This window comes from Novosphingobium sp., assembly GCF_036803765.1.
In the GTDB taxonomy this organism is placed as follows: Bacteria; Pseudomonadota; Alphaproteobacteria; order Sphingomonadales; family Sphingomonadaceae; genus Novosphingobium.
Map to the genome: position 1 here is coordinate 1 of NZ_DAIRTS010000018.1, position 56,468 is coordinate 56,468.

General features: G+C 68.2%; 51 protein-coding genes and 1 tRNA gene (1 of these 52 running past the window's edge). 30 read left to right on the forward strand and 22 right to left on the reverse strand.

The features are described 5' to 3' along the window. Nucleotides 1-212: 212 nt before the first annotated feature. The 6 genes from V7Q48_RS12485 (at nt 213) to V7Q48_RS12510 (ending at nt 6,083) form a co-directional block, all read left to right on the forward strand. The gene (locus tag V7Q48_RS12485) at nt 213-1,547 is read left to right on the forward strand and encodes a S41 family peptidase (RefSeq protein WP_333838522.1); all 1,335 of its coding nucleotides are present in this window, start codon (nt 213-215) and stop codon (nt 1,545-1,547) included. A gap of 9 nt (nt 1,548-1,556) precedes the next feature. Then, nucleotides 1,557-2,048, forward strand: a complete 492-nt coding sequence (locus V7Q48_RS12490; RefSeq protein WP_333838524.1) for a disulfide bond formation protein B — start codon at nt 1,557-1,559, stop codon at nt 2,046-2,048. 4 nt (nt 2,049-2,052) lie between these two features. After that, a complete protein-coding gene (locus V7Q48_RS12495) occupies nt 2,053-2,583 on the forward strand; it encodes a demethoxyubiquinone hydroxylase family protein (protein WP_333838526.1) in 531 nt (176 codons plus the stop codon). A 135-nt stretch (nt 2,584-2,718) separates the two neighbouring features. After that, nucleotides 2,719-3,333 (forward strand): hypothetical protein, encoded by a 615-nt coding sequence (locus V7Q48_RS12500; protein ID WP_333838527.1) that lies wholly within the window; start codon nt 2,719-2,721, stop codon nt 3,331-3,333. Nucleotides 3,334-3,459: 126 nt separating this feature from the next. After that, nucleotides 3,460-5,193 (forward strand): methyl-accepting chemotaxis protein, encoded by a 1,734-nt coding sequence (locus V7Q48_RS12505; protein WP_333838528.1) that lies wholly within the window; start codon nt 3,460-3,462, stop codon nt 5,191-5,193. Between the two features lie 26 nt (nt 5,194-5,219). Next, on the forward strand, nt 5,220-6,083 hold the full coding sequence (locus V7Q48_RS12510; RefSeq protein ID WP_333838530.1) for a CheR family methyltransferase: 864 nt from the start codon (nt 5,220-5,222) through the stop codon (nt 6,081-6,083). A 10-nt stretch (nt 6,084-6,093) separates the two neighbouring features. On the opposite strand, the gene V7Q48_RS12515 is transcribed toward V7Q48_RS12510, so the two are convergent. Continuing rightward, nucleotides 6,094-7,164, reverse strand: coding sequence for a serine hydrolase domain-containing protein (locus tag V7Q48_RS12515; protein WP_333838532.1), 1,071 nt, complete (start codon nt 7,162-7,164; stop codon nt 6,094-6,096). 181 nt (nt 7,165-7,345) lie between these two features. Between V7Q48_RS12515 and V7Q48_RS12520 the strand changes: the two genes are divergently transcribed. Then, entirely contained in the window at nt 7,346-7,687 is a 342-nt protein-coding gene (locus V7Q48_RS12520; RefSeq protein ID WP_333838533.1) for a hypothetical protein, read from the forward strand. Nucleotides 7,688-7,804: 117 nt separating this feature from the next. On the opposite strand, the gene rplL is transcribed toward V7Q48_RS12520, so the two are convergent. From rplL to V7Q48_RS12540, 4 genes are all read right to left on the reverse strand, one after another. Beyond that, nucleotides 7,805-8,179: a 50S ribosomal protein L7/L12 gene (gene rplL / locus V7Q48_RS12525; RefSeq protein ID WP_333838534.1), complete on the reverse strand. Its 375-nt coding sequence runs from the start codon at nt 8,177-8,179 to the stop codon at nt 7,805-7,807. Nucleotides 8,180-8,257: 78 nt separating this feature from the next. After that, entirely contained in the window at nt 8,258-8,773 is a 516-nt protein-coding gene (gene rplJ / locus V7Q48_RS12530; protein WP_333838535.1) for a 50S ribosomal protein L10, read from the reverse strand. A gap of 351 nt (nt 8,774-9,124) precedes the next feature. Next, nucleotides 9,125-9,361 (reverse strand): DUF2312 domain-containing protein, encoded by a 237-nt coding sequence (locus V7Q48_RS12535; RefSeq protein WP_333838536.1) that lies wholly within the window; start codon nt 9,359-9,361, stop codon nt 9,125-9,127. A gap of 142 nt (nt 9,362-9,503) precedes the next feature. Continuing rightward, nucleotides 9,504-9,851 (reverse strand): DUF1244 domain-containing protein, encoded by a 348-nt coding sequence (locus V7Q48_RS12540; RefSeq protein ID WP_442947137.1) that lies wholly within the window; start codon nt 9,849-9,851, stop codon nt 9,504-9,506. A gap of 90 nt (nt 9,852-9,941) precedes the next feature. Between V7Q48_RS12540 and pyk the strand changes: the two genes are divergently transcribed. Further along, a complete protein-coding gene (gene pyk / locus V7Q48_RS12545) occupies nt 9,942-11,399 on the forward strand; it encodes a pyruvate kinase (RefSeq protein WP_333838537.1) in 1,458 nt (485 codons plus the stop codon). A 108-nt stretch (nt 11,400-11,507) separates the two neighbouring features. Here pyk and V7Q48_RS12550 read toward each other — a convergent pair whose 3' ends face one another. The 3 genes from V7Q48_RS12550 to V7Q48_RS12560 form a co-directional block, all read right to left on the reverse strand. Next, a complete protein-coding gene (locus V7Q48_RS12550; RefSeq protein ID WP_333838538.1) occupies nt 11,508-12,503 on the reverse strand; it encodes an IS30 family transposase in 996 nt (331 codons plus the stop codon). A gap of 91 nt (nt 12,504-12,594) precedes the next feature. Beyond that, the gene (locus V7Q48_RS12555) at nt 12,595-13,914 is read right to left on the reverse strand and encodes a GGDEF domain-containing protein (RefSeq protein WP_333838539.1); all 1,320 of its coding nucleotides are present in this window, start codon (nt 13,912-13,914) and stop codon (nt 12,595-12,597) included. Nucleotides 13,915-14,074: 160 nt separating this feature from the next. Then, nucleotides 14,075-14,791, reverse strand: a complete 717-nt coding sequence (locus tag V7Q48_RS12560) for a YggS family pyridoxal phosphate-dependent enzyme (protein WP_333838540.1) — start codon at nt 14,789-14,791, stop codon at nt 14,075-14,077. Between V7Q48_RS12560 and V7Q48_RS12565 the strand changes: the two genes are divergently transcribed. Further along, the gene (locus V7Q48_RS12565; RefSeq protein WP_333838541.1) at nt 14,790-15,377 is read left to right on the forward strand and encodes a thiamine phosphate synthase; all 588 of its coding nucleotides are present in this window, start codon (nt 14,790-14,792) and stop codon (nt 15,375-15,377) included. The genes V7Q48_RS12560 and V7Q48_RS12565 overlap by 2 nt on opposite strands. A 106-nt stretch (nt 15,378-15,483) precedes the next feature. Beyond that, entirely contained in the window at nt 15,484-17,937 is a 2,454-nt protein-coding gene (locus tag V7Q48_RS12570; protein WP_333838542.1) for an FtsK/SpoIIIE family DNA translocase, read from the forward strand. 31 nt (nt 17,938-17,968) lie between these two features. Here the strand turns inward: V7Q48_RS12570 and V7Q48_RS12575 are convergent, their stop codons facing one another. After that, nucleotides 17,969-18,430, reverse strand: a complete 462-nt coding sequence (locus V7Q48_RS12575) for a GNAT family N-acetyltransferase (protein WP_333838543.1) — start codon at nt 18,428-18,430, stop codon at nt 17,969-17,971. Nucleotides 18,431-18,637: 207 nt separating this feature from the next. Next, the gene (locus tag V7Q48_RS12580; RefSeq protein WP_333838544.1) at nt 18,638-21,310 is read right to left on the reverse strand and encodes a M1 family metallopeptidase; all 2,673 of its coding nucleotides are present in this window, start codon (nt 21,308-21,310) and stop codon (nt 18,638-18,640) included. Between the two features lie 227 nt (nt 21,311-21,537). Here V7Q48_RS12580 and V7Q48_RS12585 point away from each other — a divergent pair, with 227 nt between their 5' ends. The 4 genes from V7Q48_RS12585 to V7Q48_RS12600 all read left to right on the forward strand — a co-directional run bounded on the left by V7Q48_RS12585 (nt 21,538) and on the right by V7Q48_RS12600 (nt 27,921). Continuing rightward, nucleotides 21,538-22,368: an ImuA family protein gene (locus V7Q48_RS12585; protein ID WP_333838545.1), complete on the forward strand. Its 831-nt coding sequence runs from the start codon at nt 21,538-21,540 to the stop codon at nt 22,366-22,368. Next, nucleotides 22,289-23,863, forward strand: coding sequence for a Y-family DNA polymerase (locus V7Q48_RS12590; RefSeq protein WP_333838611.1), 1,575 nt, complete (start codon nt 22,289-22,291; stop codon nt 23,861-23,863). Before V7Q48_RS12585 ends, V7Q48_RS12590 begins: the two co-directional genes overlap by 80 nt. Further along, complete coding sequence (locus V7Q48_RS12595) at nt 23,860-27,156, forward strand: error-prone DNA polymerase (RefSeq protein WP_333838546.1); 3,297 nt, start codon at nt 23,860-23,862, stop codon at nt 27,154-27,156. Before V7Q48_RS12590 ends, V7Q48_RS12595 begins: the two co-directional genes overlap by 4 nt. Nucleotides 27,157-27,291: 135 nt before the next feature. Further along, a complete protein-coding gene (locus V7Q48_RS12600) occupies nt 27,292-27,921 on the forward strand; it encodes an outer membrane protein (protein WP_333838547.1) in 630 nt (209 codons plus the stop codon). A gap of 121 nt (nt 27,922-28,042) precedes the next feature. Here the strand turns inward: V7Q48_RS12600 and V7Q48_RS12605 are convergent, their stop codons facing one another. The 5 genes from V7Q48_RS12605 to V7Q48_RS12625 all read right to left on the reverse strand — a co-directional run bounded on the left by V7Q48_RS12605 (nt 28,043) and on the right by V7Q48_RS12625 (nt 29,680). Then, on the reverse strand, nt 28,043-28,327 hold the full coding sequence (locus V7Q48_RS12605) for a hypothetical protein (protein ID WP_333838548.1): 285 nt from the start codon (nt 28,325-28,327) through the stop codon (nt 28,043-28,045). Nucleotides 28,328-28,440: 113 nt separating this feature from the next. Then, entirely contained in the window at nt 28,441-28,587 is a 147-nt protein-coding gene (locus V7Q48_RS12610) for a hypothetical protein (protein WP_333838549.1), read from the reverse strand. Nucleotides 28,588-28,637: 50 nt separating this feature from the next. Further along, nucleotides 28,638-28,892, reverse strand: a complete 255-nt coding sequence (infA, locus tag V7Q48_RS12615; protein ID WP_333838550.1) for a translation initiation factor IF-1 — start codon at nt 28,890-28,892, stop codon at nt 28,638-28,640. A 3-nt stretch (nt 28,893-28,895) separates the two neighbouring features. Further along, nucleotides 28,896-29,102 (reverse strand): cold-shock protein, encoded by a 207-nt coding sequence (locus V7Q48_RS12620; RefSeq protein ID WP_333838551.1) that lies wholly within the window; start codon nt 29,100-29,102, stop codon nt 28,896-28,898. A gap of 308 nt (nt 29,103-29,410) precedes the next feature. Beyond that, entirely contained in the window at nt 29,411-29,680 is a 270-nt protein-coding gene (locus V7Q48_RS12625) for a hypothetical protein (protein WP_333838552.1), read from the reverse strand. 185 nt (nt 29,681-29,865) lie between these two features. Here V7Q48_RS12625 and V7Q48_RS12630 point away from each other — a divergent pair, with 185 nt between their 5' ends. Together V7Q48_RS12630 and V7Q48_RS12635 are read left to right on the forward strand one after the other, a co-directional pair. Continuing rightward, nucleotides 29,866-30,585 (forward strand): response regulator transcription factor, encoded by a 720-nt coding sequence (locus V7Q48_RS12630; protein WP_333838553.1) that lies wholly within the window; start codon nt 29,866-29,868, stop codon nt 30,583-30,585. A 136-nt stretch (nt 30,586-30,721) separates the two neighbouring features. Further along, a complete protein-coding gene (locus tag V7Q48_RS12635) occupies nt 30,722-31,099 on the forward strand; it encodes a c-type cytochrome (protein ID WP_333838554.1) in 378 nt (125 codons plus the stop codon). A 154-nt stretch (nt 31,100-31,253) separates the two neighbouring features. Here V7Q48_RS12635 and V7Q48_RS18300 read toward each other — a convergent pair whose 3' ends face one another. Continuing rightward, on the reverse strand, nt 31,254-31,346 hold the full coding sequence (locus V7Q48_RS18300; protein ID WP_442947136.1) for a PEP-CTERM sorting domain-containing protein: 93 nt from the start codon (nt 31,344-31,346) through the stop codon (nt 31,254-31,256). Between the two features lie 4 nt (nt 31,347-31,350). On the opposite strand from V7Q48_RS18300, the gene V7Q48_RS12640 reads away from it, so the two are divergent. After that, the gene (locus tag V7Q48_RS12640; protein WP_333838555.1) at nt 31,351-31,995 is read left to right on the forward strand and encodes a hypothetical protein; all 645 of its coding nucleotides are present in this window, start codon (nt 31,351-31,353) and stop codon (nt 31,993-31,995) included. Nucleotides 31,996-32,537: 542 nt separating this feature from the next. Here the strand turns inward: V7Q48_RS12640 and ruvB are convergent. Beyond that, on the reverse strand, nt 32,538-33,605 hold the full coding sequence (gene ruvB / locus V7Q48_RS12645) for a Holliday junction branch migration DNA helicase RuvB (protein WP_333838556.1): 1,068 nt from the start codon (nt 33,603-33,605) through the stop codon (nt 32,538-32,540). Between the two features lie 80 nt (nt 33,606-33,685). Here ruvB and V7Q48_RS12650 point away from each other — a divergent pair, with 80 nt between their 5' ends. Next, nucleotides 33,686-34,006 carry a GIY-YIG nuclease family protein gene (locus V7Q48_RS12650; protein WP_333838557.1) on the forward strand — a complete coding sequence of 107 codons (321 nt, stop codon included), beginning with the start codon at nt 33,686-33,688 and terminating at the stop codon, nt 34,004-34,006. A gap of 440 nt (nt 34,007-34,446) precedes the next feature. Here V7Q48_RS12650 and ruvA read toward each other — a convergent pair whose 3' ends face one another. The 4 genes from ruvA to V7Q48_RS12670 all read right to left on the reverse strand — a co-directional run bounded on the left by ruvA (nt 34,447) and on the right by V7Q48_RS12670 (nt 37,070). Then, on the reverse strand, nt 34,447-35,064 hold the full coding sequence (ruvA, locus tag V7Q48_RS12655) for a Holliday junction branch migration protein RuvA (RefSeq protein ID WP_333838558.1): 618 nt from the start codon (nt 35,062-35,064) through the stop codon (nt 34,447-34,449). 46 nt (nt 35,065-35,110) lie between these two features. After that, nucleotides 35,111-35,611, reverse strand: coding sequence for a nucleoside deaminase (locus tag V7Q48_RS12660; RefSeq protein WP_333838559.1), 501 nt, complete (start codon nt 35,609-35,611; stop codon nt 35,111-35,113). Between the two features lie 63 nt (nt 35,612-35,674). Further along, a complete protein-coding gene (gene ruvC, locus V7Q48_RS12665; RefSeq protein ID WP_333838560.1) occupies nt 35,675-36,151 on the reverse strand; it encodes a crossover junction endodeoxyribonuclease RuvC in 477 nt (158 codons plus the stop codon). A gap of 175 nt (nt 36,152-36,326) precedes the next feature. Next, nucleotides 36,327-37,070 carry a YebC/PmpR family DNA-binding transcriptional regulator gene (locus V7Q48_RS12670; RefSeq protein ID WP_333838562.1) on the reverse strand — a complete coding sequence of 248 codons (744 nt, stop codon included), beginning with the start codon at nt 37,068-37,070 and terminating at the stop codon, nt 36,327-36,329. A 156-nt stretch (nt 37,071-37,226) separates the two neighbouring features. Here V7Q48_RS12670 and V7Q48_RS12675 point away from each other — a divergent pair, with 156 nt between their 5' ends. The 4 genes from V7Q48_RS12675 to V7Q48_RS12690 all read left to right on the forward strand — a co-directional run bounded on the left by V7Q48_RS12675 (nt 37,227) and on the right by V7Q48_RS12690 (nt 47,474). Then, nucleotides 37,227-37,922, forward strand: a complete 696-nt coding sequence (locus tag V7Q48_RS12675) for a CPBP family glutamic-type intramembrane protease (RefSeq protein ID WP_333838563.1) — start codon at nt 37,227-37,229, stop codon at nt 37,920-37,922. Nucleotides 37,923-38,217: 295 nt separating this feature from the next. Next, nucleotides 38,218-42,381 carry a DNA-directed RNA polymerase subunit beta gene (rpoB, locus tag V7Q48_RS12680; RefSeq protein ID WP_333838564.1) on the forward strand — a complete coding sequence of 1,388 codons (4,164 nt, stop codon included), beginning with the start codon at nt 38,218-38,220 and terminating at the stop codon, nt 42,379-42,381. A gap of 93 nt (nt 42,382-42,474) precedes the next feature. Beyond that, nucleotides 42,475-46,755, forward strand: a complete 4,281-nt coding sequence (gene rpoC / locus V7Q48_RS12685; protein WP_333838565.1) for a DNA-directed RNA polymerase subunit beta' — start codon at nt 42,475-42,477, stop codon at nt 46,753-46,755. Between the two features lie 119 nt (nt 46,756-46,874). Next, on the forward strand, nt 46,875-47,474 hold the full coding sequence (locus tag V7Q48_RS12690) for a DJ-1/PfpI family protein (RefSeq protein ID WP_333838566.1): 600 nt from the start codon (nt 46,875-46,877) through the stop codon (nt 47,472-47,474). Nucleotides 47,475-47,480: 6 nt separating this feature from the next. Here the strand turns inward: V7Q48_RS12690 and V7Q48_RS12695 are convergent, their stop codons facing one another. Then, entirely contained in the window at nt 47,481-47,999 is a 519-nt protein-coding gene (locus tag V7Q48_RS12695; protein WP_333838567.1) for an MmcB family DNA repair protein, read from the reverse strand. Between the two features lie 99 nt (nt 48,000-48,098). Between V7Q48_RS12695 and V7Q48_RS12700 the strand changes: the two genes are divergently transcribed. From V7Q48_RS12700 to V7Q48_RS12735, 8 genes are all read left to right on the forward strand, one after another. Then, nucleotides 48,099-48,175: transfer RNA gene (locus tag V7Q48_RS12700), tRNA-Arg, on the forward strand. A gap of 176 nt (nt 48,176-48,351) precedes the next feature. Next, entirely contained in the window at nt 48,352-48,612 is a 261-nt protein-coding gene (locus V7Q48_RS12705) for a hypothetical protein (RefSeq protein ID WP_333838568.1), read from the forward strand. Between the two features lie 173 nt (nt 48,613-48,785). Then, nucleotides 48,786-48,875 (forward strand): K(+)-transporting ATPase subunit F, encoded by a 90-nt coding sequence (kdpF, locus tag V7Q48_RS12710; protein WP_333838569.1) that lies wholly within the window; start codon nt 48,786-48,788, stop codon nt 48,873-48,875. Between the two features lie 12 nt (nt 48,876-48,887). After that, a complete protein-coding gene (gene kdpA, locus V7Q48_RS12715) occupies nt 48,888-50,591 on the forward strand; it encodes a potassium-transporting ATPase subunit KdpA (protein WP_333838570.1) in 1,704 nt (567 codons plus the stop codon). A gap of 12 nt (nt 50,592-50,603) precedes the next feature. Then, nucleotides 50,604-52,616 (forward strand): potassium-transporting ATPase subunit KdpB, encoded by a 2,013-nt coding sequence (kdpB, locus tag V7Q48_RS12720; protein WP_333838571.1) that lies wholly within the window; start codon nt 50,604-50,606, stop codon nt 52,614-52,616. A gap of 15 nt (nt 52,617-52,631) precedes the next feature. Beyond that, on the forward strand, nt 52,632-53,219 hold the full coding sequence (gene kdpC, locus V7Q48_RS12725) for a potassium-transporting ATPase subunit KdpC (RefSeq protein ID WP_333838612.1): 588 nt from the start codon (nt 52,632-52,634) through the stop codon (nt 53,217-53,219). A gap of 7 nt (nt 53,220-53,226) precedes the next feature. Further along, nucleotides 53,227-55,929 (forward strand): sensor histidine kinase KdpD, encoded by a 2,703-nt coding sequence (locus V7Q48_RS12730; RefSeq protein ID WP_333838573.1) that lies wholly within the window; start codon nt 53,227-53,229, stop codon nt 55,927-55,929. Further along, nucleotides 55,926-56,468, forward strand: partial view of a response regulator transcription factor gene (locus tag V7Q48_RS12735; protein ID WP_333838574.1) — the 5' portion only. 150 nt of this gene lie beyond the right edge of the window; only the first 543 of its 693 coding nucleotides appear in the window; the start codon lies at nt 55,926-55,928; its stop codon lies off the right edge, out of view. The genes V7Q48_RS12730 and V7Q48_RS12735 overlap by 4 nt, the downstream gene beginning before the upstream one ends.

Genomic DNA, 56,468 nt, shown 5'->3' on the forward strand with positions numbered 1-56,468 from the left:
GCTGCGGGAGGGGTGGCGCGGGAGAGGGGCGGCTGTTTCCGGCCGCGCCGTGCGTTCCAGTTTGGCCGCGCCGACAAAGCGCGCGCTGCTGCCGTTCACACCTGCCCGTAAATCCATGAGCGACCATCTGGCGTTCAGGCTTTGTGCCCTATAGAAGCGGGTCGAGGTGGTACGCAGTGCTACCCTGTTTTCAAGAAGGTGCCTTACCGATCATGGCCAGACCGCTCGCCTCCCTGTTGCGCGCCACCGCGCTGGTCTCTGCGGTGGCGGTGCTGCCGCTGGCGACGGCCGGGCTGGCGGCGGTGGACGCGCGCACCGGGCCGCAGTTCGCCAAGCTCGCGCTGATCTACGAGAAGATCAAGGCGAACTACGTCGAGCCGGTCAATGACGACACGCTGATGAAGGGCGCGATCGACGGCATGCTCGCGACGCTCGACCCGCACAGCTCCTATCTGGAAGCGCGCGACTTCGAGAACCTGCGCACCCAGACCGAAGGCTCGTATGGCGGTCTTGGCCTGTCCGTCACGCTCGACGACGGCGCGGTCAAGGTCATCGCGCCGATGAAGGGCAGCCCCGGCGACCTCGGCGGGATCAAGGCGGGCGACTATATCACCCATCTCGACGGCAAGCTGATCTACGGCGGCTCGCTCGACGAGGCGGTCGACCAGATGCGCGGCGCGCCCGGTACCGCGATCAAGCTGACCGTCTATCGCCCCGGCCGCGACGAGCCGCTCGACTTCAGCCTGACCCGCCGCGTGATCGAGCTGAAGCCGGTCGAATGGAAGATCAAGGACAACGTCGGCGTCATCTCGGTCTCCTCGTTCAGCATGAACGTTGGCGCGCAAGTGGCCCAGGCCTTCGCCGCGATCCGCGCGCAGGCGGGCAATCGCCTCGCCGGCGTGGTGCTCGATCTGCGAGGCAACCCCGGCGGCCTGCTCGAGGAAGCGGTATCGCTGTCGGACGATTTCCTCGACAAGGGCACGATCGTGTCGCAGCGCGGCCGCGATCCGCAGGACAACGAGATCTATTCGGCACACATGGGCGATGTCGCGCGCGGGCTGCCGATGATCGTGCTGATCGACGAAGGCTCGGCCTCGGCCTCCGAGATCGTTGCCGGTGCGCTGCAGGACCAGCACCGTGCGCTGATCATGGGCCAGCGCAGCTTCGGCAAGGGCAGCGTCCAGACGCTGATCCCGCTGGGCAAGGATGCCGCGCTCAAGCTGACCACGGCGCGGTACTTTACGCCCTCGGGCCGCTCGGTGCAGGAGGGCGGGATCGACCCCGACATCGCGGTGCCGCAGATCTCCGATCCCGACCTGCGCAAGCGCGCGCTGCGCTCCTACCGCGAGAGCGACCTGCGCCGCCATCTCATCAACGAGATCAAGCAGGACAAGGACCTCGAGAAGGACAAGATCGACGATCCGCGCTTCAAGATGACGCCCGAGGAGCTCAAGGCCAAGGGCATCGACGATTTCCAGCTCTATTACGCGGTGCAGACGCTGGGCCGTACCTCGCCGGGCGCGCTTGCCGCGCTGCGCAAGCGCTGAGGTGGCGGCATGACCACGCGCCCCAACGGATCGCTCGAACTGGCCCGCATGCTCGCGCTCGGCGTGCCGCTGGTGGCTATGGCTACGGCGCTTGTCGCGCAATACGGGTTCGGCCTGCCGCCGTGCGAAATGTGCTGGTGGCAGCGCTACGGCCATATCGCCGCGATCGCCTTCGGCCTGCTCGGCTTCATCCTGCGTGGCTCGCCGGTGGGGCGCGTGATGATCGCACTCGCCGCGCTGGGCATCTTCGCCAGCGGCGTGATCGGGGCCTATCACGCCGGCGTCGAATACCACTGGTGGGAAGGCGTGACGACCTGCTCGTCGACCAGGATCGAGGGCGATCCGCTCGCGGCCATCATGGCAGCGCCGCTGGTGCGCTGTGACGTGCCTGCCTGGACGATGATGGGGCTGAGCATGGCGGGACTCAATTTCCTGTTCTCCGTCCCTGCCGCGCTCGCCATCGTCGGCCTGCTGTCCAAAGCCCGTGCCAAGGGAGCCTGATGCCATGACCACCCGTCTCGATCCGCGCTCCGCCGCCGCCCGCATGATCCGCGTCGACCAGGCGGGGGAATTCGGCGCCACCCGCATCTACGAGGGCCAGTTGGCGGTGATGGGCGATCGTGGCCCGGATTCGGCCGAGATCGTCGAGATGGCGCGCCAGGAAGCCGACCACCGCGCCCGCTTCGATGCGCTGATGGCGCGGCGCGGCGTGCGCCCGACGGCGCTGCATCCGGTCTGGTCGATGGCGGGTTTCGCGCTCGGTGCGGCGACGGCGCTGGTCGGTCCCAAGGCAGCCATGGCCTGCACTGCCGCGATCGAGACCGAGATCGACCGCCACTACACCGAGCAGCTCGAGGTGCTGGGCGACAGCGACCCCGAACTCGCCGAGACGATTCGCGAATTCCGCGACGACGAGCGCGCGCACCGCGATGCGGCGCTGGCCGCCGGTGCCGAGCAGGCCCCGGCCTATCCGCTGCTGTTCAATGCCATTCGCCTGGGCTGCCGCGCCGCGATCAAGCTGTCCGAGCGGATCTGATCGGCCGAGTCCCATTGGGCGGATCCGGCACCAACCCTGGTGCGTTGCCGCTTCATCTATCATTCACGGCTGCGCCCGCTTATAGCCGGGCAAGAGCCGCGGATGTTCAGGCTCTTGCGCTGGAGACCCCCGACGATGCGTTCCGCCACCCTGCCGTTCCGCCTTGTGGCTCTGGCGCCCGCCGTGCTCGGACTGTCCATGCTCGCCGCAACGCCTTCGCAAGCCGCCCGCAGCCGCCAGCCGGTGACGCAGCCTGCCGACGATCAGGGCGCGGTGCGTAGCGACGAGAAGGTCAACCAGCTCATCGTCTATGGCGACGACCCGTGCCCCGCCTCGTCCGAAGGCCAGATCACCGTCTGTGCGCGCAAGGGCGAGGAGGAACGCTACCGCATCCCGCAGTCGCTGCGCGAGGATCCCAACGATGCGCGCAACCAGACCTGGACGGACCGGGTCAAGGCCTATGAAACCGTGGGCGCCAGCGGCATCAATTCGTGCTCGCCGGTCGGTTCGGGTGGGGCGAGCGGCTGCACCACGCGCCTGATCAACCAGGCCTATGCCGAGAAGAAGCAGGGCAGCGACGTGCAGTTCGGCAAGTTGATCGAGGCCGAGCGCGAGAAGCGTCTGACCACGATCGACAAGGACGCTGCCGAGGAGCAGGCCCGGGTCGAGCAGCTGGAAAAGCAGTACGAGGCGCGCCTCGCCCGCGAACGCGATGCGGGGACACAGCCCGCAACCCCGCCGGCGAACTGATCGCCCGGCATCGCGCCGATACGCGTAAACGCGGTATCGGCGGATAGCCCGGCTTTAGCCTGCGCTGCGTTACGCCCTGTCCATTCATGTCGCGCCCCTGGCGGCGCGGCGAAGAAGGACCGGGTGATGAAACTGACGCTGAAGACGAAGTTGGCAGCGGCCTTTGGCGCCGTCCTGCTCCTGACCGGCATGCTGGGGGCTGCGGGCCTCAACAGCCTCGGCACGATCTACGACCAGACCGACGAGATCGCCAACAACTGGCTGCCGAGCGTCGATGCGACCAATCGCCTCGACAATCTCGCGTCGGACCTGCGTGCGCAGGAGCTGTTCCACATTGCCAGCAACGATCCCGCCGCGATGGCCAATGCCGAGGGGCAGATGGCCGAGACGCTGAAGAAGATCGGTGACGTGCGGGGGCGGTATGTGAAGCTCATTTCCTCGCCCGACGAGAAGGCGATCTACGACCGGTTCTCCGAAAAGTTCGATCGCTACCTGCAGGCGCATGCGGGCTTCATCCGCATGTCGCGCGAGCTTAAGGACAAGGAGGCCTTCGACGCGCTGATCGCGAGCAATGAAATCTATACCGGCTTGTCGGAAGACCTCGTCAAGCTGGTCGAGCTCAACGCGACCGGCTCAGCGAACGCCCGCGCCGAGGCCCAATCCGTCTACACGAATGCCCGCACCCTTTCGATCGTGCTGATCGTCGCCGCGCTGCTGATCGGCACCGGGGCGGCCGTGCTGGTCGTGCGCTCGGTCCTGCGCCAGATCGGTGGCGAGCCCGATTATGCCCGCGACGTGATTGCGCAGATCGCCACCGGTGACCTCACCGTGCGCATCGCCACTGCCAAGGGCGACGACCACAGCCTGCTGGCGGCGGCCCGCGAAATGGTGGCCCAGTTGTCGTCGGTCATGGGCGGGGTATCCGGTGCCGCGGGCAACGTCGCCTCGGGCGCGCAGCAGATGGCCGCCGGGGCCGAAACGCTGTCGCAGGGCGCGACCGAGCAGGCCGCCTCGACCGAGGAAGCCTCGAGCGCGATCGAGGAGATGGCGGGCAACATCAAGCAGACCGCCGACAATTCCGCGCAGACCGAAAAGATCGCGCGCCAGTCGGCCAAGGATGCCGAGGCCAGCGGCGCGGCGGTGGCCAAGGCGGTCGATGCCATGCAGACGATCGCGGGCAAAATCTCGATCGTGCAGGAGATTGCCCGGCAGACCGACCTGCTGGCGCTCAACGCCGCGGTCGAGGCTGCGCGTGCGGGCGAGCATGGACGCGGCTTCGCCGTGGTGGCGTCGGAAGTGCGCAAGCTGGCCGAGCGCAGCCAGGTGGCGGCAAGCGAGATCAGCACGCTGTCGACCGATACGGTCAAGGCGGCGATCGAGGCGGGCGAGATGCTCACCCGGCTGGTGCCCGACATCCGCCGTACTTCCGAACTCGTCGCCGAGATCAGCGCCGCCTGCCGTGAACAGGATGTCGGCACGAGCCAGATCAATGGCGCGATCCAGCAACTGGACAAGGTGACGCAGCTCAATGCCGGCTCGTCGGAGGAGATGTCGGCGACCGCCGAGGAGCTGGCCTCGCAAGCGGAGGAATTGCAGGCCAGCGTCGCGTTCTTCCGCGTCGACGGGGGGCATGCCCGGCATCGCGCGCCGCCGGCGCGACGGGCAGCGGCCGTGGCCGTGCCGGCGCGCTCCTCGCGCGGTTCTGGCCGACCCGGCTCGGTTGCCGATCAGCAAAGCCGCGTGAGGGGTTTCGCGCTGGATTTCGGCAAGGGTGATGCCGGCCAAGGCGATTTGAGCCGGGGTGACTTTGCCAAGGGCGGGTTCGACGCCGACGACGATGACTTCGTCGCGGTGGCGTGATCGCGTACGAGCCCGGTCAGCCACCCATGCCACACCGCCAGGCAGCGCAGGATTGCGCCGCAGGGGACGACACGATCAGTCCCCTGCGTTTCCGCCGGATCGCCAGCTTCATCGAGGCGCAGACCGGGATCAGGATGCCCGAATCCAAGGTGCACCTGATCCAGGGGCGGCTGCTGCGCCGCGTGCGCGAGGAGGGCTTCACGACCATCGATGCCTATTGCGACCATATCCTCTCGGGCGAGGCGGACGCGCAGGCGCTGGTCGAATTCATCAATGCCGTGACGACCAACAAGACCGACTTCTTTCGCGAGCCCGGCCATTTCGAATATCTGCGGTCCACCGTGCTGCCCGCCCTGCGCAGTGAGGGGCGCCGGCACATCCGCTGCTGGAGTGCCGCGGCCTCGACCGGCATGGAGGCCTATACCCTGGCGATCGTGCTGGCCGACTTCATCGATGGGCGTGGCGACCAGGATTTCTCGATCCTGGCGACCGACATCGACACCCGGGTCCTCGAGGAAGCACGGCGCGGGATCTACCCGGTCGAGGCGATCGCGCCGGTGCCGCCGCAACAGCGCACGCGCTACTTTGCCATGGCGCGCGATCCGCGCCGTCGCGAGGCGCGCGTCGTCCCCGCATTGCGCCAGAAGCTCGCCTTCGCGCGGGTCAACCTCATGGACGCGCGCTATCCGGTCGAGGAGGCGATGGACCTGATCTTCTGCCGCAACGTCCTCATCTATTTCGACAAGGCGGCACAGGCTGCGGTCGTTGCCCGGCTCGCGACGCACTTGCGGCCCGGCGGCCACCTCGTGCTGGGGCATTCGGAAACGATCCACGGCATGGACCTGCCACTACAGAGCGTCTCGAATACCGTGTTCCGCAAGACGGGGTGAAAGCCCCGGCCTAGCGGAACAGCGCGGCGAGGTCTGCCAGCTCGTCGGTCAGCCGGCTCTGCCCGGCGGCGCTGGCGCGGCCGAGGCGCACAATCACCAGGCGGCGCGACGGGCTGGCCAGCACGGCCTCGCCATCGTTGCCGAGCGCCGCGATCAGGTCGCGCGGCCCGCGATCGGGGAAAAGCCGCGCCGCCTCGTCACCGCGCCCGCCAGACTCGCCACGGTTGAGCCAGAGGCCGGCGCCATATTGTGGCGAGCGCGGGGTGGGGCTGGCCATGAACTCGATCCACTGGCGCGGCACGAGCTGCGCGCCCTGGACAGCGCCGCGGTTGCGCAGGAAGGCGCCGAAGCGCGCGAAATCGCGGGCGGTGCCGTCGATCATCGCGCCGCCGTCCATTGTGCCGTGGGCATCGAAGGCCAGCACCACGCCGCGCATCTGCACCGGCTCGAACAGACGCGTGCGCAGGTATTCCGCCACCGCCCGCCGCCGCGCCTCGGCATCGCCGCCCGGCGCCAGGACGCGCGCGGCAAGGTCTGCCAGGATCACGCCATCGGCCGCATTGTCGTGGAAGCGGGCACCGGGCTCGCTGCCCAGCGGCTGGTCCTCGGCGGCGCGGGCCATGTCGTCACGCCCGGGGCCGAACAGCATCGCCGCATCGTCGGAGGCGGATTGGCGCAGGCCCGCGCGCATCTGCAGCAGGTGTCGCAGCGTGATCTCGCCCCGAGGATCACCCGGGCGCTGCCAGGCCGGGACCGGCGCGGTCTCGTTGAGGCGCAGGCGCCCGTCCGAGACCAGCATGCCGATCATCACCGCGGTCACGCTGCGCACGATGGCTCCGCCGGCGAAGCGCGTGTTCTCGTGATAGCCGGGGGCATAGCGTTCCGCGACGATGCGCGAACCACGCATGACGATGACCGCGCGGGTCTCGTCGCTGGAATCGGTGCCGGGATCCTTTGTGAACAGCGCGTCGACCGCCCGGGCCAGGCGCTCGCGATCGACGCCGGGATCCTCGATCACCGCGCCCAGCGCGGCCTCGGACAGCGGCGCCGGCCCGGCGGGCGGGCTGGAGCAGGCGAACAAGGCTGGTGCCAGCGCAAGCGGCGCGATAAGGCCGGCGAACCGGCGAAGACACAGGAAAGGGAATCGCGGAGGCCGGCGCATGGTTGCCCGCGTCTTTCCACCAGATCGAATGCACATGGCAACCACGAACCCCCGTTCCCCCACAGAAGATCCCCTCCGTTACGGATCACTGCCGCCACCCATGCCGCGGCGGCCGCGACGTGTGCGCTGGCTGGTGCTGATCGTGGTGGTGTTCGCCCTGCTGGGCGCCGGTGGTTATGTGCTGTTGTGGCGCCCGAGCCACGACACCGCGCGGATCGAGGCGGCACGGGCCGCGCGCATCGCCTGTTCGTGCCGCTATGTCGGCGGCCGCGCGCTGGGCGATTGCGACAAGGACGTGCCCGAGGGGCGCTTCTCGGTCACGCTCAGCGAGGATGCGCCCGCGCACAGCGTTTCGGCGCATGTCGCCATGGGCGTGGCGCAGACGGCCACGTATCGCGAAGGCTGGGGTTGCCAGCTTCCCGCATGGCGCGCGCCCGACTGACCTGATCCCTGCCGGGAGACGGCGGGGTGGTGTCATCGGCCACCCGCCACTCATGAAAAAAGGCGACGCCTTGCAGCGCCGCCCCTTTCCTTATCGTCGGGAAGAACCCGAAGAAGATTACTTGATTTCGACGGTGCCGCCGGCTTCTTCGATCTTCTTCTTGATGTCTTCGGCTTCAGCCTTCGACACGCCTTCCTTGACGGCCTTCGGCGCGCCTTCGACCAGGGCCTTGGCTTCGGTCAGACCGAGCGAGGTGATCGCGCGGACTTCCTTGATGACCTGGATCTTCTTGCCGCCGTCGCCGGTCAGGATGACGTCGAATTCGGTCTTCTCTTCGGCAGCCGGAGCGGCTTCACCGGCGGGAGCAGCGGCCACGGCCACGGCAGCAGCGGCGCTCACGCCCCATGCTTCTTCCAGGGCCTTGGCGAGGTCAGCGGCTTCGAGAACGGTGAGCTGCGACAGGTCTTCAACGAGCTTGGCGATGTCAGCCATGATGTTTCACTCCGTTAATGTGTGGCGCCCGATGCCCGCGACATGCGGTACGACCGGGCAAAAGTCGATTGAACCGGCTCAGGCCGCGTCCTTCTCGGCATAGGCGTTGAAGACGCGGGCCAGCTTCGCCGCCGGAGCGGTGGTGAGCTGGGCGATCTTCGTGGCCGGTGCCATGACGAGACCGATAAGCTTGGCGCGCAGTTCGTCCAGCGAGGGCATCGTGGCGAGAGCCTTGACACCATCGGGGTTGAGAACCTGCGAACCCATCCCGCCACCGACGATTTCGATCTTGTCGGTGGTCTTGGCGAACTCGACGATCACCTTGGCGGCGGCGACGGGATCAGCCGAGGCAGCGATGGCGGTCGGCCCGGTGAAGAAATCACCAATGCCTTCGTAGTCGGTGCCCTGGATGGCAAGCTTGGCAAGACGGTTCTTCGCAACCTTGTAGGTCGCACCCGCCTCGCGGATCTTCGTGCGCAGGGCGGTGGACTGGGCCACCGTCATGCCGAGGTTGCGAGTGACGATGACCGCACCCGAACCGCTCACGAGGTCGTTGAGGAAAGCGACCGAATCGGCTTTTTGCGAACGATCCATGCCTTACTCCTTCACAATGGCTGCAGCTGGGGCGAACCCTGGCGTGCAGCCGGCTACGTTTGTCCATGGCCGGTCAGGGCCACAGGCGAGTCCGTTGCGACAAGGGAAGGAGGTGCGCCGAAGCGCGAGGGGCGCCACGAATTTCCGAAGTGACGGAAAGCCGCGCGGCCGTGAAATCTCGTTTCCCCGCCTAGGTCGGAAAAGTTTAAGCGCCCAAGGGGCGCTCCGACGGTCTCGGACGGATGAGCGACAGCCGGGGCTGCCGTTCGGGTGGCGCACTTAACAGATGCGCACCATGAGTCAAGCGGGACCGGGCTGCCGCGACCGGCAGCCCGCCGGATCCACCCTGTATCAGTCGATGCCCAAGGCGTTCTTGTACACGTCGAGGATGGCTTCCATCTCGCGGCGGTCGTCGGGCTTCATCTTCCGCAGGCGGACGATCTGGCGCATGATCTTGGCGTCGTAGCCCGCGGCCTTGGCCTCGCTGTAAACGTCCTTGATGTCATCGCCGATGCCCTTCTTTTCTTCCTCGAGACGCTCGATGCGTTCGATCAACAGGCGCAGGCGGTCGTCGGCGGCGTCGGCCATGGGTCACTCCCGAAAAAAACTGGTGAAACGGGGTCCGCGTGAACGGATCAGGGGCGCGCTGATAGCGGCCCCGTCGGATTCGGGCAAAGCGGGGGCTGTGGATAGATGCGGGATAACCTTGGCGCGGCGCGGCCGCTTGCGGTCAGTGATCGTTCCTGGCCACGCTCTGCGCCATGCGTTCCAGTTGCTCGGGCGTCGCCTCGGTCTGGTAGCGGCTTTTCCACTCGGCTGCGGGCAGCCCGTGGATCGCCTCGCGCGCGGCGGCCTTGTCGAGCGGCGCGCCGGCATCGACGATCCAGTCCGCCAGGCAATTGCGGCAGAATCCGGCAAGACCCATCAGGTCGATGTTCTGCGCATCGTGGCGGTGTCGCAGATGACGCACGAGCCGGCGGAATGCGGCTGCGGCGACCGCATCGTCGATGGTATCGAGGGCGTCGGGGGTATCGCTCCGGTCGGCACCGGCTGCGGGGTAATTCGTATCCATTGTCATCATGCCTTGGGTTTTGGCGGTCCATGGGCCATAGCGCAACACAGCCGAAAGTCTGCCGGTTTCGTGACGTTTAAAAGGAGTTTTCGCACCGTGGCCCAGCCTGACAAGCGCGATCGCAAGGTCAAGATCCTCGCCACGGTGGGGCCTGCCAGCCGCTCCCCGGAAATGCTCGAGAAGCTGTTCCGCGCCGGCGCCGACGCCTTCCGCGTCAACATGAGCCATGGCGAGCATGCGATCCATGCCGAAACCATCGCCAACATCCGCGCGCTCGAGGAAAAGATGCAGCGCCCGATCACGGTGCTGTGCGACCTCCAGGGGCCCAAGCTGCGCGTCGGCACGTTCAAGGAAGGCCGCGCGGTCATCCGCCATTCGGGGCACTTTACCCTCGACCGCAATCCCGAGCCGGGTGACGAGACGCGTGTGTGCCTGCCGCATCCCGAACTGTTCGGCATCCTGCAAAAGGGCCAGCGCCTGCTGATCGACGACGGCAAGCTGCGCCTGCGCGTGATCCGTGCCGAGGCCGATTCCATCCTCTGCTCGGCCGAAGTCGGCGGGGTGATCTCGGATCGCAAGGGCGTCAACGTCCCCGATGCGGTGGTGCCGGTGCCGGCGCTGACCGACAAGGATCGTCGCGACCTCGCCTTTGCGGTGGAGCACGGCGCCGACTGGATCGCGCTGTCGTTCGTGCAGCGCCCCGAGGACGTCGCCGAGGCGCGCCGCCTGATGGGCGGATATGGCGCGCTGATGGCCAAGATCGAGAAGCCGGCGGCGATCTCGCGCCTCGAAGAGATCGTCGAGCTGTCGGACGGCATCATGGTCGCGCGCGGCGATCTCGGCGTCGAGCTCAACCCCGAGGAAGTGCCGCCGCTGCAGAAGCGCATCGTCGAGTCGGCACGCCGCCAGGGCAAGCCGGTGGTCGTCGCCACGCAGATGCTCGAATCGATGATCGAGGCGCCGACGCCGACGCGCGCCGAAGTGTCCGACGTCGCCAACGCGGTCTACGACGGGGCCGACGCGGTCATGCTCTCGGCCGAAACCGCGGCCGGCGCCTGGCCCGAGGAAGCCGTGTCGATCATGAACCGCATCGCGGTGCAGGTGGAAAGCGACCCCGGCTATGCCGCGCGCGTCCACTTCATCGAGACGCTGCCCGATCCCACCACGTCGGACGCGCTGGCCCAGGCCTGCGCCTCGATCGCCGAGACGCTGCCGATCTCGGGCATCATCGTGTTCACCGGCTCGGGCTCGACCGCGCGCCGCGTGGCGCGCGAACGCGCGGGCGTGCCGATGCTGGTGCTGACGCCCAGCCTCAAGACCGCGCGCAAGGTCGGCCTGCTGTGGGGCGCCCATGCGGTGAACACCAAGGACATCGGCAGCTTCGAGGAAATGATCGCCAAGGGCAAGCGCATGGCGCTACGCCACGACTTCGGCACTGCCGGATCGAAGCTGGTGGCCCTGGCCGGCGTTCCCTTCGGCACGCCGGGCGCGACCAACCTGCTGCATGTCGTCACCCTGGTCGGCGACGAACTGAAGCGCCACGCCGGCGCCTGATGGTCCCCAGGTCCGCCGGTCGGACCAGCGGCGTACGATAAGCGAAAAAGTGGGACCCCGGATCAAGTCCGGGGTGACGAAGGAAAAACTAGGGTCGTACACTTCCCGTCACCCCGGACTTGATCCGGGTGTGGATTCACATCCGAAGTGCAACAGGTTGAATGTTTCGGCTGGGGTTTTGAAGCCGAGGCATTTTCTGGGTGTGTTGTTGTAGTTGGCGAGGATGGCATCGAGTTGCTGTGGGAGCAACTCGGTGGGATTTGTTTTGGTGGGGAGGGCGCGGCGAAGGCGGCCGATGGCGTTTTCGACACCGCCTTTCTGCCACGGGGCTCGCGGATCGCAGAAGTAGGTATGGATGCCGAGTTGGCTGGCCAGTAGGTGGTGGCGGTAGAATTCGCCGCCATTGTCGAAGGTGATGGACTGGCGCAGTTCGGGCGCGAGCGGTTCGAGCAGGCGGGTGAGGCATTCGGCGACAGTTTGCGCCTTGAGGCGTGGCTGGGGGATAGCCAGGGTAATCCGTGAGTGGCGCTCGTGAGCGATAAGGAACGCGGGGCCTGGCGTACGGAAGAGCATGCAGTCGGCCTCCCAGTGGCCAGGGATCTGGCGAGATGCAATGTCGGGCGGTCGCTCATGGATCGAGCATTTTCCGTGGGTTCGCGGCCATCCGCCCTTAGTGCGCCAGCCTCGCTTGATCTTGGCGCGAGGCAGGTAGAGCCGCCATTTGGTATCGTTGGTGCGTTTGAGCTGGGCGTAGACGAAGCGGTAGATGGTCTCGTGGCTGATGACCTTGCGCCCTTCTTCGCGCTCGAAGCGTCCGGCGATCTGCTCGGGTGACCAACCAGCGGAGAGGCGAGCGAGCACGGCATCGCGCAAGTCTTCGTCGCGTTCGAGCCGACTTCCAGTCCAGCGCCGGGCCGAGGTTTGCGCTTGGGCATAGGCGGGCTGGTAGCCGATCCGGTTGCCGGTGTTGCGCTTCAGTTCGCGGGCGATGGTCGACGGCTGGCGATCCAGAGTTGCAGCGATTTGCCGGATCGATTGCCCGGCTTCGCGAAGCCGGGCAATCGAGCATCGCTCCTCAAGCGAAAGCTGGGTGTATCTCGACATGGCAGCACCTGTCTGAGGTGTTGCACTTCGTTTGTGAACTCAGGGGGGTCCCGCTGGACCCGTTCCAGCATGATGCGGCCTGGACCCCCAGTCAGCCGACGGCGCCGATCCGGGCCACTCCGACGCGCGGCATGATGCGCTCGGCCACGATGACGCGGTTCTTGCCCGAGGCCTTGGCCATGTAGAGCACGGCATCGGCGTCAGGGATCAGTTCCTCGCCGCGTGCCGATGTCTCGGGCAGGGCCGAGACGCCGATCGAGGCGCTGATCGCGCAGCCGTGCGCCTCGCTCAGCCCGTGGATGCGCAGACGGATCTGCTCGGCCTTGCTGGCGGCATCGTCGAGCGGGCAATCGGGCAGGATCGCGACGATCTCCTCCCCGCCATAGCGGCAGACGACGTCGGCGGGCCGCAGCGCGCCGATGATCTGGGCGGACACGTCGCGCAGCACCGCGTCGCCCTTGGCATGGCCGTAATCGTCGTTGAGCGCCTTGAAGTTGTCGAGGTCGATCATGATGACCGCGGTGGAACCGCCGCCGCGGCTGGCGAGCGCGAGGAAGCGCTCGAGCGTATCCTCCATGTACCGCCGGTTGTAGAGGCCGGTGAGCGGATCGCGCAGCGACTGGACCCGCAGCTTGTCGCGCAGCGCGATGTTGGACAGCGCCAGTGACATCGAATCGGCAAGTGCCTGGCCCAGCTTGCTGGTGATCGTGGTGCCGTCCTCCACCTCGCCGCGGTGCAGGGCCCCCTCGTTGGTGATGATCAGCAGCCCCTGGACGTGGCCACCCGCCATCAGCGGGATTTCCAGCGCGCTGTTGTAGCCGTTGTGATGCGCGCAGCACAGGCCGCCTTCGTCGGGCGCGTTGAGGTGAGTCTTGCCCCGGCGGATCGCCCAGCAGTCGCCCGGCGCCAGCCCGCCGTGCTCGATATGCTCGCCCGGCATGTCCCAGCTGCGCGCAAGATCGAGGCGGTCGCGCGCGCTGTTGAGCACATAGAGCGCGGCGCCGTGGCCGGGCAGCAGGCGGCGGGCCGTCACCATCAGCACGGCGGCGGCCTCGTCGTTGGTCTCGGCGGCCTGGAGCATGTCGGTCATCGTGAACAGTTCGGCGGTGCGGCGCCGGGCTTCTTCCGAATCGGCGCGCATGTGCTGTTCGTGATCGTGCTTGGCAATGAGGATGGCGCGAAACACCACGAGGCAGGCGACGACCGCGACCTGCAGCGCGAGCGAGACCAGGAGCAGAAGCTCGCTATTGTCGGAGGCGTGCGCCTCGATGCGGCCGTGCAACGCGATCACGAGGATCGAGGCACCCTGCATCGCCACTGCGCCCAGGTACATCGTGCCGAAGCGACGGCGCGCCTGCGTGCGAGACGCCGATACGCGCATTCGCCGGAACAGCTTCAGCCTCTTGATCACGCCCGACCCGCTCCTTCGCGTGGCCAGACCGTCTGGCCCAGGCCGCGCGCGATGCAGGGCAGCCTTTGCGATGATGGGCGCGGGTTTAGCAGCTGCATCATCGATGCGGCTGAACGCGGACCTGCGGATTAGCCCCTATGGGTGCGCGTTGCGCGGGTGGTCAGGCGCGATGGCCGAACAGCGCCGATCCCACTCGCACATGCGTGGCGCCGAGCTGGATCGCGGTCTCGAAATCGTCGCTCATGCCCATCGACAGACCGGCAAGACCATGGTCGCGCGCCAGCTGGTCGAGCAGCGCGAAGAACGGCGCGGCCTCGATCCCGGCGGGGGGCACGCACATCAGCCCGATCACCGGCAGGTCCGCACTACGCGCCTCGCCGAGCAGGGCGGGAAGGTCGGCGATAGCGCAGCCGCCCTTCTGGTCCTCGGCACCGATGTTGACCTGGACGAACAGCGGCACGCGGCGCCCGGCCTTGTCCATCGCGCGGGCCAGCGCGGTCAGCAGCGAGGGCCGGTCGAGCGAGTGGATGCAGTCGAACAGGCGCACCGCGTCCTCGGCCTTGCTCGACTGGAGCTGGCCGACGAGATGCAGGTCGAGCCCTGCATGTTCCTCGCGCAGCGGCGCCCACTTGGCTTCGGCCTCCTGCACGCGGTTCTCGCCGAACGCGCGCTGGCCGGCGGCGATCAGCGGGCGGATGGCCTCGGCCGGGTGCGTCTTGGAGACCGCGACCAGCGTGACGTCCTCGGGGCGTCGCTGCGCGATGCGCGCGGCCTGCGCGATGCGATCGCGGATCGCGGCCAGCGGTTCGGCCGACGCGGAAAACGAGTCGAGCGGGCGGGCTGCGACAGGGTCGGGGGTTTGCTCTGGTCCGGTCATGGCGCGCTGCTATAGCGTGGCGATGGCAAAGCGCTACCCTGGCCGGCGGGGCATTCGCGGGGCTGATCTGCCCCGGCTGGTCCTTTTGAGCGACGCGCGCAACGATGCGGCGCTTGATCGTGCGCTGGCGCGCTTGCCGGCGGGCAGCGCGCTGGTGTTCCGGCACTATCATCTCGATGCCCCCGCGCGCCGTGCCCGCTGGGCGGCCTTGCGCCGGCTGGCACGCGCGCATGGTGTGCGCCTGGTCCTGGCGGGCAAGCCATGCGGGCCGGGCGCGCAAGGCTGCTATGCCGCGCCAGCGCGGCTGGGCCGGGCGCAGGGCGCGGGGCGGGGCGGCCTCAGACTGGCGACCGCGCATTCGCTGCGCGAGATCGCCGATGCGGTGCGCGCGCGCGCCGATGCCGTGCTGCTGTCGCCCGTCCATGCCACGCGCAGCCATCCGGACGGCAGGACATTGGGCCCGGTGCGCTTCCTGCTGCTCGCGCAGGTGTGCCCGCTGCCGGTGCTGGCGCTGGGCGGGATGACGCGGGCACGGGCGCGGCGGTTGCCGGTCCACGGCTGGGCGGCGATCGACGGGCTGTCGTGAGTATCTTCTGCCCGTAAAATCCATTCGCTTTCCGCCACTTGTCGCTGGATTCTTGACCGCCCCCGCGCCAGCGGCGATGATGGGACAGAAGGGAAACACCAAGACCATGGCATCGCGGGCACTCACCCCCAATCGCACCAGTGCGGGCGTCGCCCCGGCACGCGCCCGGCCGAACTGGCGCGCCGTGTTCAAGCGCAGCGTGCGCCGCAGCGTCGAGCTGATCGGTGGCGGCGTGCTGTTCGGCGCCATGGTGTTCCTGGCGCTCGCGCTGGCGAGCTATACCCAGACCGATCCCTCGGGCAGCACGGCCTCGGGCAGCCCGGTGGACAACTGGATGGGCCTGCCCGGTGCCTGGGCGGCCGATCGCGTGCTGGTCACTTTCGGCCTGCCCGGCGCGTTGCTGGTGCCGCTGCTGTTCGTCTTTGCGCGGCGGACCTGGGACGCGGCCGACCAGGTGGATGCCGATGCCGACGACGCCGCCCCGACCGATCCTGTCTGGTGGCGCCTCGCGCTCGGGCTGATCGTGGCGATGATCCTGCTCGGGACCGCGCTGGCCCTGGCCTTCAATGGGCGCGGCGGGAGCCTGCCCGCGGGCTTCGGCGGGCTGACCGGCCTGCTGGGCGCGAGTGCGATTCGCGGCCTCGCTCATTTCGTGCCGCCGGCCGAGGGCTGGATCATCCTGGTCCTTGCCGCGGTGGCGCTCGGGGCGGGGCTGTTCGTCGCCGCCCGCGTCTTCGCGCTCGACTGGCGCCGCCTGCTCAGCGTGCCCGGTGTCCTGCGCCGCCGCGCTGCGGATGACGACGATGAAGCCGATCGTCCCGCCCGCCAGCGCCGCGCGCCCAAGGCCAAGGCCGCCGCCGCCGCCGATCTCCTGTCCGACGACGAGGACGAGGACATCGACGGGGCGGACGACGTGCCGTTCGATACCCGTGGCCCGGCGATTCCCGCCGATGCCGCAGCGCCCCGCCGCCCGACCGAGATCAGCGATCCGCAGCGCAGCCCGGCGCCCGTCGCCGCCAAGGCCGCCGCCCGCCAGACCGACCTGTTCGACAAGTTCGCGCTGCCCGCGATCGAGCTGCTCGAGGAAGTGCAGGCCAGCGCCCAGCCCAAGATCGACAAGCTCGCGCTCGAGCGCAACGCGCGCCTGCTCGAGAACGTGCTCGACGACTTCAACGTGAAGGGCGAGATCACCGCGGTCCGCACCGGCCCGGTGGTGACGATGTACGAGCTGGAGCCGGCCCCCGGCATCAAGGCCAGCCGCGTCATCGGCCTCGCCGACGACATCGCGCGCAACATGAGCGCGGTATCGGCGCGCGTCTCCGCCATTCCCGGACGCACGGTCATGGGCATCGAGCTGCCCAACCAGGTGCGCGACATGGTCTCGTTCCGCGAGCTGGTCGGCTGCGACAAGTTCGTCAACGCCAAGGGCCTGCTGCCGATCATCCTGGGCAAGGACATCGCGGGCGAGCCGATCGTGGCGGACCTCGCCACCATGCCGCACTTGCTGGTCGCGGGTACCACCGGCTCGGGCAAGTCGGTCGGGCTCAACGCGATCCTCCTGTCGCTGCTCTATCGCCTGACGCCCGCGCAGTGCCGCCTGATCCTCGTCGATCCCAAGGTGCTCGAGCTCAAGTCCTACGACGACATTCCGCACCTGCTCTCGCCGGTGGTGACCGAACCCGCCAAGGCGGTGCGTGCGCTGAAATGGGCGGTCGAGGAAATGGAGCGGCGCTATCGCCAGATGTCCTCGATCGGCGTGCGCAACCTCTCGGGCTTCAACGACAAGGTGCGCGCGGCCCAGGCCAAGGGCAAGCCACTGGGGCGGCGCATCCAGGTCGGGTTCGATCCCGAAACCGGCGAGGAGCTGTTCGAGGAGCAGCAGCTCGAATACCAGGTGCTGCCGCAGATCGTGGTCATCGTCGACGAACTCGCCGACCTCATGGTAACGGTCGGCAAGGAAGTCGAAGTGCTGATCCAGCGCCTTTCGCAAAAGAGCCGCGCGGCGGGCATCCACCTCATCATGGCAACGCAGCGCCCCTCGGTCGACGTCATCACCGGCGTCATCAAGGCCAACCTGCCGACCCGCATCTCGTTCGCCGTCACCAGCCGCATCGACAGCCGCACGATCCTGGGCGAACAGGGCGCCGAGCAGCTGCTGGGCAAGGGCGACATGCTCTACAAGCCGAGCACCGACCCGATCCGCCGCGTTCACGGCCCCTTCGTCAGCGACGAGGAAGTCGAGCGCGTGGCCGACCACTGGCGCGGGCAGGGCAAGCCCGACTACGTCGATTCGGTGACCGAAGAGCCCGAGGAAGGCTCCTACGGCTTCGACGAGCTGGACGGCGCGGACAATCCCGAGGATCGCAAGTACCGCCAGGTCTGCCAGCTGGTGTTCGAGAGCCAGAAGGCTTCAGCCAGCTGGATCCAGCGCCAGATGGGCGTGGGCTACAACACCGCGTCCAAGTGGATCGAGCGCATGGAGCAGGATGGCCTGGTCGGCCCCGCCAACCACGTCGGCCGGCGCGAGATCTATCGCGACAAGGACGGCAATCCGCTGTGAGGTGAGCGGGGGCGCAAGCGACCGGGTTCGTTCACGCCCCCAGCTGCAGATGCAGGAACTGGTTGAAGGCGCTGGCCTCGTACCCGCCGAAAGCCGGGCCGCTGGTGAACCCGCGGCGGCGATACAGCGCAAGCGCCGGCTCGAACGAAGGGCCCGAACCTGTCTCCAGGCTGAGCCTGCGCAGGCCACGCGTGCGCGCCTCTGCGATGATGTGATCGAGCAGCGCCGCCGCGATACCCTGGCGCAAGGCCTCGGGATGCGTGCGCATCGACTTGATTTCGCCGCCCTGCGCGTCGAGCTGCTTGAGCGCGCCGATGCCGAGCGCGCGGTCGTCGCGCCAGAGCGTCCATACCGTGATGTCGGGGGTCTTCAGGCCCGGCAGGTCGAGCGCGAAGACATGGCCGGGTGGCGAGTTGGCGTGCATGCCGGCGAGGTGGAGGCGCAGCAGCGCGATCGTCTGCGGATGGCTGAGATCGTCTTCGCGAATGTCCATGAACCCTCCTTGCCTCAGTGGAGACGTCCGGCGTCGTCCAGGGAAGGGTTATGGGACGGGCTTGCGTCCTTCGACAAGCTCAGGACGAACGGATGTTTGTGCATACCCAGGCCTCGCCACAGATCCCGTTCGCCCTGAGCCTGTCGAAGGGCCGTGCGGCAAGGAAACAGGGGCGCGGGAATGCTCTCCCGCGCCCCCGCTTCGGGGTCACTTCACCTTGGCAAGCTCGGCCGAGAGCGCCCCGGCGCGCTGGTCCTTGAGGACGGCGCAGCTCTTCACGCGTTCGATCGTGCGCTCCAGCTCCAGCGCGCCCGACTTGTTGGCGAAGCGCGGGCGCAGCGCGGCGAACTGGTCGGCCTTGTCGGCGGCGCAGAACGTGCTGAGCACCTGCGGCAGCGCGCGGGTCATGAAGATCCCGGCGCTGCTGTCGAGCAGCGTGTCGAGGTGGGCATTGGCCCAGGCATAGCCGTAGTCGCGCGTCTTGGACGAGGCGATGACGCGGGCGGTGCCGCTCAGCTTCTCGCTCTGGCGCAGACGCTTGTCGGTGAACTCCTCGAGCAGCCACTTGGCGACCGCGGGGTCGTTGCTGCGGCCGACGGCGCCGAGCGCGGCGGGGCGCAGCAGCGGGTCTTCGGTCGAGAGGCCCAGTTCCATCAGGCGCTTGGCCCCGGCAAGGCCGTTCGGCTTGAGCCAGGCGCGGAAAGCGCTGCCGTAGAACGCCGGGTCCAGCGCCTTGGCGTCGCCCGCCATCATCGCGTCGACCGCCTTGGTCAGCGTCGCATCGAGGGCCGCGTCCTCGGCCACGTCGGCCATTTCGGCAACCAGCGAGACGCGGCGCGCCTGCTTGTCCGGGTCGTCGGTGGCATAGGCACCGGCGCGCGGATCGAAGCCTAGCTTGGCCAGCTGCGGCGCGCGGACCTCACGCACCAGGCGGCGCAGGCCCTCATGCGCGGCCGGCGTCAGGAAGCCGCGATCGTCGAGACTGACGAGCAGCGCGGTCGCCTGGTCGCTGGCATAGCTGTCGGGGTTGGCGGCAAAGCTGCGCGCGGCGGCGACGAGCTGGGCCGGGCTGGCGCGTCCGGCCTGGAAGCTGGCACCGAGGCTGTCGATCGTGGCGAGCGCCTCGCCGCTGGGCAGGCTGGCGCCTTGTGCGATCAGGCCGTTCCACTGCGCGGCGGGCAGTTCGAAGCGGTAGTAGCCGGTGCCCCCGGCGTTGGGCACGAGCGCGCCCTTGCCGGTAATCGCGACGGTCGCGGTCTTGTCGACCACCAGCGTGCACTGGCGCGCATCGCCCTGGCGCAGGCACAGCGGTACGCCCCAGGTCTGTGCGGGGGCGACGGTGCCGAGGCGCACGTAGCGGCTCTGTGTCACGGCCCACTTGCCCTGGCCGGCGGGGGCGAAGGTCACCAGCGGCACGCCCTGCTGGTCGGTGAAGCTCTGCATCGCGGGCAGGATGCGCGGATCGCCCGCGGCATCGGCCATGGCGCCGAAGAAGTCGGCGGTGCTGGCATTGCCGTAGCGGTGCTTGGCCATGTAGCCGCGCACGCCGTCACGGAACTTGGTGTCGCCCATGAACGCGGCGATCATCGCCACGACGTGCCCGCCCTTGCCGTAGGTGATCGTATCGAAGGCGGCGTCGATCTGGCTGTTGGTGGTGATCGGCTGGTGGATCGGGCGGCCGGCGAGCAGCGCGTCGGTGCCCATCGCCGAGAAGCCTTCGGCCAGCGCACCGGCGCCGATGTTGAGATCGGGGCGCCATTCGTTGCCGATGCGATAGCCCATCCAGTTGGCGAAACTTTCGTTCAGCCAGATGTCGTCCCACCACGCCGGGCTGACCATGTCGCCGAACCACTGGTGCGCGAGTTCATGCGCGACGACCATGCCGAAGCCACGCTTCTGCGCGGTCGAGGCCTTGTCGTCGAGGACGAGCAGCGAATCCTCGTAGAGGTCGGCGCCGGCATTTTCCATCGCGCCGGGCATGATCGGGGCGGTGATCTGGTCGAGCTTGGGGAAGGGGAAGGCCTGCCCGAAGTAGTTCTCGAGGTGGCTGACGATGCCCTTGGTGTTCTCGAGCGCGAAGTCGAGGCTCTTGGCGTTGGGCTGGGTCGAGATCACGCGCAGCGGCAGCGGGGTGGCGCGCTGCGGCGTTGCGGGGATCGCCCCCTCGACGCCGGCGAACGGCCCGGCCATCACCGCGACGAGATAGCTCGGCAGCGGCAGGGTCTGGGCAAAGCGGTGGACGGTCTGGTTGCCCTTGGTGTCGGTCGCCGTCTCGGGGGCATTGCTCACCGCGCGCTGGCCGGCGGGGGTGGTGATGCTGACGGTGTAGGGCGTCTTGAAGCCCGGCTGGTCGAACGAGGGGAAGGCCGAGCGCGCATCGATCGATTCGAACTGGCTCCAGCTGTACCACTGGTCGCCGACGTGGACGCGGAAGAGGCCGGTCGGGCCGTCGTTGAACGCGCCGTCGTAGTCGAAGGCCAGCGTCGCCGGCCCGGCGGGCAGGGGTTGCGCGAAGGTGAGCAGCGCGACGCCGGTGGGATCTACCTGCTGGAACGTGCCGGTCACGGTCTTGCCGCCGACGGTCGCGACCACGCGCTTAACCGCCAGGTCATGGCCGTGCATCCACACGTAACGGCCCGGCTGGTTCACCGTGACGTCGATCTCGGTATGCCCCGAAAAGTGCGGCTGCGCGGGATCGAGGTTGAAGTCGAGGCGATAGGCCTTGGGCACGACCTGGTCGCCGAGCTTGCCGGCGGGCATGGTGCCGGCTGCGGCGGGAAGGGCGGGAGCTTGATCGGCGGGTTTCTGATCGGCGGCAAGGGCCGGGCTGGCGGCAAGAGTGCCGGCCAGCATCGTGGCGGCAAGAAGCAGGGCGCGCATGGCATCCTTTCAGGACATTGCAGGAATGGCGGCAACTTGCGCCGCGTCCGTTACACACGCAACTGCTTTCGACCAACGACAGCCAGTTTTCGGCAAAGGTCGAGCAGGCGCGATCAGGGGGGGCGATCGGCAGCCTCGGGCAAGCCGTGCCCGCTGTTCCGGGCATCGGGGGATAACGTCCCAAAGGCCGCTTGATCTTCACTGCGATTGGAACATAATAGGAACAAATGAGACTCGCCCCCGCCTCGATGCGCGGCGGCGCGGTGCCTTCGGGTGCTGCGCGCCATGCGCTGAACCTGGCGCCGCTCGATGCGGCGTTGGGGGGCGGGCTGGTGCGCGGCGCCGTTCACGAGGTCTATGCCGCCGAGGCGGACGACGCCGCCGCTGCTGCCGGCTTCGTGCTCGGCGTGGCGACGACTATGGCGCGGGCGGCCTGCAGCAATGGTGAAGGTCGCGGCGGCGTGGTGCTGTGGCTGCGCGTGGTGCGTTCGGCGCGGCTGGGCGGCGTGACGCAGGCCAGCGGCTGGGCCGAACTGGGCGGCGCGCCGGGGCATGGGCTGGTCGGGCTGGTGCCCGATGGCATGGCGCTGCTGCGCGCCGCGGTCGATGCGCTGCGTTGCGGCGCGCTGGCGGCGGTGGTGGCCGAAAGCCATGGACCTTTGCGCGAACTCGATCTCACCGCCAGCCGGCGCCTGACGCTGGCGGCGGAGCGTTCGGGCGTGCCGCTGTTCCTGCTGCGTCACGATGCGGCGCCCGTGCCCAGCGCCGCGCAGACGCGCTGGCAGGTGGCCGCCGCGCCCTCGCAGGCCCTGCCCGGCAATGCACCGGGCCGGCCGAGTTTCGATGTGACCTTGCTGCGCCAGAAAGCCGGCCCTGCCGGCATGGACTGGCGGCTGGAGTGGGACCGTGACGACTGCCAATTCCGCGAACCGGCGCTACCTGGCGCTGTGGTTTCCGTACCTGTCCACCGATCGGCTGATGATCGAGGGGCCGGATCCGGCACAGGAGCGGCAGATGCCGGAGGGGGTGGCAGCGGAACCAGACGCCACGCGGCCTGACGCGCCGCTGGTCCTGGTTGCCAAGGTGCGCGGTGCGCTGCGGCTGCAGGCGGTCAACGCCGTCGCGCTGGCGCAGGGGCTGGCCCCGGGGCAGAGCCTGGCCGATGCGCGCGCGCTGCACCCCGCGCTGGCCGTGGCCGACATGGACGAGGCGGCGGATCGCCACCTGCTGCGCCAGCTCGCCGGGCATTGCCGCGGCTGGTCGCCGCTGGTCACGCTGGTCCCCCCCGATGGCATCACGCTCGACATCGCCGGTGCCGAGCACCTGTTCGGCGGGGAGGCGGGGCTGGCCGCGCAGGCCGAGGAAACCTTTGCCGCGATCGGCATGACCGTGCGTCTGGCGCTGGCCGGCACGGCACAGGGCGCGCAGGCGCTGGCCCGCCATGGTCCCGCCGCGCGGGCCCATGGATCGCCGGCAAACAATGCGGCGGACGAGGCGGCGGCCCTGCGCGCGCTGCCGGTCGCCGCGCTGGAACTGGACGAGGACGCCGCGCTCGCGCTGCGCCGCGCGGGCCTGAGGACCATCGGCGACCTTGCAGCGCGCCCGGCGGCCAGCATCGCCGCGCGGTTCGGCGCCGATGCCGTCACCGCGCTGCGCCGCCTGATCGGGGAGGAGCACGCCCCGATCGACCCCCTGGTCCAGCCCGAACCCCTGCATTTCGAGCGCCGCTTCGCCGAACCCGTGGCGCTGGAGGCGAGCGTGTCGGCCTGCTTCCTCGACCTGCTCAACGAGGCGGCGGGCCTGCTGGCCGAGCGCGGGCTGGGCGGGCGCCGCTTCGTGCTGACGCTGTTCCGCAGCGATGGCGCGCGGCATCGCCTGGCGATCGAGACCGGCCTGCCCACGCGCGATCCCGCCCCGGTGCTGCGCCTGTTCGACGAGCGCATCGCCGGGCTCGCCGATCCGCTCGACCCCGGCTTCGGCTATGACCGGATCACGCTGTTCCTGCCGGTGACCGAACCGCTCGCCGCCAGCCAGCCCGCGCTCGACGGGGAGGAGCAGAGCGCGACCGCGCTGGCCGAGCTGATCGACCGGCTCAGCACGCGGCTGGGCGCGGGCGCGCTGCGCCGGCTGGTGCCGCAGGACAGCCATATCCCCGAACAGGCGCAGCTGGCGCTGCCCGCGATTCATCAGCGCGCGCCGGTGCGCTGGCCCACCCCGCCGGCGGGCGAGCCGCCGCAGCGCCCGTTGTTCCTGTTCGATCCGCCGCAGCCGGTCGAGGTCGTCGCCGAAGTGCCCGATGGCCCGCCGCACCGGTTTCGCTGGCGGCGCAAGCTGCACGAGGTCCGCCTGTTCGAGGGGCCGGAGCGGATCGGCGCGGAATGGTGGCGGCGCCAGGGCGGCGAGGCACCGGGCAAGGGCGGGCTGACCCGCGACTATTATCGCATCGAGGACGTGCGCGGCCGCCGCTTCTGGATCTTCCGCCACGGCCTCTACGACGAGATGACCCAGCCGCGGCAGATGCCGAAATGGTACATGCACGGCCTTTTCGCATGACCGCGCCTTCCGCCGCACCCGCTTATGCCGAGCTGGTCGCGGCGACCAACTACAGCTTCCTGCGCGGCGCCTCGCACCCGGCCGAGATGGTGGCGCATGCCCATGCGCTGGGCATGGCGGGGCTGGGCATCGCCGATCGCAACAGCGTGGCCGGCGTGGTGCGCGCGCATGTCGCCTGGCGCGAAGTGGGCGGGCCGGCGGCGGCAGCAGCGGGGGGGTTCCGGCTGGTGGTGGGCGCGCGGCTGGTCTTTGCGCCCGATCCAGCAACCGGACAGGCGCCGCCCGACATCGTCGCCTATCCCGCAACCCGCCATGGCTGGGGCCGACTGACCCGGCTGCTGACGCTGGGCAACCGCCGCGCGCAAAAGGGCGACTGCACGCTGCACCTTGCTGACCTGCTGGGCCATGCCGAGGACCTGCTGCTGATCGTGCTGGCGCCGGACCGCGCGGTGATCGAGGCCCTCGTGGCCGCGCGGCCGGGCGCGGTGTGGCTGGGCGTCAGTGCGCTGCGCGGCGGGGCCGATGCGCGCCGCCTCGCCGAGGCGCAGGCGGTCGCGGCCCAGTGCGGCGTGCCGCTCGTCGCCACCAATGACGCGCTTTATGCGACGCCCGAGGCGCGGCCCCTGCACGACGTGCTGACCTGCATCCGCGAGGGCACGACGCTGGCCGGGGCCGGGCGCCGTCTGCTCGCCAATGCCGAGCGCCACCTGAAGCCGCCGGCCGAGATGGCGCGCCTGTTCCGCGCCTGTCCGCAGGCGGTCTCGGCCAGCGCCGAGATCCTGCGCCGCATCACCTTCACGCTCGACGAGCTGGAATACCACTATCCCAACGAGCCGGTGCCCGAGGGCTGGCAATCGCAGGACTGGATGGAGCACCTCGTGCGCGAGGGCGGGCGGGCGATCTTTCCCGATGGCCTGCCCGAGGGCTACGAGGCGGTGCTGGAGGAGGAATTCCGCCTGATCGCCAAGTGCGGCTATGCGCCCTATTTCCTCACCGTGCACGACATCGTGCGCCATGCGCGCAGCCTCGACCCGCCGATCCTGTGCCAGGGACGCGGCAGCGCGGCCAATTCGCTGGTCTGCTATTTCCTCGGTATCACCCCGATCGACCCGGTGCGCGAGAAGCTGCTGTTCTCGCGCTTCCTGTCCGAGGAGCGGCGCGAGCCGCCCGACATCGACGTCGATTTCGAGCATGAACGCCGCGAGGAGATCATGCAGTACATCTACGCGCGCTATGGCCGCGAGCGTGCCGGGATCGCCGCCACCGTCATCCACTATCGCCCGCGCAGCACGATCCGCGAGGTCGGCAAGGCGCTGGGCCTGACCGAGGACGTCACCGCGCGGCTGGCCTCGACGATCTGGGGCAACTGGGGCAACGACGTGCCCGAAAGCCGGATCGAGCAAGCCGGGATGGACATCGCCAACCCGCAGGTCGCGCGGCTTAAGGCGCTGGTCGACCAGGTGCTGACCTTCCCGCGCCACTTGTCGCAGCACGTCGGCGGCTTCGTGCTGACCGAGGGCCGGCTCGACGAGATGGTGCCGATCCACAATGCCGCCATGCCCGACCGCACCTTCATCGAATGGGACAAGGACGACATCGACGCGCTGGGCCTGATGAAGGTCGACGTGCTGGCACTGGGCATGCTGACCTGCATCCGCAAGAGCTTCGACCTGCTCGCCCGCCACGGGCTGGGGGACTACTGCCTGCGCACCGTGCCGGTGAACGATGACGCCGTGTTCCGCATGCTCCAGCGCGGCGACAGCATCGGCACCTTCCAGGTGGAGAGCCGCGCGCAGATCGCGATGCTGCCGCGAATGCGCCCCAAGGAGCTCTACGACCTGGTGATCCAGGTGGCGATCGTCCGGCCTGGGCCGATCCAGGGCGGCATGGTCCATCCCTACCTGCGCCGCCGCAACGGCGAGGAGACGGTGGTCTTTCCCAGGCCCGCGCCGCCGCACGACCCGCGCGAGCTGCACCATGTGCTCGGCCGCACGCTGGGGGTGCCGCTGTTCCAGGAACAGGCGATGAAGCTGGCGATCGTCGCGGCCGAGTTCACGCCCGCCCAGGCCGACGGCCTGCGCCGCGCCATGGCGACGTTCCGCCACCACGGCACCGTCAACAATTACGAGGAACTGCTGGTCGAGGGCATGGTTCGGCGCGGCTATCAGCGCGACTTCGCCGAGCGCTGCTTCGAGCAGATCAAGGGATTCGGCGACTATGGCTTTCCCGAAAGCCACGCGCAGGCGTTCGGCTGGCTGGCCTATGTCTCGTCATGGCTGAAATGCCGCTTTCCCGCGGCCTTTACCTGTGCGCTGCTCAACAGCCAGCCGATGGGTTTCTATGCGCCGGCGCAGCTGGTGCGAGATGTGCAGGCGCATGGCGTGACCGTTCGCGCGGTGGACGTGAATGCCAGTTGCTGGGACAGCACGCTCGAAGGCGAGGCGGACGAGAGGCTTGCGCTGCGGCTGGGCCTGGGGCGTGTCGACGGGTTTCGCCAGGCCTGGGCCGAGGCGATCGAGGCGGCGCGGCGGGATGGTCCGTTCGTCTCGATCGAGGATTGCGCCCGCCGCGCCGCGCTGCCGCCCCAGGCGCTGCGCAAGCTGGCCGATGCCGATGCCTTCGCCGCGCTGGGCAAGGGGCGGCGCGATGCGCTGTGGGACGTGCGGCGCACCCCGCCGGCGCAACTGCCGCTCTTCGCCGCAGCCGAGGCGCCCGAGCTGCGTGCCGAGCCCGATGCCGCGCTGCCGGCCATGCGCCTGTCCGAGGAAGTGGTCGCCGACTACCAGACCGCGCGGCTTTCGCTCAAAGGCCATCCGATGCAGTTCCTGCGCGCACGGCTGGCGCGGATGGGGGTCATGTCCTGCGCGGATGCCAACTCTGCGCCCGATGGCCGCAAGGTGCGCGTCGCCGGGGTGGTGCTGATCCGCCAGCGGCCCGGCAAGGGCAACGCGGTGTTCATCACCATCGAGGACGAGACCGGGATCGCCAATGCCCTGCTCTGGGCCCGCGACATGGAGAAACAGCGCCGCGCGGTGATGGCCGCACGGCTGATGCTGGTCGAGGCCGAGATCCAGAAGAGCAAGGAGGGCGTCGTCCACCTGATGGTGGCGCGGGTGGAGGATGCCAGCGCCATGCTCGGGCTGCTCGATGCGCCCGAGGAGGCCGGTGCGGATCCCCGTCCTGCCCTGGCGCCGCCCGGTCGCGGCGACGAAATCGCCCATCCGCAGATGTCGCGCATGCACACCCATCCGCGCGACGTGCGCGTGCTGCCGCGGTCACGCGACTTCCATTGAAGGGGCTGCAACGGGCTGTTGCCTGGATGCAACAGTTTCCGTCTGTCGGAATGTTACGGTCGTTTTACGGCAACCGAATTTTGCTTTGCGGCGTTGGGGCATGCGAAACAGCCACTAACCAGGGTAAAAATTACAATGATCTTCAAGACCATGACCATCGCGGCGCTGGGCGCTGCCGCGATCGCCGCCGCGCAGCCCGCGTTCGCACAGGATAGCGCTGACAGCTTCGACGTCGGCACCAACGGCACCTCGTTCCGTGGCATCCGCGTCGAAGGCAACGTCGGCGGCGACCGCTTCCAGTCGGAAGGCAACCACCACGACAAGTTCGGCTATGGCGCGACCGTCGGCTTCGACGGCACCATCGGCCAGCACGTGCTGGTCGGTGCCGAGGGCAGCTACTGGCGCGCCAACAAGTGGAACGAGAACTGCACCGGCCTCAGCAACGGCAACTCGATTTGCCACAAGGCGTTCGAGGAATGGGGCGCCGCGGTCCGCGTCGGCTACCTGCCGACCCCGCAGGTCCTGTTCTTCGGCAAGGCTGGCTACGTAAATGGCGAGCAGCGTAAGCGCATCGACGGCCCGGCGGGCAACCAGCTGGTCTATGATCACTACCGCGCCGATGGCTACCAGGTCGGTGGCGGCGTCGAATTCACCCCGCGCGCAGACAGCCCGTTCTACGTCAACGCGCAGTACGTCTATTCGAACTACCACGGCAACTCGTCGCGCCAGCGCCTGATGGCCGGCGTGGGCGTTCGCTTCAAGTAAGCGCCACAGGCCTGCAAGGCCCATGAAAAAGGCCGGCTCGGAGCAGAACGCTCCGGGCCGGCCTTTTTCTTGTCCGCTGCGCGATCGGGGCTATGCGCCGCGACCGTGCGATCCCGGCCCGTCAGTCCGCAGCTTGCGGTGCGACGTCCGGTTCGGGGGTGGCTGGTTCGGAGGTGGCTGGTTCGGAGGTGTCGAGGGCCGCGAGTTCCGTCGCGGCGATACGCTGGGCGTCGTTGGCCGCCTTGGCGGCTGCCGTCTTGCCCGCGCGATCGGCGAGGGTCTGCCACGCGGCCTGCGACCGCAGGAACTTGTCGCGCTGGTTGTCGAGATCGGTTTCGCCGGCAGCCTTGGCACACAATGCCACCTGCCGGAGGTAGAAGTCCTGACTTTCGGACATGGTCTTCACCTCATGTTGGGGCCAGTGCCTGGCCGGTATCGCGAAACTGCAATCTTGTTGGCCGGTCGGCGCTGAAATCAGCCCATTCGAGATCGGCCAATTCTGGACCAATCGACCCCAGATTAGCCAACCATGGTGGCCACGATCTCGCGCAGTTGCTCGCGGCTCAGCCCGGCGGGAACCGCAGGGGCCGGCGTCACGGAGCGCGGACGATGGCGATAGGATGTGTCGTAGGTCTTGTAGATATCACAATTGGAACGAATGTACATGAAACTCCCGGGGCGCGCCCGATGCGCGCCGTGGTTGAAGGTGAGGTGCCTCAGCGCCGCTTGCGCATGGCACCGGGACCGCCCGCGATCTTCTCGCGATAGACGATGCGTCCCTTGGTGAGGTCGTAAGGGGTCATTTCGACCCGGACCCGGTCCCCCACGATCGAGCGGATGCGGAACTTGCGCATCTTGCCCGCGGTGTAGGCGATGATCCGGTGGTCGTTCTCCAGGAGGACGCCGAAGCGCCCATCCGGGAGAATTTCGTCGATTTGGCCTTCAAGGGTCAGAAGATCCTCTTTGGCCATGGATCAGACCGACTGCAGGTTGACGGCCGAGGCCTTGCCGCGACGATCGTTCTCGATCTCGAAGCTGACGCGCTGATCCTTGTTCAGCGTGGCCATGCCCGAACGCTCGACGGCGCTGATGTGGACGAAGCTGTCGTCGCCGCCGCCATCGGGCGCGATGAAGCCATAACCCTTGTCGACATTGAAGAACTTGACGGTGCCGATCGGCATGGGGTGTTTCCTTTTCACGAAACAGGGGAACCCGCCGGCAACAGCACCGGCGGAGCTTGTAGCGAGAGAAGGGAAGGATCAGCCCCCTGCAAGGAAACGCGCGGCATGGCGCATATCGGCAGGGGCATCAAAATCCGTCGCAGGCGACGTTAGCCTCGCCCATATGTGGCCTTTGGCTCAATTTGTCAATGTCGGGGCCAGCGCCACCCTCTTTGCGTGGTGCGGACAGGTACTCGGGAGGACCGGGAAAGCGCCATGCAGCCAGTCCTCAGTCTCGTTCTTTGGTACAATGTGACAATGCGATAATCTCAAAAAAGCCCTGAATGCTGATGATTTTTCACCATAATGGATGAACTAGAACGAAACAATTGGTTCGATTTGCCCATGACGTGACTGAAATCGTTTGATAGTCCTGTGCTTATCGATTCGTTGAGCCAATCCTGAGGCTCAGCAATCGATTGCAAAGGATGCACGAAAAGCGTGCGCAAAACAGGGGCACCCTTCACAGCAGGGGTGCGGGGACGAGGAACACGCAGCTGGTGACGGCGAGCTGCGCCGTGGCGAAAAAGCCCAGTCATCCATCTCCCCCGGCCGTGGCGCTTTGCCTGCGGACGGCCCTTGCGTGTCGGTGACAGCCGACGCCGGCATGCCCTGTAGGGCCCTAAGGGTTGGTACGTAGCGTTGATCCCTAAGTAGTTCGGTTAAGGAATTAGCGTTTCACCGTTAACGACAAATGGGGGTCGTGATTATGCAAGGAGGGGACATGATCCAGCATATCGGGGAAATTGCCGCCGCGGGGATTGCGGCGACCAAGGAACTGACCGCGGGGAGCTTTCCCGCAGCGATCGGCGGCCTCGCCGCAGCCGAACCGGCGAGCGCTGCCCAAAAGCTGCATGTGCATGTGGTCGATCGCGAAACGGCCATGCGCGCCAGGACATTCCGCATGATGACGTCGCTGGGCGTCCACTGCGAGATCTATGGCTCGATCGACGAGATGATCGCGTTCAGGCCGTCTGAGGGCATCGTCCTGATGCACGAATATGCCGACGGGGAATCGGTGACCGCCGCGATCGCGAAGCTGCGCGACAGCGGGCTGGCGCTCAGCGTGGCGGGGTGCAGCGAACAGCCGGGCGTGGCCCGCGTGGTCGCGGCGATGAAGGCGGGCGCGCTCGACTACCTGGCGCTGCCGTTCGATCGTGCCGCGCTGGAGGCGACATTTCGCACCTTGGCCGAAGAAGACGGCGATTTTCGCCGCATGCATGCCGAGCGCATTCTGGCGGCCTCGCGCGTCAAGCGCCTGTCAGGCCGCGAGCGCGAGGTGCTCGACCTCGTCGCCACCGGGCGCAGCAACAAGGAAATCGGCCGCGCCATGGGCATCAGCCCGCGCACCGTCGAGATCCACCGCACCAAGATGATGGCCAAGCTCGGCGCGACCAACGCGACCGACGTGGTGCGCAACTGGTACCTCGTCACGCAGGTCTGATCCGGGCGGCATGGTCTTGCAGCCGCGACGGGAAAGGGGCCTGTCGCTGCCGGCACACCGGGCTGGCCGATAGTCCAATATCCGCACAAGGCCGCGCATGGCACGGCATCCTGCAAACACATGGTTTGGAGGAATTATGCCCAAGCGACTGTTCGCCTTCGTCACCGCGTCCGCCACGGCTCTGGCCGCCGTCCCGTCCGTCAGCATGGCTGCGCCGCCGGCCCCGGCCAGCTGGAGCCGCTGCGCGGTGTGCCATGACGCGACCAAGGGCGGCCCCAACAAGATCGGTCCCAACCTCTATGGCGTGATCGGCAAGAAGGCCGGCGCCCATGCACCGGCCTTCAAGTATTCCGACGGTCTGAAGAAGTCCGGCCTGGTCTGGAATGCCGCCACGCTCGACAAGTGGATCGAAAACCCGCGCGCGCTCGTGCCCGGCACGATGATGGCGTTCCCGGGGATCAAGGACCCGGCCAAGCGCGCCGAGATCGTCGGCTATCTCAAAAGCCTAAAGTAAGCGCCGCTGTTCGTGCTGTGGCCGGAACGCCGGCCGCAGCACGATCCTCAAGCCCTTTACCGGTCGAACATGTGCCGGATGCAACAAGGGGCGGCCTCCCCCCGAAGACCGCCCCCTGGCGCAGGGCCTGCTGCTGTCAGGCCTGACCGTGGACTCAAGCCTGGCGCCGCTTCCGGCCCCAACGCTGACGCGCGACGAGCGCCGCCGCGGCACCACCGAACAACAGGACCATCGACGGCTCGGGCACGTCGGTGCCGCTGCTCGTCGAGGTGCTGCCGGTCGTCCCGCTGCTGCTCGAACTGGTGCTGGTGCTGCTCGAGCCGCTGGTCGACGAGGATCCGCTCGTCGACGACGAGGTCGAGGAAGATGTCGACGAGGAGGAACTCGTCGAGCTGCTGGTCGAGGAGGACGTCGACGAACTCGTGGAGACGTTGCCCGAGGATGTGGATGTCGACGAGCTGGTCGAGACATTGCCCGACGACGTCGACACACCGGACGAGGTCGAGACGTTCCCCGAAGAGGTGGACACGCCGGACGACGTGCTGACGCTGCCCGACGAAGTGGAGACGTTGCCCGAGGACGTCGAGACGCTGCCCGACGAGGTGGACACATTGCCGCTCGAGGTGGAGACGGTTCCGCTCGAGGTCGAGGTCGACCCGCCCGAGGTGGAGGACGAGGTCGAGCCGCCCGAAGTCGAGGTCGATCCCCCAGAGGTCGAGGTGGAGCCGGTGCTGGTCGAGGACACCACGACGCTGCCGCCGCCCCCGCCGCTGCCGCCGAAGAAGCCCCCGAAGAACCCGCCGCCGAAACCACCGACGGGGCCGCCGCCGATCACCACGGGCACGCCGCCGCCACCGCCGATGCCGCCGGCCTGGGGCGGCAGCGGGGCCATGTAGGGCACGGGTGCCATGGCATATTGCGGCTGTGCCGGTGCGCAGGCCCGCGCGGTCGTGGTGGTGACGATGCGGCGCTGGCGGTGGACCACGCGCGGCGCCGCGCGCTTGACCACGCGATGCGGCTTGGCCTGCTTGATCTTGATCGGCTTGGTGTGATGGATCTCGCCGGTGGAGGGTGCCTCGGACACGTGCACCGCGCCGCCACCCAGCACTGCGCCTCCTGCTGCGCAGGCTGCCAGTTTTGCCAATGCCATCCGAACCGACATGATCGTTTGCTCTCGTTACCGCGGAGACCGCAGGATTTGCGGTGGACCTACCAGCAATCGCTTAACAGGTCGCTGCCACGGGGTCTCCCTGTCCTGACAAACGCAGATCATCGCCGCAGCGTCCATCGCGTTAACCAGGATTCCGCCCGCCGGCGCGCAAAATATCGCAACGGGCAGGCCTCATGCGTTCACTATGTCCCAAACTGAAACTCTCGGTCGCGCGACTGTAGCGGATTCCGACAGGTTCGGCGCCATTGCACGCGGTGCGCGGCGGGATCAGGCGTCCTCGTCGGCCGAATCCACATCGATTCCCGAACTGAACAGGCCGGGCAGGGTGCCGATGGCCTGGCCGCTCGGCGGGGTGATTCCCAAGTGCTGCCAGCCGCGATCGTTGAGGCAGCGGCCGCGCGCGGTGCGCGCCACCAGGCCCAGCTGGATGAGATAGGGCTCGATCACTTCCTCGATCGTGTCGCGCGGCTCCGACAGGCCGGCCGCGAGCGTCTCCACGCCCACCGGGCCGCCCTTGTAGATGTCGGCGATCATCATGAGGTAGCGGCGGTCCTGCAGGTCCAGCCCCAGCGAATCGACCTCAAGCCGGGTCAGTGCCTGATCGGCGAGCGCGCGCGAGATCGCCCCGTCGCCCATCACCAGCGCGAAATCGCGCACCCGGCGCAACAGGCGCCCGGCCACGCGCGGCGTGCCGCGGGCGCGCCGCGCGATCTCGTGCGCGCCCTCGGCGTCGATCGGCACGCCCAACAGCGTCGCACCGCGCACGACCACGCGTTCCAGCTCGGCCACGGTATAGAACTGCAGCCGCACCGGGATGCCGAAACGGTCGCGCAGCGGCGTCTGCAGCAGGCCCTGCCGGGTCGTGGCGCCGATCAGCGTGAAGGGCGGCAGATCGATCCGCACCGAGCGCGCCGACGGCCCCTCGCCGATGATGAGGTCGAGCGCGCGGTCCTCCATCGCCGGGTAGAGCACTTCCTCGACCACCGGATTGAGGCGGTGGATCTCGTCGATGAACAGGACGTCGCCGGATTCGAGATTGGTGAGCAGCGCGGCCAGGTCTCCGGCCTTGGCGATCACCGGGCCGGAGGTCGCACGAAAGCTCACCCCCAGTTCGCGGGCGATGATATGGGCCAGCGTGGTCTTGCCCAGGCCCGGCGGCCCGAAGAACAGCACGTGGTCCATCGCCTCGCGCCGCTGCTTGGCGCTCTCGATGAAGATCTTGAGGTTCTCGCGCGCGGCCTCCTGGCCGACGAACTCGGCCAGCGTCTTGGGCCGCAGGGCGGCATCGAGGTCCTCGGCCTGGGCCTTGGCGGAAAGGAGCGGATTGTCGGTCATGGTCGGGCCTGATGCGGTCGTGCCATATCGGCGGCAACCGGGAATGGTCGCGGCGTCCGTCGGCTGGCAATGCGAGGAGAGTGAGCCCGGAACGGCACCCTTGCGTTTACATCATGGCCAGCGCCGTGCGCGGCACGCTCTGCGTCGGCGTAACGTCCGCACTGCAGCGACGCATCGGCCAGCACCGCGAGGGCGCGACTGGCGGCTTCACCACGCGGTACGCGGTCCAGCGGCTGGTCCATTTCGAGCGCTTTGGCGACATGGCCCACGCGATCGCCCGCGAGAAGCAGCTCAAGGCATGGCGCCGGGACTGGAAGATCAACCTGATCCAGGCGGCCAATCCCGATTGGCGCGATCTGGCGGTCGACCTCGACTTCCCGCCATTGCCGCCGGTTCGTTGAGGGGTGGCTCGATGGCGATGCGGGCGTGGCGGTTGATGCTGGTTGACGGCGGGGCAGGGCGAGGGGTGGGCCCTGAACCAAGTTCAGGGTGACAAGGGTGTGGGGTGCAGCGTCGAATTCTCCCGCACCGTCACGTCCACCGTCATCCCGAACTTGTTTCGGGATCCAGCGGGCCGACCGCACGGAGGGTGCGGTCATGTGCCCCGGTGCAGCCTCGCATTCTCCCGCACCGTCTAGACCACCGTCATCCCGAACTCGGTTCGGGATCCAGCGGGCCGCCTGCACGGACCGCGCGGTCATGCGCCACGGTGCGGCCTGGGAGGCTGACGCCAGCGGGCGGCGGGGCAGGGCGAGAGCTGGACCCTGAACCGAGTTCAGGGTGACGGGGTTGTAGTGTGCAGCCCCGCTCTCGCGCGCACCGTCGTCCCGAGGCGCGCGCATCACCCGGTCGCCCGCTTGAGTGCCACGCGCACCAGGTCGTTCAGGCCGGCATCCTCGCCCAGTTCCTTGACCGCGAAGGCTACGGCGCTGCTGGCGAGTGCGGGCTTGAAACCGAGGTTCTGCAGTGCGGAGATCGCGTCGGCGCTGGCCGAGCCGGCGGGGAGGGGGATGCCGGCTTCGGCGGCGATGCCGAGTCCCCCGGACAGCCCGGCGAGGCCGCCGGCCTTGTCCTTGAGTTCGTTGACGATGCGGCTGGCGAGCTTGGGGCCGACGCCGTTGGCGCGTGCGACCATCGCGGCATCGCCGCCGGCGCAGGCGCGCTGCAGCTCGTCCGCAGACAGTGCCGAGAGGATCGCCAGCGCGACCTTGGAGCCGACGCCCTGCACGGCCGTCAGCAACCGGAACCACGCACGCTCGCCGGCGCTGGCGAAGCCGATCAGGCGCTGGTCGGTCTCGCTCACCTGCATCTCGGTGTGAATCACGACCTTGTCGCCGCGCACGCCGAGGTGGCTCAGCGTCTTGGCCGAACACTGCACGAGGTAACCGACGCCGTTGACGTCGATGATCGCCCAATCCGGGCCGGTGTCGTCGAGAATGCCGGTAAGCTTGGCGATCATGGTTTGTTCCCTATGGCAGGGAACTTTGGCCTCTGCAACGCCGGCGTCAGATATTGGCCTGCTGGTCCTCGGGTACGTCGTCGTCGGGGCCGAAATAGAGCCTGGCGCACTCCGCCGCATTCACGCCGCCGTCAAGCGTCAGGTCGTCCTTGAAGGCGTCGCGGATGAAGTCGACGGTGTCGAGGTGGCGGTCCTCGAAATACATCTTGTGCACGTCGTCGCGCCCGGCGCCGAAGACCACGCGTGTCACGCCTGCCCAGATCGAGGCCATGGTGCACATGCCGCAGGGCTGGAGGGTGGAATAAAGCGTTGCACCTTCGACCTTCATGTCACCCACGGCCTGGCCGGCGGCGCGCAGGGCGACGATCTCGGCATGGGCGGTCGCGTCGCAGCATTCGGCGGTGCGGTTGACGCCGCTGGCCACGAGCTGCCCATCGCGCACGACCAGCGCGGCGATCGGAGTATTGGCCGGATCGGTGCCCTTCTCGCGGATGGCGAGGGCGATGGCCTCGGCCATCCAGTCGGTGTCGCTGCGGGTGCTGGTCATGGCGTCCCTTACGCCGTGCCCGGTGCGATGTTCCCGGCCAGCCCGTGAGGGCAGATGTACAACCTAGCGGTGGCTGCCCAGCATGTTGGCGTGCGTGATCGCCACGGCCAGCGCGTCGGAGGCGTCTTCGCCCGCGAGTATCACGCCGGGAAGCAGGATCTTGAGCATGTGCTGGATCTGCTGCTTTTCGGCGCCGCCCGTGCCGACCAGCGCCTTCTTGATGACCTTGGTCGGATATTCGGCCACCGGCATGCCCGAGCGTGCAAGGCTGAGCATGGCGACGCCGCGCGCCTGGCCGAGCTTGAGCGTCGACTGCGGGTTCACGTTGACGAAGACCTCCTCGACCGCGCCGCGATCGGGGCGATGGGTGAGGATCACGTCGGTCAGCGCCGCGTCCAGTTCGACCAGCCGCTCGGCCATCGTCGCCTTGGCATTGGTGCGGATCTGCCCGTTGGCGACATGGCTCAACCGGCTGCCCGACTTGGCCACCACGCCCCAGCCGGTGCAGGTGAGGCCGGGATCGACGCCGAGGATGATCATGCGGAGGGTCCGGTCATCACGTGGATAAGCCCCTCCACCACGCGTTGCGCGCGCGGTCCCCCTCCTCGCCTGCGGCAGGGAGGATGGAGGTCCTCCCCATGCAATGGGGAGGTGGCAGACGCGCAGCGGCTGACGGAGGGGTAACGCGCGCGCCAGCCCTCGCGCAGCATTCCGATCAGCCCAGCTTTTCCATGACGTCGTCGGGGATCTCGTAGTTGCCCCAGACGGTCTGCACGTCGTCGTCGTCGTCGAGCACGTCGATCAGCTTGAGCAGCGTCGCCGCATCATCGGCCGAGACGGTGGTCTTGAGGCTGGGCTTCCACGCCAGCTTGACCGCTTCGGCCTCGCCCAGCACCTTTTCCAGCTCGCGGCTGACGGGGTGGAGGTTGTCGATCGCGGTCCAGATCTGGTGCGCGTCCTCGTCCGATTCCACGTCGTCGGCGCCGGCCTCGATCGCGGCCTCGAGGACCTTTTCCTCGTCACCGACGGTGGCGGGGTACTCGATCAGGCCGAGGCGCTCGAAGCCGTGGCTCACCGCGCCGGATGCGCCGAGGTTGCCGCCGTTCTTGGCGAAGGCGGTGCGCACGTTGGTGGCGGTGCGGTTGCGGTTGTCGGTCAGCGCCTCGACGATGATCGCCACGCCGCCCGGGCCATAGCCCTCGTAGCGCACTTCCTCGTAGTTCTCGCCGTCGCCCTTGCTGGCCTTGTCGACCGCGCGCTGGATGTTGTCCTTGGGCATCGACTGCGCCTTGGCCGCGTTGATCGCGGCGCGCAGGCGCGGGTTCATGTCGGGATCGGGCATGCCCATCTTGGCTGCCACGGTGATTTCGCGGCTGAGCTTGGAGAACATGGCAGAGCGCTTTTTATCCTGCGCGCCCTTGCGATGCATGATGTTCTTGAATTTGGAATGGCCTGCCATGGGTCTGCTTCTTGCGGCTGATGGGATGGTGAATGGCCGCAGCCCCTAGCCCAAGCGTGGCAAAACGGCAATCTCGGCGCGTCGAACTCCTGTGGCGGCTGGCCTGTGCCCAGGCCAACACGCGGCGTTAACGGCTCTCGCGCTAGCTTGGCCCCCATGATCCGAGACTTTCCAGACGCCGTCCAGCCGCTGTTCGCCTTCCTACGCCGCCCGCGCTGGATGCAGCCGGCCGGGCTGGCGGCGCCCGGAAGCTGGGGCCTGTGGCGCGCCGCAACGCTGGCCTATCTCGCCGGGCTGGTGGTGATCGCGGGGCTGCTGCACCTGTGGCAGCAAGCCATGGGCCTGCCCGCGCCCGAGGCCTTCGGCAAAGTGCCGCCCGCGTTGTTGTTTCCACTGGTCGGGCTGGTGGCTCCGATTGCCGAGGAGATCGTCTTCCGGGGCTGGCTGACCGGGCGGCCGCGCGCGCTGGCGCTGCTAGGCGGCTTCGTGCTGGCGGCGGCGGCGCTATGGGCGGTGCGCGATGGCGCCGTGCACCCGCTGGCGCTGGCGGCGCTGCTGGCGGGTGTGCTCGGCGGGGCAGCGGGCTGGCTGACCCTGCGACGGCGGTCGACCCCAGCCTGGTTAAAGCGCGCTTTCCCGGTGCTGTTCTGGGTGAGCGCGGTGATCTTCGCGCTGTTCCACCTCGGCAATTATCCGCGCATCACCCCGGCGTTGGTGCCGATGGTGCTGCCGCAGCTGTGGGCGGGTATGGTCTTTGGCTACCTGCGCATGCGGATCGGCGTGCCGGCGGCGATGCTGGCGCACGCGCTGGGCAACACCGCCGCGCTGGCGCTGGCCTTCGCGATGGGCTGAACGCGCGACCGCTGCGCCGCATGGTCTGGGACCTCCCTTTGACAATCTGGGGGGCATCGCCTATATGCCTGCCCATACCACCTGCTTCGAGCAAGGCTGTCCCATGCGCGGGGGCTGGCCGTCGGAAGGAAGCAGGAGGGACCGACGTCACGCGAAAGGCTGCGGGCCAGCGGCATCCGAAAGGGTGTCCTTGTGCCATGCGGCCTTGTTTGCGTGTTGTCGTGCCATTCGCCGCGCATGGCAGATTTCCGCCGGTTTCGACCGGCCCGACTAGAGCAAAGAGGCACGCATCTCCATGGCGACCAAGGCCCCGCAACGCCCCGGCGTGAAGAAGCGCATCCGCAAGATCTTCGGTGACATTCACGAAGTCGTGCAGATGCCGAACCTGATCGAGGTTCAGCGCGAATCGTACGAGCAGTTCCTCCGCTCCGATCCTGCCACCGGCTACGTTTCGGGCCTCGAGAAGACCCTGCGCTCGGTGTTCCCGATCCAGGACTTCGCCGGCACCGCTTCGCTCGACATCAAGGAGCGCGATGGCTACGTCCTCGAGGCGCCCAAGTACGACGTGAACGAATGCCGCCAGCGCGGCATCACGTACGCCGCGCCGATGAAGGTGACGCTCAAGCTCGCGACGTTCGAAGTGGACGCCGAGACCGAGACCAAGAGCCTCATCGATATCAAGGAGCAGGACGTCTACATGGGCGACATCCCGCTCATGACCGACAACGGCACCTTCATCATCAACGGCACCGAGCGCGTGATCGTGTCGCAGATGCACCGTTCGCCGGGCGTCCTGTTCGACCATGACCGGGGCAAGACCCACTCCTCGGGCAAGTACCTGTTCGCCGCGCGCGTCATTCCGTACCGCGGCTCGTGGCTGGACTTCGAGTTCGACGCCAAGGACATCGTCAACGTGCGTATCGACCGCAAGCGCAAGCTGCCGGTCACCGCGCTGCTCTATGCCCTGGGCCTCAACGGCGAGCAGATCCTCGACCACTTCTACAACAAGGTGACCTGGGTTCGTGCCGAGGGCGGCTGGAAGGTGCCCTTCGTGCTCGACCAGTGGCGCGGCGCCAAGCCGGCGTTCGACATCGTCGATGCCGCCTCGGGTGAAGTCGTGTTCCCCGCCGGCCAGAAGATCAGCCCGCGCGCTGCCAACAAGGCGGCCAAGGACGGTCTCGCCTCGCTGCTCATCCCGACCGAGGAAATCTTCGGCCGCTATGGCGCCAAGGACCTGATCGACGAGTCGACCGGCCGCATCTGGATCGAGGCCGGCGACGAAGTCAGCCCCGAGAACCTCGACGCGCTCGATCGCGCCGGCGTCGACCAGCTCGACCTGCTCGACATCGACCACGTCGGCACCGGTCCGTGGATCCGCAACACCATGAAGGCCGACAAGGCCGAGGACCGCGACCACGCCCTGGCCGACATCTATCGCGTCATGCGCCCCGGCGAGCCGCCGACGCGCGAGACCGCCGAAGCGCTGTTCGACGGTCTGTTCTTCGACGCCGACCGCTACGACCTCTCGGCCGTGGGTCGCGTCAAGCTCAATATGCGTCTCGGCCTCGATTGCCCGGACACGATCACCACGCTGCGCACCGAGGACATCCTCGCCGTGGTCAAGGAGCTGGTGAACCTCAAGGACGGCAAGGGCGAAGTCGACGACATCGACAACCTCGGCAACCGTCGCGTGCGTTCGGTAGGCGAGCTGCTGGAAAACCAGTACCGCGTCGGCCTGCTGCGCATGGAGCGTGCGGTCAAGGAGCGCATGAGCTCGGTCGACGTGTCGACCGTCATGCCTAACGACCTCATCAACGCCAAGCCGGCGGTGGCCGCGGTGCGTGAATTCTTCGGCTCGTCGCAGCTGTCGCAGTTCATGGACCAGACCAACCCGCTGTCGGAAGTGACGCACAAGCGCCGCGTCTCGGCCCTCGGGCCGGGCGGTCTGACGCGCGAGCGCGCGGGCTTCGAAGTCCGCGACGTGCATCCCACGCACTACGGCCGCATCTGCCCGATCGAAACGCCCGAAGGCCCGAACATCGGTCTGATCAACTCGCTGTCGACCTTCGCCCGCGTCAACAAGTACGGCTTCATCGAGACGCCGTACCGCAAGGTGCTCGACGGCAAGGTCTCGTCCGAGGTGGTCTACCTCTCGGCCATGGAAGAGCAGAAGCACACGGTGGCGCAGGCTTCGGCCGCGACCAACGATGACGGCTCGTTCGTCGAAGAACTGGTCTCGGCCCGCCAGAACGGCGAATTCGTCATGGCGCCGCGCGAAACCGTGACGCTGATGGACGTCAGTCCCAAGCAGCTCGTCTCGGTGGCCGCCTCGCTCATTCCGTTCCTGGAAAACGACGACGCCAACCGCGCACTGATGGGCTCGAACATGCAGCGCCAGGCGGTGCCGCTGGTCAAGGCCGACGCGCCGTTCGTGGGCACCGGCATGGAAGAGACCGTGGCGCGCGATTCGGGCGCCGCGATCGCCGCGCTGCGCGGCGGCATCGTCGACCAGGTCGACGCCAGCCGCATCGTGATCCGCGTGACCGGTGACGTCGAACCCGGCAAGTCGGGCGTCGACATCTACACGCTCCAGAAGTTCGAGCGTTCGAACCAGTCGACCTGCATCAACCAGCGTCCGCTGGTGGCCGTGGGCGACGTGGTCGAGCAGGGCGACGTGCTGGCCGACGGTCCCTCGACCGAACTCGGCGAGCTGGCGCTGGGCCGCAACGTGCTCGTCGCGTTCATGCCCTGGAACGGCTACAACTACGAAGACTCGATCCTCATCAGCGAGCGTATCGTCAAGGAAGACGTCTTCACCTCGATCCACATCGAGGAATTCGAGGTCATGGCCCGCGACACCAAGCTCGGGCCCGAGGACATCACCCGCGACATCCCCAACGTCGGCGAGGAAGCCCTGCGCAACCTCGACGAGGCGGGCATCGTCTACGTCGGCGCCGAAGTGCACCCCGGTGACATCCTCGTCGGCAAGATCACGCCCAAGGGCGAATCGCCGATGACGCCGGAAGAAAAGCTGCTGCGCGCGATCTTCGGCGAAAAGGCCAGCGACGTGCGCGACACCTCGCTGCGCCTGCCCCCGGGCGTCAGCGGCACGATCGTCGACGTGCGCACCTTCAACCGCCACGGCATCGAGATCGACGACCGTACCCGCGCCATCCAGAACGAGGAAATCGAACGCCTCGCCAAGGACCGCGAGGACGAGCGCGCGATCCTCAACCGCGCGACCTTCAACCGCCTCAAGGACATGCTGCTCGGCCAGGTGTCGGCAGCGGCGCCCAAGGGCATCAAGAAGGGCGTCGAGATCGACGAGCAGCTGCTCGCCGATGTCGAGCGTCACGAATGGTGGAAGTTCGCGGTGGCCGACGATGCGCGCCAGCAGCAGCTGGAAGCGACCAAGGGCCAGTACGACACCGCGATCAAGGCGATCCAGGAGAAGTTCGAGGACCGCAAGGAAAAGCTCGAGCGCGGTGACGAACTCGCCCCGGGCGTGCTCAAGATGGTCAAGGTCTTCGTGGCGGTGAAGCGCAAGCTGCAGCCAGGCGACAAGATGGCCGGCCGTCACGGCAACAAGGGCATCATCAGCCGCATCCTGCCGCAGGAAGACATGCCCTTCCTCGAGGACGGGACCCCGGTCGACTTCGTGCTCAACCCGCTGGGCGTGCCCTCGCGCATGAACGTCGGTCAGATCTTCGAGACGCACCTCGGCTGGGCCGCGCGCGGCCTCGGCCACAAGATCGGTGCGGCGCTCGATGCCTGGCGCGAAGCCAACCCGAACCCCGAGGCAGGCGAACCGCCGGCCGCGGTGCGCGATCTGCTGATCGACATCTATGGCGACAACTACGTCGAGGAACTGAAGGCCCGCAGCGATGCCGAAATCGTCGAGCTGGCTCAGAACGTGCGCCACGGCGTGCCGATGGGCTCGCCGGTGTTCGACGGCGCGGTCGAGGCCGACGTGTCGGCGATGCTGCGCAAGGCGGGTCTCGACGAATCGGGCCAGGTGACGCTCTTCGACGGGCGCACCGGCGAGGCGTTCGACCGCAAGGTGACCGTCGGCTGCAAGTATGTGCTCAAGCTGCACCACCTTGTCGACGACAAGATCCACGCGCGTTCGATCGGTCCCTACAGCCTCGTCACCCAGCAGCCGCTGGGCGGTAAGGCGCAGTTCGGTGGCCAGCGCTTCGGCGAAATGGAGGTCTGGGCGCTCCAGGCCTACGGCGCCGCCTACACGCTGCAGGAAATGCTCACGGTCAAGTCGGACGACGTCGTCGGCCGTACCAAGGTCTACGAGGCGATCGTCAAGGGTGACGACACCTTCGAGGCCGGCATTCCCGAAAGCTTCAACGTGCTCGTGAAGGAAATGCGCTCGCTCGGCCTCAACGTCGAACTCTCGTCGCTCGACGAGAAGGACGACGACGAAGGGCTGGCCGAGGCAGCCGAATAAGCCGGTCCGTGTCGGCGGCGGGGTTTGTGCCCTGCCGCCGCCGGCCCCGGCCAGACGCCCGCACAGGATTTCCCTCCCAGTGAGGAACACGCAATGAACGACCTGACCAAATTCACCAACCAGCTGCCCAAGCCGGAAACCTTCGACCAGATCCAGATCGGTCTGGCCTCGCCCGAGCGCATCCGCAGCTGGTCGTTCGGCGAAATCAAGAAGCCGGAAACGATCAACTACCGCACGTTCAAGCCCGAGCGTGACGGCCTGTTCTGCGCCCGCATCTTCGGTCCCGTGAAGGACTACGAGTGCCTGTGCGGCAAGTACAAGCGCATGAAGTACAAGGGCGTCGTCTGCGAAAAGTGCGGCGTCGAAGTGACCGTGACCAAGGTGCGTCGCGAGCGCATGGGCCACATCGAGCTGGCCGCGCCCGTCGCGCACATCTGGTTCCTCAAGTCGCTGCCCTCGCGCATCGGCCTGCTGCTCGACATGCAGCTCAAGCAGCTCGAGCGCATCCTCTACTTCGAAAGCTACGTGGTCATCGAGCCGGGCATCACCCCGCTCGAGCGCTACCAGCTGCTGACCGAGGACGAACTGCTCGACGCGCAGGACGAATACGGCGAGGACGCGTTCTCGGCCGGGATCGGCGCCGAGGCGGTCAAGCACATGCTCATGGACCTCGACATGGTCCAGGAGCGTGAGGACCTGCTCAAGGAGCTGTCCGAGACCAAGTCCGAGCTGAAGCCCAAGAAGATCATCAAGCGCCTCAAGGTCGTCGAATCGTTCATCGATTCGGGCAACCGTCCGGAGTGGATGATCCTCGACGTCGTGCCGGTCATCCCGCCCGAACTGCGCCCGCTGGTGCCGCTCGACGGCGGCCGCTTCGCGACCTCGGACCTCAACGACCTCTATCGTCGCGTCATCAACCGCAACAACCGCCTCAAGCGCCTGATCGAGCTGCGCGCGCCCGACATCATCGTGCGCAACGAAAAGCGCATGCTGCAGGAAGCGGTCGACGCGCTGTTCGACAACGGCCGCCGTGGCCGCGTCATCACCGGCGCCAACAAGCGTCCGCTCAAGTCGCTGTCCGACATGCTCAAGGGCAAGCAGGGCCGCTTCCGCCAGAACCTGCTCGGCAAGCGCGTCGACTATTCGGGCCGTTCGGTCATCGTGACCGGTCCCGAGCTCAAGCTGCACCAGTGCGGCCTGCCCAAGAAGATGGCGCTCGAGCTGTTCAAGCCGTTCATCTACGCCCGCCTCGATGCCAAGGGTCTGTCGATGACCCTGAAGCAGGCCAAGAAGTGGGTCGAGAAGGAACGCAAGGAAGTCTGGGACATCCTCGACGAGGTGATCCGCGAGCACCCGGTGATGCTGAACCGCGCACCGACGCTGCACCGTCTCGGCATCCAGGCGTTCGAGCCCGTCCTGATCGAGGGCAAGGCGATCCAGCTGCACCCGCTCGTCTGCTCGGCTTTCAACGCCGACTTCGACGGTGACCAGATGGCCGTCCACGTGCCGCTTTCGCTGGAAGCCCAGCTCGAAGCGCGCGTGCTGATGATGTCGACCAACAACATCCTCTCGCCCGCCAACGGCAAGCCGATCATCGTGCCCTCGCAGGACATGGTGCTGGGTCTTTACTACCTGTCGATGGACCGCAAGGGCGAGCCGGGCGAAGGCATGCTGCTGGCCGACATGGCCGAAGTGCACCAGGCGCTATTCGCCGGGGCCGTCACCATGCACTCCAAGATCGTGGCGCGCGTTCCGCAGACCGACGAGGACGGCAAGACCTACCTCAAGCGCTACGAGACGACGCCGGGCCGCATGCTCATCGGCGAGTGCCTCCCCAAGAGCCACACGGTTCCCTTCGAGCTGGTCAACCGCCTGCTCACCAAGAAGGAAATCGCCGACGTCATCGACCAGGTCTATCGCCACACCGGCCAGAAGGAGACTGTCCTTTTCGCCGACGCGATCATGAGCCTGGGCTTCCGCAACGCGTTCAGGGCGGGCATCTCGTTCGGCAAGGACGACATGATCATCCCGGCCACCAAGGACGCGTTCGTCGCCGAGACCAAGGAACTGGTCGCGGACTACGAGCAGCAGTACCAGGACGGCCTGATCACGCAGCAGGAGAAGTACAACAAGGTGATCGACGCCTGGAGCCGTTGCGGCGACCAGGTCGCGGCCGCCATGATGGACGAGATCCGTGCGACGCCGAGCGACGAGGCGGGCCGCGAGAAGCCGGTCAACTCGATCTACATGATGAGCCACTCGGGCGCGCGTGGTTCGCCGACCCAGATGAAGCAGCTGGCGGGTATGCGCGGCCTCATGGCCAAGCCGTCGGGTGAGATCATCGAAACGCCGATCATCTCGAACTTCAAGGAAGGCCTGACCGTCCTTGAATACTTCAACTCGACGCACGGCGCCCGCAAGGGTCTGGCCGACACCGCGCTCAAGACGGCGAACTCGGGTTACCTGACCCGCCGTCTGGTCGACGTGTCGCAGGACTGCGTGGTGACGACGATCGACTGCGGCACCGAGCGGGCGCTGGAAATGCGCGCGATCGTGCAGGGCGGTTCGACGATCGCCTCGCTCGGCGAGCGCATCCTCGGCCGTACCCTCGCCGAGGACATGGTCGAGGCCAAGACCGGTGCGGTGATCTGCGAAAAGGGCATGCTGCTCGACGAAGCCGCCGTGGCGCGGATCGAGGCGGCCGGCGTGCAGTCGGCGCGCATCCGCTCGCCGCTGATCTGCGAGGCGCCGCAGGGCGTCTGCGGAACCTGCTACGGTCGTGACCTTGCCCGCGGTACCCCGGTGAACATCGGCGAAGCGGTTGGCGTCATCGCGGCCCAGTCGATCGGCGAGCCCGGCACGCAGCTGACCATGCGTACGTTCCACATCGGTGGCGCGGCGCAGGTCAACGAACAGTCGCACCTCGAATCGATCTGCGACGGTACCGTGCACTATCGTGATATTCCGACCATCACGGATAGCCGCGGCCGCCGCCTGTCGCTCGCCCGCAATGGCGAGATCGTGATCATCGACACCGATGGTCGCGAGCGCGCCATGCACCGCGTGCCCTATGGTACCCACCTGCTGCACGAAAACGGTGCGACGGTGGCCCAGGGCCAGCGCCTGGCCGAGTGGGACCCGTTCACGCTGCCGGTCATCACCGAAAAGCCGGGTATCGTGCGCTACCAGGACCTCATCGACGGCCGCACCCTGACGGAGCAGGTCGACGAAGCGACGGGCATCGCCCAGCGCGTCGTCACCGAAAACCGTGCCGGTGGCCGCGCGAAGAAGGAAGACCTGCGTCCGCGCCTGACCCTGCTCGACGATGCCTCGGGTGAAACCGCGCGCTACCTGATGGCGCCGGGCACCACCCTGTCGGTCGAGGATGGCCAGGAAGTCGCCGCCGGTGACGTGCTGGCCCGCGCCAGCCGCGAAGCCGCCAAGACCCGCGACATCACCGGTGGTCTGCCGCGCGTTGCCGAGCTGTTCGAGGCGCGCAAGCCCAAGGACAACGCGGTCATCGCCAAGGTCTCGGGCCGCATCGAGTTCGTCCGCGACTACAAGGCCAAGCGCAAGATCGCGATCATCCCGGAAGAGGGTGAACCGGTCGAGTACCTGATCCCCAAGTCCAAGGTGATCGACGTCCAGGAAGGCGACTACGTCAAGAAGGGCGACAACCTGATCTCCGGCTCGCCCGATCCGCACGACATCCTCGAGGTTCTCGGCGTCGAGGCCCTGGCGGAATACCTCGTGGCGGAAATCCAGGAAGTCTACCGCTTGCAGGGCGTGAAGATCAACGACAAGCACATTGAGGTGATCGTTCGCCAGATGCTGCAGAAGGTGGAGATCACCAACGGTGGCGACACCACCCTGCTGCCGGGCGAACAGGTCGACCTCGAGGAAATGAACGAGACCAACGCGCGCCTCACCGCTGGCCAAGTGCCGGCCGAAGGCAAGCCGGTCCTGCTCGGGATCACCAAGGCCTCGCTGCAGACGCGTTCGTTCATCTCGGCCGCGTCGTTCCAGGAAACCACCCGCGTGCTCACGCAGGCGGCGGTCGAAGGAAAGCGCGACAGCCTGATCGGCCTCAAAGAGAACGTCATCGTCGGCCGTCTCATCCCCGCCGGCACCGGCGCGGGCATGAACCGGATGCGCGTGGCGGCCAACAGCCGCGACGCCGCCCTGCGCGCCGCCAACCGTCGTCTCCAGGAGTCGCTGATCGCGCCGCGTACCGCTGCCGAAGAGCATGCCGCCGAACTGGCGCAGGGCCCCGAAGCGGCGATCGGCGACGATCCGCTGGCGATGGTCGAGGGTGAAACCCACGGCACCGATGCGGATGCCGCGGACTACCTGATCAAGGGTGACGAGGACTGATCCTCAACGCCTTTGGCTGACACGAACGACCCCGCCGGTGCTTCCGGCGGGGTTTTTCGTGGGTTTCGGCGATGTTTTGACGTGATGACGCATCGCCGGCCGACTGGTAGCCTGCAACGATGCAGATCGCGGTCCTCACCTTCGACGGGTTCAATGAACTCGACTCGTTCATCGCTGCCGCCATCCTCAATCGCCTGCGGCCCCGCGGATGGATGGCCCACATCACCGCGCCGACGCCGCGCGTCACCTCGATGAACGGCGTTGCGATCGAGGCACAGAAGCCGCTCACCTTCGCGGCCGAAGCGGACATGGTGCTGATCGGCAGCGGCATACGCACGCGCGAATTCGCGGCGGACGATAGCCTGCTGCAACAGATCCGGCTCGACCCTGCGCGCCAGCTGATCGGCGCGCAGTGCTCGGGCACGTTGCTGCTCGCCAGGCTGGGGCTGGTCGGCGACCTTCCGGCCTGTACCGACATGACCACCAAGCCGTGGGTGGTGGAAGCGGGCGTGGCGGTGCTGGATGCGCCGTTCGTCGCCCACGGCAATGTGGCCACGGCCGGCGGCTGCCTCGCCTCGCAGTACCTCGCCGCCTGGATGATCGCGCGCCGCGCGGGGTGGGACGCGGCCGCCGCGGCGATCGACTACGTCGCCCCGGTCGGCGAAAAGCAGGCCTGGGTGGACCGGGCGAGCGCGGTGGTGACACCGTACCTCGCCTGAGGGCGCTCAGCCCTCGCGCGTGCCCCAGGTGGCGCAGGCGGGGTCGCAGGCCACGACCTGCCGGCGCAGCGAAGTGCGGGCGAGCCGCTCAACCTCGACCTTGCGCCGCGCCGTGGCGAGCGGAAGGCTGGGCGCCGGGCGCAGGATCTCCGCATCGTAGCCGTCGGCGACGATGATGCCGCAAGAGTCCGGCAGGAACGCCGCGGTCTCGAGCACGGCGCGATCGAGATGCGGTGCCAGGCCCCAGTAGAACCGGTCGCAATGGTCGAGGTATTCGGTCCACTTGGCATCGCCGAGCAGGTCGGCGCGGGAAACCTTGATCTCGACGATCACCACCCGCCCCTTGGCATCGATGCCCATGAGATCGGCGCGGCGGCCGTTGCGCAGGGGCATCTCGGGCAGGCACCAGATGTCGTTGCGCGCAAAGAGCCGCCCGATCCCCCGCGCCACTGCCAGTGCCTCGCGCGTGAACAGCGTGTCGTCCGGGCAGGGGGGCAGGGCAGCGGTCTCGAGCGATTCGGTCATATCAGCATCTTAAGAACGAAACGCGAACGCGTAAAGCGCAGGCGCAGCGTCAAAAACCGCTGGCAAGCGTCGGATCGCACTGCTAGTGCGCCCTTTCCGGCACCCGTAGCTCAGCTGGATAGAGCGCTGCCCTCCGAAGGCAGAGGCCACAGGTTCGAATCCTGTCGGGTGCACCATTTCCTTACGTTTGCCGGATCCTGACACGCCGCCCTTTGTGCAAGGCGTGCAATGCCGCGTGATCCGCGCGCCCGCCTTTACGCGATCCTTACGCCGGGCCGCGCATCTTCATCTGGAAGCTTAACGCCCGTCGGGCGCACCAGCGAGCCTGCCAATCCGGCAGGAGAATCGCTCGATGTCCCGGTTTATCGATAGCCTTGGTCGCCACGCCGATCCCGTCCTGCGCGGGGCGGGGATGCTTGCCCTGGTCGGGGCACTGGCGCTGGGGATGGCGCTGTGCCGTTGCCAGCAGGCCTGGATGCGGTTTGCGGGGAGCCCGGCCGACCTTGGCGCGGCGCTGCTGGCGCTGCTGATGCTGTGGGGCGGCCTGGCGCTGGTGGTCGCGGGCAGTGCGCTGCTGCGCCCGGCGCCGCGCCCGCCGCGTCCGCTGCAATGAGCGCGCGGTCCTTGCGCGCCATGCCCCTCCCTCCCGCCTTCCACCCTTCATCACCCGGAGATGTCGCGTGACCGATCTCGTCTGGCTCGCCGTGCTGGCGGGCCTCGTGCTGCTGACCCTCGCGTTCCTGCGCCTCGCGGCCAAAGCCTGACCAACGCCGAAGGAACCCGTCCATGACCCTTCCGCTCACGCTGGCCGCGCTCACCGCGCTGGGCCTGCTCGCCTATCTGCTGGTCGCGCTGTTGCGGCCTGAAAAGTTCTAGGGAATCATCGTCATGACCCTGTCTGGCTGGGGCCTGATCCTCGCCTTCACCGCGCTCGTCGCACTCGTCGCCAGGCCGATCGGCGCCTGGCTTTTCGCCTTGTTCGAGGGACGCTCGACGCCGCTGCATCGCGTGCTCGGCCCGGTCGAGCGCGGCTTCTACAAGGCTGCGGGCATCGACCCGGCCAAGGAGCAGGGCTGGCTGTCCTACGCCGTCCACATGCTGGTCTTCCAGGTCGCGCTGACGCTGTTCACCTATGCGATCCTGCGCCTTCAGGGCGTGCTGCCGATGAACCCGCGCGGGCTTGCCGGGCTGGGTGCGGACGGCGCGATGAACACCGCCGTCTCCTTCGTCACCAACACCAACTGGCAGTGGTACGCGGGCGAGGTGGTGCTTTCCAACTTCAGCCAGATGGTCGGGCTGACGATCCACAACTTCCTGTCCGCCGCCACCGGCATCGCCATCGCCTTCGCGCTGTTCCGCGGCTTCGCCCGGCACGAGAGCGGGACGGTCGGCAATTTCTGGGCCGACTGCACGCGCGTCACGCTTTACCTGCTGCTGCCGCTGAGCGTGGTCTATGCGCTGTTCCTCGTTGCCTGTGGCGTGCCGCAGACCTTCGCCAGCCTCGTCGACGCGCACACGCTCGAAGGCGCAAAGCAGGCGATCGTGCTCGGTCCCGTGGCGAGCCAGGAGGCGATCAAGATGCTCGGCACCAATGGTGGCGGGTTCTACAACGCCAATTCCGCGCATCCCTTCGAGAACCCGACCGCGCTGACCAACTTCATCCAGATGCTCTCGATCTTCGCGATCGGCAGCGGGCTGACCTGGTGCTTCGGCCGCGCGGTCGGCAATGTCCGCCAGGGCTGGGCGATCCTTGCCGCCATGCTGATCCTTTTCGTGGCGGGCGCGGGCATCGTCTACTGGCAGGAGGCGCAAGGCGTCTCGGCCCTGACCCATGCCCACCTTGCGGGTGGCAACATGGAAGGCAAGGAAGTCCGCTTCGGCATGGCCGCCAGCGCGCTGTTCGCCACGGTCACCACCGCGGCCAGCTGCGGCGCGGTCAACGCGATGCATGACAGCTTCACCGCGATCGGCGGCATGATCCCGCTGTTCAACATGCAGCTGGGCGAGATCGTGATCGGCGGCGTCGGCTCGGGCATCTACGGCTTCCTGCTGTTCGCGGTGCTCGCGGTGTTCGTGGCCGGGCTGATGGTCGGTCGCACCCCCGAATACGTCGGCAAGAAGATCGAGGCGCGCGAGGTCAAGCTGGCCGTGCTGGCGATCGCCGTGCTGCCGCTGTCGATCCTGGGCTTTACCGCGCTGGCCGCCGTGCTGCCCGCGGGGCTCGCCGGGCCGCTCAACAAGGGGCCGCATGGCTTCAGCGAGATCCTCTATGCCTTCACCTCGGCAACCGCAAACAACGGCTCGGCCTTTGCGGGGCTTACCGCTGGCACGCCGTTCTACAACGGCCTGCTCGGCACCGCGATGTGGCTCGGCCGGTTCTTCGTGATCGTCCCCGTGCTCGCCATCGCCGGCAGCCTTGCCGCCAAGAAGCACACGCCCGCCACCTCCGGCTCGTTCCCCACCACCGGCGGCCTGTGGGTCGGCCTGCTGGTCGGGGTGATCCTGATCCTCGGCGGCCTTACCTTCCTGCCTGCCCTGGCGCTGGGTCCGATCGCGGACCAGGTGACGCTCGTGGCCGGCAAGACCTTCTGAAAGAGGACCACCATGTCCACGCCCAAATCGATGTTCTCGGCAGACCTGGTCCTGCCCGCGATGCGCGATGCTTTCCGCAAGCTGGCGCCGCGCGAACTGATCCGCAATCCGGTGCTGTTCACCACCGCCGTCGTCGCCCTGCTGCTGTGCGTACTGCTGGCGGTGGGTGGCAGCGGCCTCTCGCTCGGCTTCCAGCTCCAGCTGATCGGCTGGCTGTGGCTGACCGTGCTGTTCGGCACGTTCGCCGAAGCGCTGGCCGAGGGCCGCGGGCGCGCCCAGGCCGCCTCGCTGCGCGCCACCAAGAGCGACCTCGTGGCCAGGCTGCCCGACGGCCGCACCGTCCCCGCCGGCCAGCTCGCGCTGGGTGACGAGGTGGTGGTGACCGCCGGCGACCTCATCCCCGCCGACGGCGAAGTGATCGCGGGCGTTGCCAGCGTCAACGAGGCGGCGATCACCGGCGAGAGCGCACCGGTCATCCGCGAGGCAGGCGGCGACCGCAGCGCGGTGACGGCAGGCACCCGCGTCATCTCCGACGAGATCCGCGTGCGTGTCACCCAGGAGCCGGGCAAGGGCTTTCTCGACCGCATGATCGCGCTGGTCGAAGGTGCCGAGCGGCAGAAGACCCCCAACGAGATCGCGCTGACGATCCTGCTGGTGGGCCTGACCATCATCTTCCTGATCGCGGTGTCGACGGTCCCGGCCTTCGCCAGCTATGCCGGCGGCTCGGTCCCTGTCGCGGTGCTCGCGGCGCTGCTCATCACGCTGATCCCGACCACGATCGCGGCGCTGCTTTCGGCGATCGGCATTGCCGGCATGGACCGCCTGGTGCGCTTCAACGTGCTGGCGAAGTCTGGCCGCGCGGTCGAGGCGGCGGGCGACATCGACGTCCTGCTGCTCGACAAGACCGGCACGATCACCGTAGGCGACCGTGCGGCCTGCGCGTTCCGTCCCCTGGCGGGGGTGGCCATGCCCGCGCTGGCCGAGGCCGCGCTGCTCGCCAGCCTGGCCGACGAGACGCCCGAGGGCCGCTCGATCGTGGTCCTGGCGCGCGAGGCCCATGGTGCGCAGGCAACCCTGCCTGAAGGCGCCGAGATCATTCCGTTCACTGCACAGACCCGCCTTTCCGGGGTGCAGGCCGGCGGGCGGATGGTGCGCAAGGGTGCGGTCGACTCGCTGCTGCGCGCCCATCCCGACAGCGCCGACACGGCGGCCGCCGCCGAACTGCGCCGCATCGCCGACGAAATCGCCCGCGCCGGGCAGACGCCGCTGGGCGTTGCCGAAAACGGCCGTCTGCTCGGTGTCATCGCGCTCAAGGACGTGATCAAGGCGGGCATCCGCGAGCGCTTTGCCCAGCTTCACGCCATGGGCATCCGCACGGTGATGATCACGGGCGACAACCCGCTCACCGCCGCCGCGATCGCGGCCGAGGCCGGGGTCGACGACTTCCTCGCCGAGGCGACTCCCGAGGACAAGCTGGCGCTGATCCGCCGCGAGCAGCAGGGCGGCAAGCTGGTGGCGATGTGCGGCGATGGCACCAACGACGCACCCGCGCTGGCCCAGGCCGACGTCGGCGTGGCGATGAATACCGGCACGCAGGCCGCGCGCGAGGCCGGCAACATGGTCGACCTCGACAGCGACCCGACCAAGCTGATCGAGATCGTCGGCCTCGGCAAGCAACTGCTGATGACGCGCGGCGCGCTGACGACGTTCTCGGTGGCCAACGACGTCGCCAAGTACTTCGCGATCATCCCCGCGATGTTCGTGGTGCTCTATCCCGGGCTGGGCGCGCTCAACCTGATGCGGCTGGCCAGCCCGCAGAGCGCGATCCTCTCGGCGATCATCTTCAACGCGCTGATCATTCCGGCCCTCGTGCCGCTGGCGCTCAAGGGCGTGACCTATCGCCCGATGGCGGCAGGATCGCTGCTGGCGCGCAACCTCGCGATCTATGGCCTGGGCGGCCTGGTCGCGCCCTTCATCGGCATCAAGGTGATCGACCTCGCCGTCACCGCCCTCAATCTCGCCTGAGGAGGCATGAGCCCCATGCTGTCGCAAGTCACATCCGCCCTGCGCCCCGCCGCCGTCATGACGCTGGGCTTCGCACTGGTCCTGGGCGCGGCCTATCCCGCGCTCGTCACCGGGGTGGCCCAGGTGGCCTTCCCCCACGCCGCCAACGGCAGCCTCGTTACACGGGACGGGACCGTCATCGGCTCCGAACTGCTGGCGCAAGGCTTTGCCGCGCCCGGCTATTTCCACCCGCGCCCTTCGGCCGCGGGCAGCGCGGGCTACGACGCCAGCGCCTCGTCCGGATCAAACCTTGGCCCCGCCTCCGCCGTTCTGGCCGAGCGCCTCGCCAAGGATACCGCCGCCCCGCGCAACGAGACCGGTCAAAAGGTTCCGGCCGATCTCGTGACCACTTCCGCCTCGGGGCTCGACCCCCATATCAGCCCCGAGGCGGCTTTTTACCAGGTGGATCGCGTGGCGAAGGCGCGTGGCATGGCGACCGATCGGGTGGCCGCGCTGGTGCGCGCCGCGGTCGAGATGCCGCTGGGCGGCGTGCTCGGCGAACCGCGCGTGAACGTGCTGCAACTCAATCTCGCTCTCGACGAAGCGGCCCGCAAGGGGGCATGACGACGCGGTGAGCGAAACCCGTCCCGATCCCGACGCCCTCCTGCGCAATCTGGTGCAGGAGGGCGCACGCCGCGGCCGCCTCAAGGTTTTCCTGGGGGCGGCGCCGGGCGTTGGCAAGACCTGCGAGATGCTGAGCGAGGCTGCGCAGCGCCGCGATGCCGGCGAGGACGTGGTGATCGGCGTGATCGAGACGCACGGCCGCGCCGAGACCGAGGCGCGGACGGCGGGCTTCGAGGCGCTGGCGCGCAAGGCGATCGACCATCGCGGGCAAGTGCTGCACGAGATGGACATCGACGGCATCCTCGCGCGGCGCCCGGCTCTGGTGCTGATCGACGAGCTGGCGCACACAAATGCCCCGTCGAGCCGGCACGACAAGCGCTGGCAGGACGTGGAGGAAGTGCTCGACGCCGGTATCGACGTCTTCTCCACGCTCAACGTCCAGCATCTCGAAAGCCTCAACGACCTCGTCGCCTCGTTCACGCGGGTGCGGGTGCGCGAGACGCTGCCCGACCGCGTGCTCGATGCGGCCGAGATCGAGGTGGTGGACATTCCGCCCGACGAACTCATCGCCCGGCTGAAGGCGGGCAAGGTCTATGTCCCGCAGGAGGCCAGCCGCGCGCTGAGCCATTTCTTTTCCAAGACCAACCTGACCGCCCTGCGCGAGCTGGCGCTGCGCCGCGCGGCGCAGGCGGTCGACGCGCAGATGCTCGACTACCTGCGCGCCCATGCGGTGGCCGGCACGTTCGCGGTGGGGGAGCGCGTGCTGGTGGCGGTCGGGCGCGACCCGGCGGCGGGCGAGGTGGTGCGCGCGGGCAAGCGGCTGGCCGACCAGCTCTCCGCGCCATGGACCGCGGTGCACATCGAAACCCGCCATGCCCCGGCGCGCGACGACGGCCTGGCCGCGACGCTGCATCTGGCCTCGCAACTGGGGGCGCAGGTGATCTCGGTGCCGGCAGGCGACGTGGCGCAGGGCCTGTGCCAGATCGCGGGCGAACTGCGCGCGACGATGGTCGTGGTCGGCGCGGCGCGCGCGCGGGCGGGCTGGATGGCGCCCTGGCGCGGGCCGCGCCTCGAGCAGGCGCTGCTGGCGGCGCGCGGCGATTTCGCGGTTCACGTGGTGCCACCCGGCAAGACGCGATCGGCGGGATCGGTGGCCACGACGACACCGGCTCCCCCCGAGCCTGCCGAACCGGAGCGGGGGGCGGACGGGACGGTCGCCAGCCACTGGCCGCGGCCGGCGGGCCTCGCGATCTCCAGCCTGCTGATCGCGCTGGTGACGCTGGTGGGCAATCTCATCGCCAGCCTTGGCAACATCACCAATATCGCGCTGCTCTACCTGCTGCCGGTGATGCTGGCGGCCACGCGCTATGGCCTGTGGACCGGGTTCGCCACCGGGCTGGTGTCCTCGCTTGCCTACAATTTCTTCTTCATCGCGCCGCTGCACACCTTCACGATCGAGGATCCGCAGAACATCATCACCGTGGTGGTGCTGCTGGCGGTCGGCTTCGTCGCGAGCCACCTGGCCGGGCGGCTGCGCGAGACGGCGCTGTTCTCGCGCGCCAGCGCGGCGCGCAGCCATGCGCTGGCGGGCTTCGCGCGGCGCCTGACCGGGCTTGCCTCGACCAGCGACATCGCCGCCGTACTCTGCGAGGAAAGCGCGAACCTGCTGGGCGGCTATACCGTCGTGCTGATGCCGGGCCCGGGCGGGCTCGAGCCGGTCGCGGCCATGCCCGCGGACCTGACGCTGCAACCGCTTGATCACGTCGTGGCGCGCTGGGCGCTCGACAACCGCCGCCCGGCAGGACGCGGTTCGGACACCCTGAGCGCGGCCGAATGGCTGTTCCTGCCGGTCGAGGCGGGGGGGCGCGCGATCGCGGTGTTCGGGGTGGCCAATCCCGATGCCGGGCGCCCGGTGCGCGCCGATCTCCTGCCGCTCGTCACCAGTTTCCTCGACCAGGCGGGTCTCGCCTTCGATCGCGCGCGGCTGGAGGGGGAGCGCGCGCAGATGAAGCGGCTGGAGGAACGCGATGCCCTGCGGGCCGCGCTGCTGTCGTCGGTCAGCCATGACCTGCGCACGCCGCTGACGGCGGTGATCGGGCTGCTCGGCGATCTCGTCCCGGCCTCGCCAGACCAGGACAAGGTCCTGACCCTCGCCCGCGCCGAGGCCGAGCGGCTGCAGCGCTTCGTCGCCAACCTGCTCGACATGGTGCGGATCGAGACTGGCGCCGTCGACCTGACGGTCGAGCCGGTGGACCTGGCCGAGGCCGTGACGAGCGCGGTCCACGACCTGCGCCGCCTGCTGGGCGAGCGGCAGGTCCACATCGCCATCGCGCCCGACCTGCCGCTGGTGCGGCTCGACGCGCGGCTGCTGCACCATTGCCTCATCAACCTGATCCAGAACGCGGCGCAATACAGCCCGCCCGGCAGCCCGATCACGCTGGCGGCGCAGCGCCTGTCCGACGGGCTCGACCTGTCGGTGATGGACGAGGGCGAGGGCCTGCCCGCGGGTGCGGAGACCAGGGTGTTCGAGACCTTCACCCGGCTCGAGGGGACGGATCGCACCGGGGGCACGGGCCTTGGCCTTGCCATCGTCAAGGGCTTTGCCGAGGCGATGGGTCTCGGGGTATCGGCGGGCAATCGCCACGATCGCCGCGGCGCGTGTTTCACGCTCCACGCCGACGAGGCTCATTTGTGGAAGGAAGGCGCATGACCGGCGCGACGATCCTGGTGGTGGACGACGAGATGGCGATCCGCCGCCTGCTCAAGGCGAGCCTCGCCCGCGCCGGTTTCGCGGTGGTCGAAGCCGCGAATGCGCGCGAGGCGCTCTCGGCGCTGGCGATCGACAAGCCCGAACTGGTGCTGCTCGACCTCGGCCTGCCGGACCGCGACGGGCTGGAACTGATCGCGGCGATCAAGGCCGCCAAGGCCGCGCTGGTGGTCGTCTCCGCCCGCGATGCCACGGCGGAAAAGGTCGCGGCGCTTGATCTCGGTGCTGACGACTATGTGACCAAGCCGTTCGACACCGAGGAAGTGCTGGCGCGCATCCGCGTGGCGCTGCGCAACCGCATGCTGGCCGACACGCCCGAGCCGGTGCTGCGGATCGGCGCCATCACGCTCGATCTTGGCGCACGGCTGGTGCATCGCGACGGGGTCGAGGTGCACCTCAGCCCCAAGGAATACGGGTTCCTGGCCGAGCTGGCGCGGCATCCGGGGCGCGTCTTGTCGCACGCGGCGATCCTGCGCGCGGTG

Bases quoted from the DNA above. Each gene is read 5' to 3' on its own strand.
- rplJ (WP_333838535.1), bottom strand. From the start codon at position 8,773: ATGGATCGTTCGCAAAAAGCCGATTCGGTCGCTTTCCTCAACGACCTC.
- V7Q48_RS12520 (WP_333838533.1), top strand. From the start codon at position 7,346: ATGCCGCGGCGGCCGCGACGTGTGCGCTGGCTGGTGCTGATCGTGGTG.
- V7Q48_RS12575 (WP_333838543.1), bottom strand. From the start codon at position 18,430: ATGGACATTCGCGAAGACGATCTCAGCCATCCGCAGACGATCGCGCTG.
- V7Q48_RS12585 (WP_333838545.1), top strand. From the start codon at position 21,538: ATGAGACTCGCCCCCGCCTCGATGCGCGGCGGCGCGGTGCCTTCGGGT.
- V7Q48_RS12625 (WP_333838552.1), bottom strand. From the start codon at position 29,680: ATGACTGGGCTTTTTCGCCACGGCGCAGCTCGCCGTCACCAGCTGCGT.
- V7Q48_RS12675 (WP_333838563.1), top strand. From the start codon at position 37,227: ATGATCCGAGACTTTCCAGACGCCGTCCAGCCGCTGTTCGCCTTCCTA.
- V7Q48_RS12500 (WP_333838527.1), top strand. From the start codon at position 2,719: ATGCGTTCCGCCACCCTGCCGTTCCGCCTTGTGGCTCTGGCGCCCGCC.
- ruvA (WP_333838558.1), bottom strand. From the start codon at position 35,064: ATGATCGCCAAGCTTACCGGCATTCTCGACGACACCGGCCCGGATTGG.
- V7Q48_RS12595 (WP_333838546.1), top strand. From the start codon at position 23,860: ATGACCGCGCCTTCCGCCGCACCCGCTTATGCCGAGCTGGTCGCGGCG.
- V7Q48_RS12580 (WP_333838544.1), bottom strand. From the start codon at position 21,310: ATGCGCGCCCTGCTTCTTGCCGCCACGATGCTGGCCGGCACTCTTGCC.
- V7Q48_RS12630 (WP_333838553.1), top strand. From the start codon at position 29,866: ATGATCCAGCATATCGGGGAAATTGCCGCCGCGGGGATTGCGGCGACC.
- V7Q48_RS12485 (WP_333838522.1), top strand. From the start codon at position 213: ATGGCCAGACCGCTCGCCTCCCTGTTGCGCGCCACCGCGCTGGTCTCT.
- rplL (WP_333838534.1), bottom strand. From the start codon at position 8,179: ATGGCTGACATCGCCAAGCTCGTTGAAGACCTGTCGCAGCTCACCGTT.
- V7Q48_RS12620 (WP_333838551.1), bottom strand. From the start codon at position 29,102: ATGCCGATCGGCACCGTCAAGTTCTTCAATGTCGACAAGGGTTATGGC.
- V7Q48_RS12690 (WP_333838566.1), top strand. From the start codon at position 46,875: ATGCAGATCGCGGTCCTCACCTTCGACGGGTTCAATGAACTCGACTCG.
- V7Q48_RS12535 (WP_333838536.1), bottom strand. From the start codon at position 9,361: ATGGCCGACGCCGCCGACGACCGCCTGCGCCTGTTGATCGAACGCATC.
- V7Q48_RS12510 (WP_333838530.1), top strand. From the start codon at position 5,220: ATGCCACACCGCCAGGCAGCGCAGGATTGCGCCGCAGGGGACGACACG.
- V7Q48_RS12505 (WP_333838528.1), top strand. From the start codon at position 3,460: ATGAAACTGACGCTGAAGACGAAGTTGGCAGCGGCCTTTGGCGCCGTC.
- kdpA (WP_333838570.1), top strand. From the start codon at position 48,888: ATGACCCTGTCTGGCTGGGGCCTGATCCTCGCCTTCACCGCGCTCGTC.
- V7Q48_RS12495 (WP_333838526.1), top strand. From the start codon at position 2,053: ATGACCACCCGTCTCGATCCGCGCTCCGCCGCCGCCCGCATGATCCGC.
- V7Q48_RS12560 (WP_333838540.1), bottom strand. From the start codon at position 14,791: ATGACCGGACCAGAGCAAACCCCCGACCCTGTCGCAGCCCGCCCGCTC.
- V7Q48_RS12590 (WP_333838611.1), top strand. From the start codon at position 22,289: ATGATCGAGGGGCCGGATCCGGCACAGGAGCGGCAGATGCCGGAGGGG.
- V7Q48_RS12695 (WP_333838567.1), bottom strand. From the start codon at position 47,999: ATGACCGAATCGCTCGAGACCGCTGCCCTGCCCCCCTGCCCGGACGAC.
- rpoB (WP_333838564.1), top strand. From the start codon at position 38,218: ATGGCGACCAAGGCCCCGCAACGCCCCGGCGTGAAGAAGCGCATCCGC.
- kdpB (WP_333838571.1), top strand. From the start codon at position 50,604: ATGTCCACGCCCAAATCGATGTTCTCGGCAGACCTGGTCCTGCCCGCG.
- V7Q48_RS12565 (WP_333838541.1), top strand. From the start codon at position 14,790: ATGGCGCGCTGCTATAGCGTGGCGATGGCAAAGCGCTACCCTGGCCGG.
- ruvB (WP_333838556.1), bottom strand. From the start codon at position 33,605: ATGACCGACAATCCGCTCCTTTCCGCCAAGGCCCAGGCCGAGGACCTC.
- V7Q48_RS12610 (WP_333838549.1), bottom strand. From the start codon at position 28,587: ATGTACATTCGTTCCAATTGTGATATCTACAAGACCTACGACACATCC.
- kdpF (WP_333838569.1), top strand. From the start codon at position 48,786: ATGACCCTTCCGCTCACGCTGGCCGCGCTCACCGCGCTGGGCCTGCTC.
- infA (WP_333838550.1), bottom strand. From the start codon at position 28,892: ATGGCCAAAGAGGATCTTCTGACCCTTGAAGGCCAAATCGACGAAATT.
- rpoC (WP_333838565.1), top strand. From the start codon at position 42,475: ATGAACGACCTGACCAAATTCACCAACCAGCTGCCCAAGCCGGAAACC.
- V7Q48_RS12600 (WP_333838547.1), top strand. From the start codon at position 27,292: ATGATCTTCAAGACCATGACCATCGCGGCGCTGGGCGCTGCCGCGATC.
- ruvC (WP_333838560.1), bottom strand. From the start codon at position 36,151: ATGATCATCCTCGGCGTCGATCCCGGCCTCACCTGCACCGGCTGGGGC.
- V7Q48_RS12540 (WP_442947137.1), bottom strand. From the start codon at position 9,851: ATGACAATGGATACGAATTACCCCGCAGCCGGTGCCGACCGGAGCGAT.
- V7Q48_RS12660 (WP_333838559.1), bottom strand. From the start codon at position 35,611: ATGACCAGCACCCGCAGCGACACCGACTGGATGGCCGAGGCCATCGCC.
- V7Q48_RS12635 (WP_333838554.1), top strand. From the start codon at position 30,722: ATGCCCAAGCGACTGTTCGCCTTCGTCACCGCGTCCGCCACGGCTCTG.
- V7Q48_RS12490 (WP_333838524.1), top strand. From the start codon at position 1,557: ATGACCACGCGCCCCAACGGATCGCTCGAACTGGCCCGCATGCTCGCG.
- V7Q48_RS12570 (WP_333838542.1), top strand. From the start codon at position 15,484: ATGGCATCGCGGGCACTCACCCCCAATCGCACCAGTGCGGGCGTCGCC.
- V7Q48_RS12705 (WP_333838568.1), top strand. From the start codon at position 48,352: ATGTCCCGGTTTATCGATAGCCTTGGTCGCCACGCCGATCCCGTCCTG.
- V7Q48_RS12550 (WP_333838538.1), bottom strand. From the start codon at position 12,503: ATGTCGAGATACACCCAGCTTTCGCTTGAGGAGCGATGCTCGATTGCC.
- V7Q48_RS12670 (WP_333838562.1), bottom strand. From the start codon at position 37,070: ATGGCAGGCCATTCCAAATTCAAGAACATCATGCATCGCAAGGGCGCG.
- kdpC (WP_333838612.1), top strand. From the start codon at position 52,632: ATGCTGTCGCAAGTCACATCCGCCCTGCGCCCCGCCGCCGTCATGACG.